This window comes from Herbidospora sp. NBRC 101105 (assembly GCF_030269205.1).
Lineage (GTDB): Bacteria > Actinomycetota > Actinomycetes > Streptosporangiales > Streptosporangiaceae > Herbidospora > Herbidospora solisilvae.
Genome location: NZ_BSSX01000004.1, coordinates 559,673 through 615,138 on the forward strand (window position 1 = coordinate 559,673; position 55,466 = coordinate 615,138).

Annotated in this window: 54 protein-coding genes and 3 tRNA genes (2 of these 57 running past the window's edge); 19 read left to right on the forward strand and 38 right to left on the reverse strand. The window is 69.6% G+C overall.

The window, feature by feature from the left end:
• A protein-coding gene (locus tag QSK34_RS19950; protein WP_285585746.1) for a helix-turn-helix transcriptional regulator crosses the window boundary here: on the forward strand, positions 1-2,151 show its 3' portion. It extends 696 nt beyond the left edge of the window; the window shows 2,151 of its 2,847 coding nt (coding positions 697-2,847); the start codon falls outside the window, past its left edge; it ends in the stop codon at positions 2,149-2,151.
• On the opposite strand, the gene QSK34_RS19955 is transcribed toward QSK34_RS19950, so the two are convergent.
• The 10 genes from QSK34_RS19955 to QSK34_RS20000 form a co-directional block, all read right to left on the reverse strand.
• On the reverse strand, positions 2,148-2,717 hold the full coding sequence (locus tag QSK34_RS19955) for a TMEM165/GDT1 family protein (RefSeq protein WP_285585747.1): 570 nt from the start codon (positions 2,715-2,717) through the stop codon (positions 2,148-2,150). The two genes, QSK34_RS19950 and QSK34_RS19955, sit on opposite strands and share 4 nt — an antisense overlap.
• Before the next feature lie 200 nt (positions 2,718-2,917).
• Positions 2,918-3,946 carry a UDP-N-acetylmuramate dehydrogenase gene (locus QSK34_RS19960; protein ID WP_285585748.1) on the reverse strand — a complete coding sequence of 343 codons (1,029 nt, stop codon included), beginning with the start codon at positions 3,944-3,946 and terminating at the stop codon, positions 2,918-2,920.
• A 10-nt stretch (positions 3,947-3,956) separates the two neighbouring features.
• Positions 3,957-5,027 carry a hypothetical protein gene (locus QSK34_RS19965; RefSeq protein WP_285585749.1) on the reverse strand — a complete coding sequence of 357 codons (1,071 nt, stop codon included), beginning with the start codon at positions 5,025-5,027 and terminating at the stop codon, positions 3,957-3,959.
• An 80-nt stretch (positions 5,028-5,107) separates the two neighbouring features.
• Positions 5,108-5,536 carry a MaoC family dehydratase gene (locus QSK34_RS19970; RefSeq protein WP_285585750.1) on the reverse strand — a complete coding sequence of 143 codons (429 nt, stop codon included), beginning with the start codon at positions 5,534-5,536 and terminating at the stop codon, positions 5,108-5,110.
• A 2-nt stretch (positions 5,537-5,538) separates the two neighbouring features.
• Positions 5,539-5,988, reverse strand: a complete 450-nt coding sequence (locus QSK34_RS19975; RefSeq protein ID WP_137248618.1) for a MaoC family dehydratase N-terminal domain-containing protein — start codon at positions 5,986-5,988, stop codon at positions 5,539-5,541.
• A 241-nt stretch (positions 5,989-6,229) separates the two neighbouring features.
• A complete protein-coding gene (gene rpmG / locus QSK34_RS19980; RefSeq protein WP_030921771.1) occupies positions 6,230-6,394 on the reverse strand; it encodes a 50S ribosomal protein L33 in 165 nt (54 codons plus the stop codon).
• A gap of 75 nt (positions 6,395-6,469) precedes the next feature.
• Positions 6,470-6,543 (reverse strand) — tRNA-Met (locus QSK34_RS19985).
• A gap of 190 nt (positions 6,544-6,733) precedes the next feature.
• Positions 6,734-6,809 (reverse strand) — tRNA-Thr (locus QSK34_RS19990).
• An 81-nt stretch (positions 6,810-6,890) separates the two neighbouring features.
• Positions 6,891-7,328 carry a hypothetical protein gene (locus QSK34_RS19995; protein WP_285585752.1) on the reverse strand — a complete coding sequence of 146 codons (438 nt, stop codon included), beginning with the start codon at positions 7,326-7,328 and terminating at the stop codon, positions 6,891-6,893.
• A gap of 53 nt (positions 7,329-7,381) precedes the next feature.
• Positions 7,382-7,561, reverse strand: a complete 180-nt coding sequence (locus QSK34_RS20000; RefSeq protein WP_137248620.1) for a transposase — start codon at positions 7,559-7,561, stop codon at positions 7,382-7,384.
• Between the two features lie 99 nt (positions 7,562-7,660).
• On the opposite strand from QSK34_RS20000, the gene QSK34_RS20005 reads away from it, so the two are divergent.
• Entirely contained in the window at positions 7,661-8,278 is a 618-nt protein-coding gene (locus tag QSK34_RS20005) for a hemerythrin domain-containing protein (RefSeq protein WP_285585755.1), read from the forward strand.
• Here QSK34_RS20005 and QSK34_RS20010 read toward each other — a convergent pair.
• Together QSK34_RS20010 and QSK34_RS20015 are read right to left on the reverse strand one after the other, a co-directional pair.
• Entirely contained in the window at positions 8,265-11,504 is a 3,240-nt protein-coding gene (locus tag QSK34_RS20010; protein WP_285585757.1) for an ATP-binding protein, read from the reverse strand. The genes QSK34_RS20005 and QSK34_RS20010 overlap by 14 nt on opposite strands.
• 7 nt (positions 11,505-11,511) lie before the next feature.
• Complete coding sequence (locus QSK34_RS20015) at positions 11,512-11,697, reverse strand: hypothetical protein (RefSeq protein ID WP_285585759.1); 186 nt, start codon at positions 11,695-11,697, stop codon at positions 11,512-11,514.
• Positions 11,698-11,759: 62 nt separating this feature from the next.
• Between QSK34_RS20015 and QSK34_RS20020 the strand changes: the two genes are divergently transcribed.
• Positions 11,760-12,092, forward strand: a complete 333-nt coding sequence (locus QSK34_RS20020) for a hypothetical protein (RefSeq protein ID WP_285585760.1) — start codon at positions 11,760-11,762, stop codon at positions 12,090-12,092.
• Positions 12,093-12,195: 103 nt separating this feature from the next.
• On the opposite strand, the gene QSK34_RS20025 is transcribed toward QSK34_RS20020, so the two are convergent.
• From QSK34_RS20025 to QSK34_RS20040, 4 genes are all read right to left on the reverse strand, one after another.
• Positions 12,196-13,416 carry an FG-GAP repeat domain-containing protein gene (locus QSK34_RS20025; protein ID WP_285585761.1) on the reverse strand — a complete coding sequence of 407 codons (1,221 nt, stop codon included), beginning with the start codon at positions 13,414-13,416 and terminating at the stop codon, positions 12,196-12,198.
• A 250-nt stretch (positions 13,417-13,666) separates the two neighbouring features.
• Positions 13,667-13,807, reverse strand: a complete 141-nt coding sequence (locus QSK34_RS20030) for a hypothetical protein (RefSeq protein ID WP_285585762.1) — start codon at positions 13,805-13,807, stop codon at positions 13,667-13,669.
• Positions 13,808-14,168: 361 nt separating this feature from the next.
• A complete protein-coding gene (locus QSK34_RS20035) occupies positions 14,169-16,526 on the reverse strand; it encodes an ATP-binding cassette domain-containing protein (RefSeq protein ID WP_161482305.1) in 2,358 nt (785 codons plus the stop codon).
• 55 nt (positions 16,527-16,581) lie between these two features.
• The gene (locus QSK34_RS20040) at positions 16,582-16,920 is read right to left on the reverse strand and encodes a VOC family protein (protein WP_161482304.1); all 339 of its coding nucleotides are present in this window, start codon (positions 16,918-16,920) and stop codon (positions 16,582-16,584) included.
• Positions 16,921-17,054: 134 nt separating this feature from the next.
• Here QSK34_RS20040 and QSK34_RS20045 point away from each other — a divergent pair, with 134 nt between their 5' ends.
• Positions 17,055-17,594: a DUF302 domain-containing protein gene (locus tag QSK34_RS20045; RefSeq protein ID WP_285585763.1), complete on the forward strand. Its 540-nt coding sequence runs from the start codon at positions 17,055-17,057 to the stop codon at positions 17,592-17,594.
• Between the two features lie 3 nt (positions 17,595-17,597).
• On the opposite strand, the gene QSK34_RS20050 is transcribed toward QSK34_RS20045, so the two are convergent.
• On the reverse strand, positions 17,598-18,458 hold the full coding sequence (locus tag QSK34_RS20050) for a phosphoribosylaminoimidazolesuccinocarboxamide synthase (RefSeq protein ID WP_285585764.1): 861 nt from the start codon (positions 18,456-18,458) through the stop codon (positions 17,598-17,600).
• Between the two features lie 228 nt (positions 18,459-18,686).
• Between QSK34_RS20050 and QSK34_RS20055 the strand changes: the two genes are divergently transcribed.
• A complete protein-coding gene (locus QSK34_RS20055) occupies positions 18,687-20,081 on the forward strand; it encodes a GAF domain-containing sensor histidine kinase (protein WP_285585765.1) in 1,395 nt (464 codons plus the stop codon).
• 80 nt (positions 20,082-20,161) lie between these two features.
• Positions 20,162-20,992 carry a GAF domain-containing protein gene (locus QSK34_RS20060; protein WP_285585766.1) on the forward strand — a complete coding sequence of 277 codons (831 nt, stop codon included), beginning with the start codon at positions 20,162-20,164 and terminating at the stop codon, positions 20,990-20,992.
• 48 nt (positions 20,993-21,040) lie between these two features.
• Here QSK34_RS20060 and QSK34_RS20065 read toward each other — a convergent pair.
• Positions 21,041-21,125, reverse strand: a tRNA-Tyr gene (locus tag QSK34_RS20065).
• 93 nt (positions 21,126-21,218) lie between these two features.
• Here QSK34_RS20065 and QSK34_RS20070 point away from each other — a divergent pair.
• Positions 21,219-21,701, forward strand: a complete 483-nt coding sequence (locus QSK34_RS20070; RefSeq protein WP_502875532.1) for a GNAT family N-acetyltransferase — start codon at positions 21,219-21,221, stop codon at positions 21,699-21,701.
• A gap of 17 nt (positions 21,702-21,718) precedes the next feature.
• Positions 21,719-22,210: a YajQ family cyclic di-GMP-binding protein gene (locus QSK34_RS20075; RefSeq protein ID WP_030457017.1), complete on the forward strand. Its 492-nt coding sequence runs from the start codon at positions 21,719-21,721 to the stop codon at positions 22,208-22,210.
• Positions 22,211-22,222: 12 nt separating this feature from the next.
• On the opposite strand, the gene QSK34_RS20080 is transcribed toward QSK34_RS20075, so the two are convergent.
• A complete protein-coding gene (locus QSK34_RS20080) occupies positions 22,223-22,693 on the reverse strand; it encodes a hypothetical protein (RefSeq protein ID WP_285585768.1) in 471 nt (156 codons plus the stop codon).
• Positions 22,694-22,695: 2 nt separating this feature from the next.
• Positions 22,696-23,211, reverse strand: a complete 516-nt coding sequence (locus QSK34_RS20085) for a hypothetical protein (protein WP_285585769.1) — start codon at positions 23,209-23,211, stop codon at positions 22,696-22,698.
• A 104-nt stretch (positions 23,212-23,315) separates the two neighbouring features.
• Between QSK34_RS20085 and QSK34_RS20090 the strand changes: the two genes are divergently transcribed.
• Complete coding sequence (locus QSK34_RS20090; protein WP_285585770.1) at positions 23,316-24,299, forward strand: TolB-like translocation protein; 984 nt, start codon at positions 23,316-23,318, stop codon at positions 24,297-24,299.
• Positions 24,300-24,318: 19 nt separating this feature from the next.
• Positions 24,319-24,894, forward strand: coding sequence for a pyridoxamine 5'-phosphate oxidase family protein (locus tag QSK34_RS20095; protein WP_285585771.1), 576 nt, complete (start codon positions 24,319-24,321; stop codon positions 24,892-24,894).
• Here QSK34_RS20095 and QSK34_RS20100 read toward each other — a convergent pair.
• The 7 genes from QSK34_RS20100 to QSK34_RS20130 form a co-directional block, all read right to left on the reverse strand.
• Complete coding sequence (locus QSK34_RS20100) at positions 24,891-25,706, reverse strand: M48 family metalloprotease (RefSeq protein WP_285585772.1); 816 nt, start codon at positions 25,704-25,706, stop codon at positions 24,891-24,893. The two genes, QSK34_RS20095 and QSK34_RS20100, sit on opposite strands and share 4 nt — an antisense overlap.
• 65 nt (positions 25,707-25,771) lie before the next feature.
• Positions 25,772-27,187, reverse strand: coding sequence for an NADH-quinone oxidoreductase subunit N (locus tag QSK34_RS20105; protein WP_285585773.1), 1,416 nt, complete (start codon positions 27,185-27,187; stop codon positions 25,772-25,774).
• A complete protein-coding gene (locus tag QSK34_RS20110; protein ID WP_285585774.1) occupies positions 27,184-28,665 on the reverse strand; it encodes a complex I subunit 4 family protein in 1,482 nt (493 codons plus the stop codon). Before QSK34_RS20110 ends, QSK34_RS20105 begins: the two co-directional genes overlap by 4 nt.
• Before the next feature lie 47 nt (positions 28,666-28,712).
• Complete coding sequence (locus QSK34_RS20115) at positions 28,713-30,539, reverse strand: NADH-quinone oxidoreductase subunit 5 family protein (protein WP_285585775.1); 1,827 nt, start codon at positions 30,537-30,539, stop codon at positions 28,713-28,715.
• Positions 30,536-30,844, reverse strand: coding sequence for an NADH-quinone oxidoreductase subunit NuoK (gene nuoK / locus QSK34_RS20120; protein ID WP_137248640.1), 309 nt, complete (start codon positions 30,842-30,844; stop codon positions 30,536-30,538). Before nuoK ends, QSK34_RS20115 begins: the two co-directional genes overlap by 4 nt.
• On the reverse strand, positions 30,844-31,377 hold the full coding sequence (locus tag QSK34_RS20125; protein WP_285585776.1) for an NADH-quinone oxidoreductase subunit J family protein: 534 nt from the start codon (positions 31,375-31,377) through the stop codon (positions 30,844-30,846). The genes nuoK and QSK34_RS20125 overlap by 1 nt, the downstream gene beginning before the upstream one ends.
• Positions 31,374-32,174: a 4Fe-4S binding protein gene (locus tag QSK34_RS20130; protein ID WP_285585777.1), complete on the reverse strand. Its 801-nt coding sequence runs from the start codon at positions 32,172-32,174 to the stop codon at positions 31,374-31,376. The genes QSK34_RS20125 and QSK34_RS20130 overlap by 4 nt, the downstream gene beginning before the upstream one ends.
• 156 nt (positions 32,175-32,330) lie before the next feature.
• Here QSK34_RS20130 and QSK34_RS20135 point away from each other — a divergent pair, with 156 nt between their 5' ends.
• Both QSK34_RS20135 and QSK34_RS20140 read left to right on the forward strand, forming a co-directional pair.
• Positions 32,331-32,951, forward strand: coding sequence for a ComEA family DNA-binding protein (locus tag QSK34_RS20135; protein WP_285585778.1), 621 nt, complete (start codon positions 32,331-32,333; stop codon positions 32,949-32,951).
• A gap of 39 nt (positions 32,952-32,990) precedes the next feature.
• The gene (locus tag QSK34_RS20140) at positions 32,991-34,301 is read left to right on the forward strand and encodes a serine/threonine-protein kinase (RefSeq protein WP_285585779.1); all 1,311 of its coding nucleotides are present in this window, start codon (positions 32,991-32,993) and stop codon (positions 34,299-34,301) included.
• Here the strand turns inward: QSK34_RS20140 and nuoH are convergent.
• The 4 genes from nuoH to QSK34_RS20160 are packed head-to-tail and all read right to left on the reverse strand — an operon-like array spanning position 34,298 to position 36,616.
• Positions 34,298-35,245: an NADH-quinone oxidoreductase subunit NuoH gene (nuoH, locus tag QSK34_RS20145; protein WP_285585780.1), complete on the reverse strand. Its 948-nt coding sequence runs from the start codon at positions 35,243-35,245 to the stop codon at positions 34,298-34,300. The two genes, QSK34_RS20140 and nuoH, sit on opposite strands and share 4 nt — an antisense overlap.
• Complete coding sequence (locus tag QSK34_RS20150) at positions 35,238-35,759, reverse strand: NADH-quinone oxidoreductase subunit C (protein WP_285585781.1); 522 nt, start codon at positions 35,757-35,759, stop codon at positions 35,238-35,240. Before QSK34_RS20150 ends, nuoH begins: the two co-directional genes overlap by 8 nt.
• Positions 35,756-36,184 carry an NADH-quinone oxidoreductase subunit B gene (locus tag QSK34_RS20155; protein ID WP_231515712.1) on the reverse strand — a complete coding sequence of 143 codons (429 nt, stop codon included), beginning with the start codon at positions 36,182-36,184 and terminating at the stop codon, positions 35,756-35,758. The genes QSK34_RS20150 and QSK34_RS20155 overlap by 4 nt, the downstream gene beginning before the upstream one ends.
• Positions 36,185-36,244: 60 nt before the next feature.
• Positions 36,245-36,616, reverse strand: a complete 372-nt coding sequence (locus QSK34_RS20160; RefSeq protein WP_030457031.1) for an NADH-quinone oxidoreductase subunit A — start codon at positions 36,614-36,616, stop codon at positions 36,245-36,247.
• Between the two features lie 97 nt (positions 36,617-36,713).
• On the opposite strand from QSK34_RS20160, the gene QSK34_RS20165 reads away from it, so the two are divergent.
• The 4 genes from QSK34_RS20165 (at position 36,714) to QSK34_RS20175 (ending at position 41,296) form a co-directional block, all read left to right on the forward strand.
• Entirely contained in the window at positions 36,714-38,159 is a 1,446-nt protein-coding gene (locus tag QSK34_RS20165; protein WP_156046164.1) for a polysaccharide deacetylase family protein, read from the forward strand.
• Positions 38,160-38,187: 28 nt separating this feature from the next.
• Complete coding sequence (locus QSK34_RS37805) at positions 38,188-38,271, forward strand: putative leader peptide (protein ID WP_353051406.1); 84 nt, start codon at positions 38,188-38,190, stop codon at positions 38,269-38,271.
• 138 nt (positions 38,272-38,409) lie between these two features.
• Entirely contained in the window at positions 38,410-40,257 is a 1,848-nt protein-coding gene (locus QSK34_RS20170) for a 2-oxoacid:acceptor oxidoreductase subunit alpha (RefSeq protein WP_285585782.1), read from the forward strand.
• The gene (locus QSK34_RS20175; protein WP_285585783.1) at positions 40,250-41,296 is read left to right on the forward strand and encodes a 2-oxoacid:ferredoxin oxidoreductase subunit beta; all 1,047 of its coding nucleotides are present in this window, start codon (positions 40,250-40,252) and stop codon (positions 41,294-41,296) included. Before QSK34_RS20170 ends, QSK34_RS20175 begins: the two co-directional genes overlap by 8 nt.
• Here the strand turns inward: QSK34_RS20175 and rfbC are convergent.
• The 5 genes from rfbC to QSK34_RS20200 all read right to left on the reverse strand — a co-directional run bounded on the left by rfbC (position 41,289) and on the right by QSK34_RS20200 (position 50,816).
• Complete coding sequence (gene rfbC, locus QSK34_RS20180) at positions 41,289-41,876, reverse strand: dTDP-4-dehydrorhamnose 3,5-epimerase (RefSeq protein WP_285585784.1); 588 nt, start codon at positions 41,874-41,876, stop codon at positions 41,289-41,291. The two genes, QSK34_RS20175 and rfbC, sit on opposite strands and share 8 nt — an antisense overlap.
• Before the next feature lie 61 nt (positions 41,877-41,937).
• Complete coding sequence (locus QSK34_RS20185; protein ID WP_285585785.1) at positions 41,938-46,110, reverse strand: LamG-like jellyroll fold domain-containing protein; 4,173 nt, start codon at positions 46,108-46,110, stop codon at positions 41,938-41,940.
• Between the two features lie 119 nt (positions 46,111-46,229).
• Positions 46,230-47,903, reverse strand: a complete 1,674-nt coding sequence (locus QSK34_RS20190; RefSeq protein ID WP_285585786.1) for a right-handed parallel beta-helix repeat-containing protein — start codon at positions 47,901-47,903, stop codon at positions 46,230-46,232.
• Positions 47,900-49,531: a PQQ-binding-like beta-propeller repeat protein gene (locus tag QSK34_RS20195; protein ID WP_285585788.1), complete on the reverse strand. Its 1,632-nt coding sequence runs from the start codon at positions 49,529-49,531 to the stop codon at positions 47,900-47,902. Before QSK34_RS20195 ends, QSK34_RS20190 begins: the two co-directional genes overlap by 4 nt.
• Before the next feature lie 10 nt (positions 49,532-49,541).
• Positions 49,542-50,816, reverse strand: coding sequence for an O-antigen ligase family protein (locus QSK34_RS20200; RefSeq protein ID WP_285585789.1), 1,275 nt, complete (start codon positions 50,814-50,816; stop codon positions 49,542-49,544).
• A 97-nt stretch (positions 50,817-50,913) separates the two neighbouring features.
• Here QSK34_RS20200 and QSK34_RS20205 point away from each other — a divergent pair, with 97 nt between their 5' ends.
• Positions 50,914-51,810: a sulfotransferase gene (locus QSK34_RS20205; protein WP_285585790.1), complete on the forward strand. Its 897-nt coding sequence runs from the start codon at positions 50,914-50,916 to the stop codon at positions 51,808-51,810.
• On the opposite strand, the gene QSK34_RS20210 is transcribed toward QSK34_RS20205, so the two are convergent.
• The gene (locus tag QSK34_RS20210) at positions 51,788-52,645 is read right to left on the reverse strand and encodes a phosphotransferase family protein (protein ID WP_285585792.1); all 858 of its coding nucleotides are present in this window, start codon (positions 52,643-52,645) and stop codon (positions 51,788-51,790) included. The two genes, QSK34_RS20205 and QSK34_RS20210, sit on opposite strands and share 23 nt — an antisense overlap.
• Complete coding sequence (locus QSK34_RS20215; RefSeq protein WP_285585793.1) at positions 52,642-53,733, reverse strand: DUF1972 domain-containing protein; 1,092 nt, start codon at positions 53,731-53,733, stop codon at positions 52,642-52,644. Before QSK34_RS20215 ends, QSK34_RS20210 begins: the two co-directional genes overlap by 4 nt.
• 126 nt (positions 53,734-53,859) lie before the next feature.
• On the opposite strand from QSK34_RS20215, the gene QSK34_RS20220 reads away from it, so the two are divergent.
• Together QSK34_RS20220 and QSK34_RS20225 are read left to right on the forward strand one after the other, a co-directional pair.
• Positions 53,860-54,924, forward strand: coding sequence for a glycosyltransferase family 4 protein (locus tag QSK34_RS20220; protein ID WP_285585861.1), 1,065 nt, complete (start codon positions 53,860-53,862; stop codon positions 54,922-54,924).
• Between the two features lie 61 nt (positions 54,925-54,985).
• Positions 54,986-55,466 carry the 5' portion of a GumC domain-containing protein gene (locus QSK34_RS20225; RefSeq protein ID WP_285585794.1) on the forward strand. It continues 686 nt past the right edge of the window, so the window shows 481 of its 1,167 coding nt (coding positions 1-481); its start codon is at positions 54,986-54,988; its stop codon lies off the right edge, out of view.

Sequence of the window (55,466 nt, forward strand, 5' to 3'; positions counted from 1 at the left end):
ACGCCCACCTACAGCCGGGTCTCGACGGTCTTCGACCGCAGCGCGGGCATCCCGCTGTTCGTCGAGGCGCTGCTCGACTGCCTCGGCGGCGAGACCCTCCCCGAGTCGCTGCACGACCTGATCATCGGCCAGGTGGAGCGGCTGCCCGAGGAGACCCAGCGGGTGCTGCGCATCGCCGCCGCCGGGGGCAACCGGGTCGGCCACGACCTGCTCTGCGCGGTCAGCGGCCTGCCTGCGGCCGACCTGGAGGACGCGATCAGGCCCGCCGTGGCGGGCAACGTGATCCAGATCAGCGACGGCCGCGCCTACACCTTCCGGCACGCCCTGATCCGCGAGGCCGTCCACGACGAACTGCTGCCCGGGGAGCACACCCGGCTGCACTCCCGCTTCGCCGAGGAGATCGACCGCGACCGCACCCTGGTCCCGCAGGGACGGGCGGCCATCGAGATCGCCCACCACTGGCACTCGGCCAGGAACGACCTCTGGGCGCTCATCTCGGCCTGGGAGGCCTCCGCGAAGGCGCACATGGCGTTCGCGTACACGGAGAAGGTGCAGCTGCTCGAACGGGTGCTCATGCTCTGGGACAAGGTCCCCGACGCCGCGGAGCGCATCGGGGCCGACCACGCCACCGTGCTGGAGCGGGCCTCCGAGGGCGCGCTCGCGGCCGGCGACATCGACCGGGCGATGAAGTACGTGAAGGCCGCGCTGGCCGAACTCGACGACGCCACCGCGCCCGAGCGGGTCGCCGAGCTGCTGGTCCGGATGGCCAACTGCAAGAAACACCGCGGCCGCCCCGGCGCGATCGAGGACCTGCGCCGGGCCGAACGGCTGGTCCCGCTGCCCAGCGAGACCCGCACGCTGGTGCTGACCCGGCTCGGCACGCTGCTGATCATGGCCGACGAGATCGTCGAGGGCACCGCGCTGACCCAGGAGGCGCTCAGGAACGCCCGTGAGATGGGCGACGAACGCCGCGAGGCCGACCTCCTGATGAACCTCGCGCTCGGCCACTCCATCAGCGACGACCTGGAGGCCGCGCTGGCCACCAACTCCCGCGCTCAGGCCATCGGCACCCGCGTGAAGTCGGGCCAGGTCGTGCTGCGGGCGTTGGCCAACAACGTCGACGCGCTCGAGAACCTGGGCCGCTCGGAGGAGGCCGTCGCACTGGCGGTCGAGGGCGAGAAACTGGCCAGGAAGTACGGCCGTTACCGTAACCAGGGCGTCTTCATCGCCAACAACCGGGCCGAGGCGCTCGAATCGCTGGGCCGCTGGAACGAGGCCCTCGACGTCATCAACCGGTCGCTGATCTTCGACCCGTCCCCGCTCAACCGCTGGCACCTGCTGCGGGTCCGCTCGCAGATCGGCATGGCCAGAGGCGAGCTGGAGCAGACCCTCGCCGACCTGACCGAGGTGGGCGCGCTGTCCGACCGTCCAGAGGACTGGACCCAGGAGCGCACCCTCAACACCCGGCTGGCGTTGCAGTGGCACCTGCTGAACGGCGACCCGGAAGCGGCCCTGACCAGGGCCGAAATCGCGCTGGGCGCGATCCCGCTGTCACGCAAGCCGATGCTCGGCTGGCGCCTGCTGGCGATGATCTACCGGGTGAGCGACGCCGCGCTGCCCGTCAGCCCCAACCGGGCCAGGGCCCTGCGTGAGCGGGCCGACGAGTTCCGGACCGCCATGGTCGCCAAGGGCCCGGTCAGCGAGGCCTACGAGCGGGAGTGCCGGCGCGACTTCGACGGCGCCGCGGCCTGCTGGGCCGTCCTGAGGCGGCCCTACCAGCGGGCCCGCAACCTGATCATGGCCGCCCACGGCCTCGACCGCGACGCCGTCGCGGTCCGCCTGCGGGAGGCCCACGCCATCGCGGCCGACCTGTGCGCCGCCCCCATGAAAGAGCAGATCGAGGCGCTGACCCGCCGCTCGGGCATCGCCCTGACCGACACCCCGGCCGAGACCGCCGCCCTGCTGACCCCGCGTGAGGTCGAGGTGCTGCGGCTGCTCACCGAGGGCCGGTCGAACCGCGACATCGCCCAGACGCTGACGATCTCGGCGAAGACCGCCAGCGTCCACGTCTCGAACATCCTGGCCAAGCTGAGCGTCTCGACCCGGGGCGAGGCCGCCGCGGCGGCCCACCGGATGTCACTGCTCAACTAGCCCCACAGCGGCTCCAGCAGCAGGAGCACGCCGAAGACGGCGAACGCGGCGGCGGCGCCGTACCTGATCCACTTCTCCGGCAGGTGCCTGCCCAGCAGGCCGCCGACCACGATGGCCAGGGCGTCGGCGGCCACCATGCCGACCGTCGAGCCGATCCAGGTGCCGACCCAGCCGTACTGGGTGGCCAGCGTGATGGTGGCGAGCATGGTCTTGTCGCCGAGCTCGCTCAGGAAGAACGCGACCGTCACGGCCAGCAGCACCGACTTGGTGGCCCGCTTGGCCTTCGCGGCCTCCTCGTCGGTCAGGGCGTCGCCACGCAGCGTCCAGGCCGCGAAGCCGAGGAACGCGATGCCGGCCACGATGGAGATCGCGGTGGTCGGGAGATGGTCACCGATGAGACCGCCGAGCGCGACGGAGAACAGGTGGACGACGGTCGTCGCGATCGTGATGCCGGCCAGGACCGGAAGGGGCCGGAACCTGGTGGCGAAGGTCATGGCCATGAGCTGGCTCTTGTCGCCCAGCTCCGCCACGAAGATCACGGCGAGGGAGATCCAGAACGCTTCCACTCGGGGTCGCCTTTCGCATCAGCGCGACCGGGCCGAGTTCTGCCGGGGAGCATCACTTCGGCCCGGCAGCGTGGTAACACTGTCGGGCCGAAGGTCTCGTCCGCCACATGGGCCTCCGCGGCCGGACGCACGCTTTTCATCAAACGCGTGCGTCAGTGTGTCGACCGGCGGTGTTGTGGACTACTCCCCTTCGGGCTGTCTCACAGACTAACGCCTATCATCACGGGTTCATTCACCAGGGTCACCCCGAACTTCGCTTTGACCCCATCTCGGACTTCTCGGGCAAGCTCCAGGAGTTCTTCGGTCGTGGCCTCACCGGTGGGGTTGGTGAGGGCGAGGGTGTGCTTGGTCGAGAGCCTGACCGGGCCCTTCGCGTAGCCCTTGTGGAATCCGGCGTTCTCGATCAGCCACGCGGCCGGGACCTTCACCGCGTCGTCGCCGGCGGGCCAGCGCGGATAGCCGGGGGCCAGCTTCTCCAGCTCGTCGGCCTGCGCCCGGCCCAGGATCGGGTTGGTGAAGAACGACCCGGCGCTGACGGTGTCGGGGTCGTCGGGGTCGAGCACCATGCCCTTGCCCCGGCGCAGCTCCAGCACCCTCGCGCGGGCCTGGGCCAGCGGCACCCGCTGACCGGGCTCGGCGCCGAGGCTCCGGGCCAGTTCGGCGTAGGCCAGCGGCTGCGACAACTCGTCGTTCTCCAGGTTGTACGTCACCGAGAGCACCACGAACCGGTCGAGGGCGCCCTTGAAGGCGCTGTCGCGGTAGGCGAACCCGCACTGCGCGGCCTCCAGGTCGACGATCTCCCGGCGGCGGCGGTCGAAGACGCGGACGGCGACGATGGTCTGCGAGACATCCTGCCCGTAGGCGCCCACGTTCTGGATCGGGGTCGACCCGACCAGGCCGGGGATGCCCGACAGGCACTCGACCCCCGACAGCCCTTCGGCCACGCAGCGCTCGACGAGCGGATCCCAGTCCTCCCCCGCGGCGGCCGTCACCACGCCGCCGTAGGTCGCGATCCCGCGTGTGCCGACCTTGACCACCAGGCCGTCGAACCCGGCGTCGGAGAGCACCAGATTGCTCCCCCCGCCGAGGATCAGCACCGGCTCACCGCGCCGGTCGGCCTCGGAGACCAGCTCGACGAGCCGCTCCTCGGTCTCGGCGGTGACAAAGGCCCGCGCGTATCCGCCCAGCCGCAACGTCGTGTACGGCGCCAGCCGCACCCCCTCTTCCATGGGCGCCAGCCTAACGGCGGAGCAGATCGAGCACTCTGTCGTAGGTCCGCTTCGACTCCTCGTCGCGATATGCGGCCTCGGTGTCGAAATAGCCCCGGTGGCGGGCCTGGCGCACCGGCAGGTCCTTCTCCGGTACGACCAGACGTCCCGGCAGTATGAGGGAGAACTCCAGGTCGGCGTTGCGGTAGAAGCGCGCGTGCTCCGGGAATCCGCCGACCCGCAGGGCCTTGGCCCGGTTCACCGCGAACAGGTAGCCGAGCAGCGCGGTGACCTCACCGGCCCCCGCGTCGTGCCACTCGGTGCCGCCCGGCTCGGGTTCGACGCCCTTCCACCCGGCCCCGACCACGTCGGGCACCTCCAGCGCCCGCAGCAGCGGCCTGATCGCGTCGCCCTCGAGGATCGTCGAGGTCTCCATGACCACGTGGGCGTCGGCGGTGTCGAGCTGGAGCAGCTTGGTGCGGGCCGGGCCCCACTCGGCGGTTCCGCCGCGCCAGTGGGGCTTCTCGGCGACGTGCCAGACCCGGACCCGGTCGGGATGGGCCTCGGCCAGTTCGTGCAGGGCGTCTCCGGCGCCGTCGACGTTCCCCAGGTCGAGCGCGATGACTCCGGCGTCGCTGTGCGCGAGCACCGCCGAGACGCAGGCCCGCACGTCGTCGGGCCACCCGTCGACCAGCAGCGCCACCGAGGCGGTCAGCTTCGGGATGTCGATCTGGCGATCGACCCGGGAGGTGGCCAGCGCGCCGTCCCAGAGGGCCTGCGAGGCGGCCATCGAGGGGACGCCCGCGTCGTTGAGCGCGGTCTCGGTGATCGAGCCCGGGTAGGGCACGGTCGACTTCGGATCGGGATCGCCGGGCGGGCGGCCCGCGACGATCGACGACACCGGGATCGACCGGACGCTCGGCCAGATCTCGTAACGGGGGCGTTCGGTCAGCTCGAAGCCGCCGGCGGGCGTGTCGTAGACGTCCCAGCCCGCCTCGGCGAGTTCGTGACGCAGCCGGTCGGCCGCCTCGAAGTCGTTGTCGGCTCGGGCGGCGGCGCGGCGTTCGGCGATTTCGATGACGTTCGGCGGTGGTGTGCTCACATGGGGAGCGCTACCCACGCTCAGGCAAGCTGAACTACGGCCTCAAGCCGGGAGCGCCACCCACACAGTGCTGATCACAATCAGGCGAGCTGAACTACGGCCCTGGCCTTGGAGAGCACCCGCGAGTCGCCCGACCTGGCGGTCAGCACGACGACCACCCGCTTGTCGGGCAGCTTCTCCTCGATGATCCCGGAGACGCTGATCGTGGCGCCGTTGTCGTCGTCGGGCACGACCACCATCGACGAGAACCGCACCCCGTAGTCGACGACGGCGGCCGGGTCGCCGGCCCAGTCGGTGACGTAACGGCCGCCCTGGGCCATCGTGTACATGCCGTGGGCGATGACGTCGGGCAGGCCGACGGACTTCGCGTACCGCTCGTTCCAGTGGATGGGGTTGAAGTCGCCGGACGCGCCGGCGTACATGACCAGGTTGAGCCGCTGGACCTGGTATTCGGCGGCGGGCAGCTCCTGGCCCTGCTCGACCTCGTCCCACTTGATGGTGGCGCCCATGGTTACTTCGCACCTCCGCGCTCGACGAGCATGTTGAAGCTGGTGCAGACGGGCTCGCCGTCGACCGTGGTGACGTCGCCGCGCACGGTGATGAACTCGTTGCGGCCGACCGAGCGGATCTCGGAGATCGTCGAGGTGCACAGAAGCCGGTCACCGGCGTAGATCGGCCGGTCGTAGGTGAACCGCTGCTCACCGTGGACGACCATCGACCAGTCGAGCCCGAACTCGGGGTCGTTGAGGCCCTCGCCCGCGCCCGCCAGGGCGAACACGATCGGGAAGGTGGGCGGGGCGACCACGTCGGGGTGCCCGGCGGCCTTGGCGGCCTCGGCGTCACGGTAGATCGGGTTCGCGTCGCCGATCGCGGCGGCGAACTCCTTGATCTTCAGGCGGCTGACCTCGTAGGGCGCAGGCGACGAGTACGCCCGCCCAATGAAGTCGCGATTCAACGCCATCGGGGCGCTCCTCGTGGTTGATCAGTGCTGCTGGACGACCAGTTCTACCGTACGGCCGAACGGTCCGATAACCGAGGAGGTATCGCCGATGGAAACGCGACTAACCGGCGGCCCTGATTGGCGTCGCCGGTTTTCGCGGGAGCAGCGAGACGCGGACGGCCGAAGGCCGGTCGTGTCTCGCGTTGTAAATCTGCCTCAAGCACACCACGCCTGCGGCTGGGGGGCCGCCGGGCGTCGGGAACTAGCGGGTCTCGCGGTGAGCCTGGTGAGTCTTGCAGTTGGGGCAGTACTTCTTCAGCTCAAGCCGATCCGGGTCGTTGCGCCGGTTCTTCCGCGTGATGTAGTTGCGGTGCTTGCACTCCTGGCAGGCCAGCGTGATCTTCGGCCTAACGTCGGTGGCAGCCACGTGGGAGTGCCTTTCTACGTCTGGGACTACTGGACAACCCGAACCGGTCCCTGTGAAGGGTGCCCGGAAGGGTAGTAGCGGAGGCCGGACTTGAACCGGCGACACAACGATTATGAGCCGTTTGCTCTGCCTGACTGAGCTACTCCGCCTGGAGGCCGACGAAAACTGACCGGCCACGCAAGGATACCCGACCCATGCGAGTGCCACACACGCGGTATTTCGCCGGGGAACGGGTTTGAGAATTCACGGGTGAATCCTCAAATCACTTTCGCGGGGATTGGTTTTCACCCGCCAAGCCAAAAGCCCCATCCGAATTCATCGGATAGGACCTGTTGACTTTGGAGCCCCCAAACGGAATCGAACCGTTGACCTTCTCCTTACCATGGAGACGCTCTGCCGACTGAGCTATAGGGGCGGGCCCGGTGTTCGCTCTCGCGTTCCCGGACAGGTAAACCATACACGTCCCCCGCAGTGGATGCGAAATCCAATCGGACGGCTACGGCGTCTGGAGTGTCCCGACCAGGTCGGCGCCCTGTTCCTGGGCCGACTGCATGTCGTCGGGCTCGATGGCGTAGCTGCTGAAGTAGGTTCTCCCGGCCTTCCCCACGGGGGTCGAGAGGGTGATCCGGGCGTCGTAGGGCTGGTCCAGGCAGTCGGGCAGGCACCAGCTCCCGGTCAGCTTGCCGCGGCCCACGGCGGTGTCGGGGCCCCACTTGTCCCACAGGAGCTTGTTCATGGTCGAGAACTCGGAGATCACCAGGTCGGCCGGCTTCTTGGCGGGGGAGCCCTGTTCGTCGCCGAAGAAGTTCAGCACGTAGACGTCCTGTGCCGACGACGTGGACGCGGGCGGAGGCGTCGGGCTCGGGATCCCGTCGGGCGCGGAGCCGCAGGCGACGAGCGCGACACAGAAGGCGAGCACAGTGACCAGGCGCATGTCTCGACGGTAAACGGCCTGGTCGGGAAATCACCGTTACCTGAGGGTGTTTGTTATGGCCGCAGGGAGACGACTTCACAGAGGTCGGCGAGGTCGACGAAGCGGGCGACCTCGTCGACGGAGAAGCAGTCGGCGAGGTGGCGGCCATGCCGTTCGACGCGGAGCACTTGACGGTCTCCGAACAACCCGGGCACGATCGCGTAGCCGTCGGGCCCCACCCATCGACTCCTCATAGCCCGACAAACTAGCGTCCCGCACCGTCATTTTCGCCCCATGCGCCACACCAAGTAGACCCCAGGTCTCCGCTAAGCACCGGGGCCCATCGTCGGGGCATGACGACCCCCGATCTCACCGGCCTCCGGATCATCCACCGGGCCATGCGCGGCGACCTGCACCGCCTGGTCGCCCTCACCGAGCACCTGACGGCCACCACGCCCACCCGGGCCAAAGCCATCGCCCACTTCGTGGGCCGGGTCACCCACACCATCCACCAGCACCACACGCGCGAGGACGAGATCGTGTGGCCGCTGATCGAGCGCTCGGCGGGCGCCGCGGCCGATCTGGCCGACCTGACCGAGGACCACTCGCTGCTCGACCCGCTGCTGAACGAGGCCGAGGCCGCCGCGGACGCGTTCGCCGCCGGCGGCGACGCCAAGCCCCTCCACCTGGCCCTCAAGCGCCTCTCGGAGCTCCTCGACGAGCACATCGAGGAGGAGGAGCGCCGGATCTTCCCGGTCGTCCTCCAGTACGTCACCGAGAAGGACTGGGCCGACACCGAGACCCGGATCCGCAAAGGCGCCGACATCCGCTTCGACCTGTGCTGGATCGGCCAGTACGCCACCCCCGAGGAGATGGCGCGCATCAGGAGGATGGGCGGCCCGGTGGTCGCCCTGATGGTGGCCCTGCTGCGCCCCGGTCACCGGCGCAGGCAGCGGCTCATCTTCGGCTGAGCTCCTCCCGTGCCCGGTCCGCCCAGAACGCCGAGCCCACCTTCTCCGCCACCTCGACGGCGGCCGCGTAGTGGCGGCGCGCGGCCGCCTCGTCACCCAGGTAGCGGGCCAGGTCGCCCAGGAAGTGGTCGACCGGCCCGTGGGTGACCGAGCCGCTGGCCAGCCCGGCCATCTCCCCGGCCAGCGGCGTGAGCTGCTCGTACGTCGTGCGGGCGCCCTCGCGGTGGTCGAGGGCCATGGCGGTCTGCGCCCGCATCGTCAGCACCAGTGACTGGTAGACGCCCGGGAAGGGCTGCTCGTCGGGCCGCCAGCGGGCCCTGGCCTCCTCGATCCGCCCGGCGGCCACCAGCGCCCGCGAGTAGATCTCGTGGACGGTCTCCAGGTCCTTCCAGACGGCCTCGTAGTCGTCCATGAGCGTGCCGATGTCGCCGCGGGTGATCCCGATGGCCAGCCGGGCCAGCAGGCCGAAGCCGAGGGCGTTGCCGTCGCCGATGGCGGCGAGCTGCGCGGCCAGCCCGGCGACGGCCTGCTCGGCCTCGTCGAAGCGGCCCTCGATGTAGAGGTCGAGCGAGTCGAGCAGGGCGAAGACGCCGAACAGGTGGGTGAACTGGCCGCTGGTCGAGCTGCTGGTGGACAACGTGGCGTAGTGGCGGGCCCTGACCCGGTCGCCCTGGGCGAGCGCCACCATGATCTTCATGTAGCGGCCCAGCGTGAGGTATCCGGGCAACCCGTTGGCCTCGGCCACCTCGATCAGGTCGTCGGCCAGCCGGTCGAGCCGCGCGCTCTTGCCGGAGTGCACGCAGGCCCAGTAACGCGCGTTGTACGCCATGCACAGCAGCAGCGGATCGCCGAGCCCCTGGGCGATCTCGATCGCCTCCGTGCTGTCACGTTCGAGCTGCTCGCCGCCGTAGGGCTCGGTCTCGTTGCACAGCGCCACGAGCAGGCGGCAGCGCGTCTCGCCCTCCGAACCGGGCAGGACTTCGCGGATGGCCTCGATCATGTCGAGGTCGAGGATGTGATGGGTGACGATGCTCCAGATCAGCGGCACGTCGATCGAGGTGACCAGGCGGATCGTGGCGGCCCGGTCGCCGAGGCGGCGGGCCAGTGGAAGGGCCTCGCTCCGCAGCCTCTTGGCGGCGTTGACGTCGCCGGCGTGCGCGAGGGCGGAGACCAGGCGGCTCTGGAGGTCGAGCCGGCGTTCGTCCTCCGGAGCGATCTCCACGGCGCCGCTGAGGAGGGTGACGGCCTCGCGGTGGGCGTACAGGGAAGTGGCCTTCTCCGCGGCCCTGGCCGCGTAGGAGACGGCGCGGGCGGCGGTCGCGGCGGTGGCGGCGGCCAGGGCGTGGTGGGCCAGCGCGCCCGCGTCGCCCGGGCGGGTCGCCTCCAGGGCGTCGACGACCTTGCCGTGCAGCCGGATTCGGCGCAGCCGGGGGATGTCCTCGTAGAGCGTCTCCCTGACCAGCACGTGAGCGAACCTGACCTGGCCCGGGTGCGGCTCGGTGAGCAGCCCCGACAGCACCCCGGCCTCCAGCCCGTCGAGCACGGTGTCCTCGTCGGCGTCGCGCATCGCGATCAGCACGTCGGCGTCGGCGTCACGGCCGACGACGGCGGCGTCTCTGAGCGTGGTCTGCGCGGTGGCGGGCAGCCGGGCGACGCGCCGCCGGATGACGTCGCGCACGCCCGGAGGCAGCCGGTAGACGGCCGACATGCCCTCGGCGGCCAGCAGCCGCGCGGTCTCGGAGACGAACAGCGGGTTCCCGCCGGTCCGCTCGTTCAGCACGGCCAGCGTGGCCGGGCCGATCGACACGCCCGAACGGTCGAAGACCAACTGGGCGATGTCGTCGGGCCCCAGCCCTTCGAGGGTGAGATGCTCGGCGGTCTGCGCGGCCAGCGCCGCCCCGGTGGCCATCAGGTCGGTGGTCGCCTCGTCGGGCCGGTGGGTCAGCAGCACCATGATCGGCGTGCCCGCCAGCCGGGTGGCGAGGTGGCGCAGCAGGTGGAGGGTCTCGTCGTCGGCCCGGTGCACGTCCTCCAGCACGACCAGCAGCGGCGCGGTCAGCTCAGCCAGGTAGTCGCCCACCGCGCGGGCCAGCCAGAACTGCCCGACCGGCTCGGCGTCGTCGGCCAGCAACGGCGCCAGCTTGGGCACCAGCGCGGGCGCCGGCGGCCGCCCCGGCACGAGGCTCCGCAGCACCTCCGACCAGGCCCAGGCGGGCGGCACACCGCCGACCGTCTCGGGGCACCGGCCCGCCGCGGTCACCCAGCCACGGGCTTGGAGCGCCTTGGCCAGGGCGACGGCCACGGTCGACTTCCCCGACCCGGCGTCTCCCCCGAGCCAGGCCACCCGGAACCCGGTCATGGCCTGCTCGGCGGCCCGGGTGAGCCGGTCGAGCTCGGCCCGGCGTCCGACGATCTCCCTCTCGGCCTCCCGCGCCGGAGTGACCCTGATCGGCTCGGGCGGCGGCGTGAACTGCAGGGTCTCGGTCTGGTGGAGGATGTCGGACTCAAGTGTGCGCAGCGCGGGCCCCGGATCGACGCCGAGTTCCTCGGCGAGGGTCTCGCGTGTACGCCGGATCACCGCCAGCGCCTCAGGCTGCCGCCCCGCCCGGTAGTAGGCGAGCGCGAGCAGCCGAACGGCGTTCTCCCTGAGCGGGTGGGCCGTGACGTGCCGGTCGAGCTCGGCGACGATCTCGGCGTGCCGCCCCAGCGCGATGGCCGCCTCGAGGCGATATTCGACGGCGACCAGCCGGAGCTCGTCGAGCTGCGCGGCCTCGGCCACGGCCCACTCCTCGTCGGCGAACTCGGCGTAGGCCGGGCCGGTCCAGAGGGCGAGGGCGTCGTCGAGCAGGCGGATGCGCTCGTTGGGATCGGGCCGGGCGACCGCCTCGTCGACCAGCTTAGGAAAGTGCCAGGCGTCGACCGCCTCGGGCTTGAGCCGGAGCCGGTAGCCGGGGGGCGCGGAGACGATGACCGTGGCCGGGGTGCGGGGCGCCCGGCCAGGTTCGAGGATCCTCCGCAGGTTCGAGACGTAGACCTGCAACGCGCCGAGGGCCTTCGGCGGCGGCTGCTCCCGCCACAGGTCCTCGATGAACCGATCGGCCGACACGATGTGCCCGCCCTCGGCGACCAGCCGGGCCACCACCGCCCGCTGAAGGAACGTTCCCAGCTCAACCGGGGCGTCTCCGACGGAAGCCGCCAGCTGCCCCAAAACCCGCAATCGCACCATGATGGGGTCATTGTTCCGGGATCCACTCGACGGAGACACCCCCGCTTTCACGCCCTTTTTGGAAGACCTCCTCGGCCCTCCGGCCCCGGGCCCAGCGCCGGGCGTAGGGCGCGGCCTCGACGACCACGCCACCCCGGACGACCAGCCCGAACGTCGCCTTCTCCGTCGACCACCAGATGAGCCCGTCACGCATGCCTTGGACCCTAGGAAGACGCACTGACAGAATCGGCGGCATGACGATCTTCCGAAAGGCCCATGCCTCGTAGGAGCCCTGCGCGGCGCGCCCTCTTCGACGAGCCCACGGCCTGTCTGCCCGGCCTGTCCCGCCGAGGCCGTATTGCCCTCGCCCGCCTGGAGGAGGACGGCTTGTGGCCGGGGGCGGTCTCCGACGCCTACCAGGGGTGGCAGAGCCTCATCCACGACCCTTACCGGCGCCTGTTCGAGCCGTCCTACGGCTGCGGCTACATCATCTGCTGTCCGGACATGTCACAGGTGAACGGCATTCTCTGCGCGGCCCCAGCCGTACTGCCGCCGCGCGACGCCAGACGACTGCGGGGACGGCTCAGACAGTTCGCGGAGTCGTGGTGAGGCGTCACGTCAAAGCTGGCCGGCGGGAGGGCCGGCCGTGACGAAACCGGCCGTGACGAAACCGGCCGTGACGAGGCCAGTCATGGCGAGGCCAGTCATGGCGCTATGGGAGGGAGAAGCCCAAGCCGTTGGCGCCGGTCGTGCCCAGTTTGAGCCGCTGGAGGCCGGTGTAGCCGCCGTTCGGGAGGACATGGACCTGGCCGACCCCATAAACGCCCGGGACCCCGGCGACGAGGTCGAGCCTCTTGTCGCCGGTCACGTTCGAGATGGCCATGTCCGCGCCGAACCGGGTCTCGTAGCTCTCCTTCTTGAGGGTTCGGACCGGCTTGGCCGTCACTCCCCCGGCGGTCCCCTTGTAGATCTCGACCCAGTCGTGGTTGTCGGCCGCGACGTGGACGGCCAGATCGGCGCGGCCGTCTCCGACCAGGTCGCCGATGGCGAGGTTGCCCGGGAAATCGGAGAAGGACAGGATCTGGGGCGTTTCCACCGTCACGCCCCGGCTCCGGTGGACGATCACCTGGTCACCGGTCGCCAGCACGACGTCGCCCTTGCCGTCACCGCTCAGGTCGCCCACGGCCATGTCGAAGACGTCGGGCCGGGCCGGAAGAAACGCCAAGGCCCGCGACATCGACAGGCCGCCCGCCGCCCCGGGGACGATGGAGACCCGTTGCGGGCCGACGGGCTCCGGATGGGCCGGCCGGAAGTCGGTGGCCAGGAGGTCGGGCCGTTTGTCACCCGTGAAGTCACCGACCGCGAGGACGGCCCCGAATTCCGCCGCACCGTTCTTCAGCGTGCCCGACTTCGTCAATCCCTTGCTGCCGCCTTCGAACACGACGATTTCCTTGTTTCCCCGGACGGCCACGTCACCGTATCCGTCGCCGTCGAAGTCGGCGGCCTTCATCGGGGCATTGGTGATCGGCCAGGCGAACGACTTGGAGTATTTGAGCCCGGCGGACGATCCCCGAAAGATCACCAATTTCTTCCGGCCCGACGCGATGACATCCGAATAGCCGTCACGATCGAAATCAGCGGTCGTGAGGACCCGGCCGAGGTTCTCCTTCGCGACCGGCTTGGACGCCGTGGCGATCCAAGCCTTGGCCGACACCTTGCCGCCGCCGAACCAGACGACGACGCCCCCGGCGTCGGACCTGCCACCGGCCTTGAGCAGGTGCGCGCCCGCGATGACATCGGCCTGGCCGTCGCCGTTGACGTCACCGGGCAGTGCGGGGCGCTTCCTTGGAGCAGCGTCGGCGGGGGCTGAGACCAGCACCATCCCGGCCGCGACGGCGACACTGGCAGCCAGACCTTTTCTCCAGAACGTCATATATGCAAGGACGCCCGATTCAGCAGAATGGTTGGCGACAACACCAAGATCCCAGATTGTCGACCGGACAAATGCGCACACTTGGCAGGACACAGATAATCAGCAAGCCGCCAACGCACCACCTGGTGCCAGCAGAATCCCGAACGACCGCCAGATGCACAGACCCGGCCGACCGCCGATTCCTGCTAAGCCGCGAACGCGCAGTCGGACGAACCGCCGATGTTCGATGAGGGGGACTCCTCCTTTTTCGTTACGGCTCCGCCTGGCCGGCGCCTCCCGCCGCCGGGGTCTGGTCGGTGGTCGGCGGCAACCGGCCGTTGGAGACCGCGCCGTCACGGGTCGTGCTGGGGAGGGCATGCCCGACACCGTTCGTCCAGCTTTCGGCGGGCATGACGTGTCGACGGGATGGGTGACGCCGGTGTGCTGCCACTGAATACGCACACCTGTCAGCCCCCCGCATGCGCACCACCCGGCCACAGCCAAGCCTCGTAAGACTGATGCGCGGACTCGGCCGACCCCCGATCCTTGGAAGACCGCCAGACGCACAGACATGGCCCACCGCCGACTTCTGGCAGGCCGCTATACGCACACCCGGCGAATCGCCGCCGGGCCGCTGAACACGCCCCCCGGCGGACCGCCGAACTTTGCCAGGCCGTTGAATGCGCACACCCGGCGGACCGCCAACCTCTGCCGGACCGCCGAATGCGCACACATGCCACCGGCGCGAACAAGTCACACCGGAGAAGCCTCGTTCATGCCCCCACGTAAGCCGCCAGGTGTTCCCCCGTGAGCGTCGACCGCTTCGCCACCAGTTCCGCGGGCGTCCCCTCGAACACGATGCGGCCGCCGTCGTGGCCGGCGCCCGGGCCGAGGTCGATGATCCAGTCGGCGTGGGCCATGACGGCCTGGTGGTGTTCGACCACGATGACCGACTTGCCCGAGTCGACCAGCCGGTCGAGGAGGCCCAGCAGTTGTTCCACGTCGGCCAGGTGAAGCCCGGCCGTGGGCTCGTCGAGGACGTAGGTGCCGCCCTTCTCGGCCATGTGGGTCGCCAGCTTGAGGCGCTGGCGCTCACCGCCCGACAGGCTGGTGAGGGTCTGGCCGATGCCCAGGTAACCCAGGCCCACGTCGACCAGGCGCTGGAGGATGGCGTGGGCGGCCGGGATCTTGCCCTCGCCCTCGCGGAAGAACGCCTCGGCCTCGGTGACCGACATCGCGAGGACCTCGCTGATGTCTTTCCCGCCGAACTTGTAGTCGAGCACCGACGCGTCGAACCGCCTGCCCTCGCACTCGTCGCACGTGGTCGCCACGCCGGCCATCATGCCGAGATCGGTGTAGATGACCCCGGCCCCGTTGCACGCGGGGCAGGCGCCCTCGGAGTTGGCGGAGAACAGGGCGGGCTTGACGCCGTTGGCCTTGGCGAAGACCTTGCGGATGGGTTCGAGCAGGCCCGTGTAGGTGGCCGGGTTGCTGCGCCGCGAGCCCTTGATCGCGCTCTGGTCGATGGAGACCACGCCCGCGCCGCGGGGGATCGAGCCGTGCACAAGCGAGCTCTTGCCCGAACCGGCCACGCCGGTCACCACGACGAGCACGCCGAGCGGGATGTCGACGTCGACCTTCTTCAGGTTGTGGGCGTCGGCTCCCCGGATCTCCAGGCGGCCGGTCGGCTTGCGTACCGAATCCTTGAGGGAGGCGCGGTCGTCGAAGTGGCGGCCGGTGATCGTGCCGCTGGAGCGCAGGCCCTCGACGGTGCCCTCGAAGCAGACGGTGCCGCCCGCCGAGCCGGCGCCGGGGCCGAGGTCGACGACGTGGTCGGCGATGGCGATCGTCTCCGGCTTGTGCTCGACGACCAGGACGGTGTTGCCCTTGTCGCGCAGGCGGAGCAGCAGGTCGTTCATGCGCTGGATGTCGTGGGGGTGGAGGCCGGTGGTCGGCTCGTCGAAGACGTAGGTGGTGTCGGTCAGCGCGGAGCCCAGGTGGCGGACCATCTTGACGCGCTGGGCCTCGCCGCCCGAGAGGGTGCCCGAGGGGCGGTCGAGGGACAGGTAGCCGAGGCCGATCTCGGTGAACGAGTCGAGGGTGTGGGACAACTTGTCGAGCAGCGGCGCGACCGACGGCTCGTCGAGGTTCTTCACCCAGGCGGCCAGGTCGCGGATCTCCATGGCGCACGCGTCGGCGATGTTGATGCCCTTGATCTTGGACGACCTCGCCTGCTCGGCGAGCCGGGTGCCGCCGCACTCGGGACAGGAGGTGAAGGTCACCGCACGCTCCACGAAGGCGCGGATGTGCGGCTGCATCGCCTCCTTGTCCTTCGACAACATCGACTTCTGGATCTTGGGGATCAGGCCCTCGTAGGTGAGGTTGATGCCCTCGACCTTGACCTTGGTCGGCTCCTTGTAGAGGAAGTCGTGGAGTTCCTTCTCCGTGTACTTGCCGATCGGCTTGTCGGGGTCGAGGAAGCCCGACTCGGCGAAGATCTTGACCGTCCAGATGTTGTCGACCTTGTAACCGGGCACCGTGATCGCGCCCTCGGAGATCGACTTGGTCTCGTCGTAGATCTCCGTGAGGTCGATGTCGGAGACCGAGCCCCGGCCCTCACAGCGCGGGCACATGCCGCCGACCATGTTGAACGTGCGCTTCTCGGTCTTGCCCGAGCCGCGCGCGACCGTGATCGACCCGGCCGAGGTGACCGAGGGGACGTTGAAGGAGAACGCGTTGGGCGACCCGACGTGGGGCTGCCCGAGGCGGCTGAACAGGATGCGCAACATCGCGTTGGCGTCGGTGGCCGTGCCCACGGTCGAGCGCGGGTCGGCCCCCATCCGCTGCTGGTCGACGATGATCGCGGTGGTGAGCCCTTCGAGCACGTCGACATCCGGCCGTGCCAGGGAGGGCATGAACCCCTGGACGAAGGCGCTGTAGGTCTCGTTGATCAGCCGCTGGGACTCCGCGGCGACCGTACCGAAGACCAATGAGCTCTTTCCCGAGCCCGAGACGCCGGTGAACACCGTGAGCCGGCGCTTCGGCAGCTCCACGCTGACGTCTTTGAGGTTGTTCACCCGCGCGCCGTGGACCCGGATCAGGTCGTGGCTGTCGGCGGCGTGCTGGCTCATGTTGTCTCCCTGGCTCTCGACCGCTTCGAGGGTACGTGCCGCCACCGACGTTTTCTCATCGGTCCTGGATGAGGCCGAGCACGTTGCCGTCGGGGTCGACGACGGTGGCGACGAGCCGGCCGCCGCCGACGTCCTTGGGAGAGGACTTGACGGTGGCACCGGCGGCGGTGACCTCGGCGATCTTGGCCTCGATGTCCGCGACGTGCCAGTGGGCGAGCGGCGAGGTCATGTCGCTGTTGGGGACGAGGCCGATCTGCTGGCCCTCGCTCTCGTAACCGACGTAGTAGGGCGAGTCGGTCGTCGGCTCGGCGCCGAGGAGGGCGGTGTAGACGGCCTTGGCGGCGGCGAGATCGGTGACGGGGTGGAGAACGGTCTTGATGCCCTGGGTGGTCATGGTCGGTTCCTTGAAGCAGGGGATGTTTACGCAGCTCACGCTATCGGCGGCCGCGATGATCCTGCTTCTCCGATCCTGACCGGTTCGGGACTGCCCGCACGCGACCCGGTGTTCCCCTCAAAGGGGGTAAGACCATGACCATTCAGCAGGATCGTGTGTTCGACGTCGTGTACGAGGCCCACCGGCTGACCGTCGACACCGGCGTCCCGTTCGACGAGTTCCGGCAGCGCTACGAGGAGGCCGTCCCGGCCCTCGACCGCGTGGTGTTCGACCGGCTGATCCAAGAGTCGGCCGACTGGGCCACCGTCCTCGGGGCCGCCGACCGCAACGCCCCGCACGGCTTCGTCATCTTCTGGTCGCTCGACAACTCCGAGATCATGGGGCTCTCGGGCGACACGTGGCGGAGCGTGCAGTATCTGATGGGCAACCACACCATCGCCCAGCGCATGTTCCATCACGACCCGGCCGTGATGGAGTACGCGCCGCTCCGCACGACCGTCTACGAGGACCAGGCGGGCGCCGCCCGCTTCGCCATCGACCAGCCCAGCCGGCAGTTCGCCGCCTTCGGCAACCCCGCCATCACCGAGGTCGGGATCGAACTGGACCGCAAGGTCGCCGCGCTCCTCGACTTCCTCGGGGCGCCCGTACCGGCTCAGCTGGTCGAAAGCGAGTGAGGCCTACCAGCTGCGGCCGGTGATCCGCTCGTACGCCTCGATGTAGCGCGCCCGGGTCACGTCGACGACGTCCTGCGGCACCTCGGGCGCCGGGGCCTTCTTGTCCCAGCCCGTGCCGGCGGCCCAGTCGCGGACGAACTGCTTGTCGAACGCGAACTGCGGGCGGCCCGGCTGCCATTCGTCCAGCGGCCAGAAACGCGAGGAGTCGGAGGTCAGCACCTCGTCGCCGAGGGTGAGCACGCCGTCGGCGTCCCAGCCGAACTCGAGCTTCGTGTCGGCGATGACCACGCCACGCTCGCGGGCGATCTCGGCGCCCCTCTTGTAGACGTCCAGAGTGATCCTCTTGAGGCTCTCGGCGACGTCCGCGCCCTCCTGGTTCATGACGTCGGCGAAGGTGATGAACTCGTCGTGCTCCCCGAGCGGGGCCTTCGTCGTGGGCGTGAAGATCGGCTCGGGCAGGCGGGAGCCTTCGAGCAGGCCTTCGGGGAGGGCGATGCCGGAGACAGCCTGGTCGCGCTCGTACTCCTTGAGGCCCAGACCCGCCAGATAACCCCGCGCGATGCACTCGACCTGGACCATCTTCAGCGCCTTGCACCGCACGGCTCGGCCTTCGAACTCGGCCGGGACGTCGGTGGCGGAGATGACGTGGTTGGGCACGATGTCCGTGAGCTGCTCGAACCACCACAACGACAACTGCGTCAGGACCTTGCCCTTGTCGGGGATCGGCGTCGGCAGGATGACGTCATAGACGGAGACCCGGTCGGACGCGACCAGGATGATGTCGCCGTCGTCTTCGTAGACGTCCCGGACCTTCCCGGAGTGGATGAGCTTCACGGGTTCCTCGCCTCTCAAGCCTGCGGTCATCAAGCGATGCACAAGTACATCAGGTGTCACGTGGCCGGGGCTCGGCGGGCCGAGCGTGGAAGCCCTGCGGCGACGGCGCCCACCACACGGACCCGAAAAATCGATTTGCCAAAGGTTGAGTAGATATAAAAGAAAAGGAAAATAAGTGGCTGATATATTTGATTCTGCGGATTTTTCCGCAGACCGTCGAGGCGGCCGACGCGCGCCCAGAGGACGGAGATCGCGCTGGTGACGAGTTTCGAATACGACGGAGACGATCACCCGACCGCCACACCGGCTCCCGTGACCGGCAGGTGGCTGCTCGCGGTGAGCGAGCCGGGAATCGGCCGGCTGGCCCTGCAGGCCCGCGAACGGCTGAACCTGCTGTGCGCCGCCGGCTCCCGCATCGGCAGTTCACTGGACGTGACCCGGACCGCCCAGGAACTGGCCGAGGTCGCCGTCCCACGATTCGCCGACTACGTCGGCGTCGACCTGTGCGACCGCGTGTTGCGAGGTCAGGAGCCCTCGTCCCTCGACGAGGGACTGCGCCGGGTCGCCCTCTTGGGCGTCCAGGAGGATTCGGGTCTCCATCCGGTCGGTGCGCTGATTCAGCTGCTGCCCATCACGCCGCAGGCGCACAGCGTGGCCACCGGGCAGCCCGTACTGGAACCGGCGTTGTCCACCGACATCGGCTGGATCGCACAGGACCCCGAACGCTGCCGGAAGGCCTGCGACCACGGCATCCACTGTCTCATCGCGGTGCCGATGCGGGCCCGCGGCAGCACCCTCGGGGTGGTGAGCTTCTACCGCTCCAAGACCAGGAACGCCTTCGAGGAGGACGACCTCGACCTGGCCGAGGAACTGGTCAACCGCGCGGCGGTGTGCGTCGACAACGCCCGCCGCTACACCCATGAACGCATGATCACCGCGAAGCTGGAGGACGCCACCACGTCACTGCGGCACTCCCTCGACCACCAGCGGCGCTTCACCGCCGACGCCTCCCACGAACTGCGCACCCCGCTGGCCGGACTGCGGGTGCAGCTGGAGGAGGCCCAGCTCCACCCCGACGAGACCGACCTCGCCGACCTGCTCCGCCACGCGCTGACCGATGTGGACCGACTGCAGGCCATCCTCACCGACCTGCTCTCGCTGGCCCGCAGCGAGTCCACGCCGCCCACCGCCCTGGAGCCCGTGGACCTGGCCGAACTCGTCGCAGCCGAAACGGCGCACCGGATCGGCGATCCTCACCCGGCACGGCTCGACCTGGCCCCCGGGGTGCTGGCCGAGGCCGTCCCCATCCAGATCTGCCGGGTGCTGAACAACCTGCTGAACAACGCGCAGCGGCACGCCGCCCACGACGTCACGGTGGGAGTACGCCGCACCGGCGACATCGCGGAGCTCAGCGTCACCGACGACGGCCCGGGGGTCCGCCCCGCCGAACGCGAGCACATCTTCCAGCCCTTCACCCGGTTGGACAGCGCCCGCAGCCGCGACCTCGGCGGCACCGGCCTCGGCCTGGCCATCGCCCGCGACATCGCCCGGGCCCATCACGGCACCCTCCACGTCGAGGACGCGACCCCGAAGGGGGCCCGCTTCGTCCTTCGCCTCCCGGCCGTGACCGGTCATTCTTTGCCCGCCGGGTAGAACATTTACCCGGCAGATGCATCCGATCGCGTTATCCCCTTTTACCGTGGGATGTTGCCGCATGACTCACTAACGAGATCATGGAGTTGATTTTGAGCGCACTTTCCGCGGAACAGGCGGTACGCCAACCGATCCTGAATTCGTGGCGGCGTTGTCAGGACGCCGGGCTGAACCCTGGCGCCTTCAAAGCTCGCCTGCTCGACGACATGGATTTCGACAGCATCCTGGTACGCGCGGCCCAGCCCATCCTCGACCGGCTGGAGACCGACATCGCCGGAACCCCGTCCGGCGTGTTCCTGAGTGACGCGTCCGGAGTGCTGGCCCGGCGCGCGCTGGGCAACACCTCGATACGGTCGGCGGCCGACGCCCTCGGCATCATCCCCGGTTTCAGCTACGCCGAGTCGGACATCGGCACCAACGCCGTGGGCACCGCGCTACTGGAGCGGCGGACCTACCAGGTGACGGGAAGCGAGCACCTGTGGGCGGAACTGCAGAAGTTCGCCGCCGTCGGCAGCCCCGTGCTCAACCCCCTCACCGGGCGCGTGGAAGGGGTCGTGTGCGTCGCCTCTCTGAGTGAAGAGATGGACGCGCAGGTGAGGGCCATGATCCGGCGGTCGGCTCACGAAGTCGAGCAGCGCCTGCTCGACCTGAGCACCAGCCGCGAGCGGGCCTTGTTCCAGAGGTTTCTCAACTCGAGAGCCGCGACCGTCGTTCCGGCCACGATGCCCCCTGACCTGTGCCAACGTGATCGGCTCGCGTTGGAGGACGCCGCCGTGAGGCTGGTGGCACAGGGCCGGGAAGCGGTGGAGGAGATCGCCCTCGCCGACGGCCGCACGGCCACGGTGGTGGCCCAGGTGATCGCCGGGCCCGCCGACCTGACCGGCGTCGCCGTGCAGGCGTGGTTCTCATAAGACATGAAAACGGCCCCTGACCTTATGGTCAGGGGCCGTTTCTCCTGCTGGTGGCAGGTCCAGGGTTCGAACCTGGGTAGGCTTAGCCGACGGATTTACAGTCCGCTCCCTTTGGCCACTCGGGCAACCTGCCGTGTCATCCGCCTCTCGGCGGCGACAGGTAAGAGAATAGCGGACTCGCGCCGTACACGTGACATCGGTTTGTCCCAGACGTCCATCACCCAGGATGGTCGGCGTGATCCGCCACCCCACCCCCGCCGAACTGCCCGGCCTGGCCGCCATCGAGCTGGCCGCCGACGCACGGTTCGCCCCGCTGGGCATTGTCTTCCCGCCCGGCACCACCATGATCGAAGAAGTCTCCGACCCCGGGCGTGTCTACGTGACCGGCCGGCCCCCGGTGGGCTTCGCCCTCGTGGGCGAGGTCGACGGCAACGTGCATCTCGACCAGTTGGCGGTGCATCCCGCACACGAGGGAAAAGGCCTGGGGACGGCGCTCCTGGAAGCCGTCTGCGCCCTGGGCGACGTCACCCTGACGACGTTCAGGGACGTGCCGTGGAACGCCCCCTGGTACGCCAGGCGCAGCTTCCACGTCCTCGACTCCGCCGAGTGGGGGCCCGAACTCGAAGCGCTCGTAGCACATGAACACGAGCTCGGGATCGAGGTGGCGCCGCGAGTGGTCATGAGGCGGCTAAGGTCGGTAGGAACGTAGAGAGGACACGGACACCGATGGCCGATAGCAGTTTCGACGTTGTCTCTGAGATCGACCGCCAGGAGGTCGACAACGCGCTGAACCAGACGGTCAAAGAGGTCGGGCACCGCTTCGACTTCAAGGGCACGGGCGCGGACATCTCCTGGTCCGGCCAGAAGGACATCGAGATCAAGGCGAACAGCGAGGAGCGGGCCAACGCCGTCCTCGACGTGTTCCGCGAGAAGCTGATCAAGCGCGGGCTGTCCCTGAAGGTCCTCGACGCGGGTGAGCCGAAGCTTTCCGGCAAGGAATATCGGCTGATGGTCGCCCTCAAGGAGGGCATCGACCAGGAGAACGCCAAGAAGATCTCCAAGATGATCCGCGACGAGGGGCCCAAGGGCGTGAAGGCCCAGATCCAGGGCGAGGAGCTGCGGGTGAGCTCCAAGAAGAAGGACGACCTGCAGGAGGTCATCACCTTGCTGAAGGGCAAAGACCTGGACATCGCGCTGCAGTTCAAGAACTACCGCTGACACCGCCGAAGGTCAGAGGGCACATTCAGGGCACACGGCCGCCGCTCCCGAAGCGGCCATGTGCCCTGAGTGCTTTTCCCGGGTCAGCCACTCACGCCTGACCGCCTCCGCCAGCACCGCCCCCATTCCCGCCGTCGCCAGCAGGTGGACGCCGTACCAGACCCCGCTCACGTGGAGCAGAACGGCGGTGACGGTCGCCAGCACGCCGAGGCAGAACGCCGCAGCCCCGTGCAGATACCGCCCCAGCGCAGTCCAGAGGATCAGCCCGTAGAAGAAGAGCCCGCCCCGGTCGAGGCCGAAGGCCCCGAGGTTCAGAACCGGCCCCCCATGGTCGATCGTCTGGGAAACACCCTGCAACGGCGCGTACGACCCGTCGACCACCACTTCCCCGCCGAACGGCATGACATACGACTCGCCGGCGACCGCCGCCAGGAGAGTAAGCAGAATCAGAAGGCCGCCCACGACCTGTCGTAACCGCGTCATGGTCAGAAAAGGCCCGCCGCCACCAGCAGGCCGAGAACCCCGCCCACGTACCCGATCGAAATGGGTCTCTCCTTGGCCTCACGCCATGACGACACGACCATGATCGTGGCCATGGCGAGGGTGGCCCCGATGTGGCCCGCGAACCAGAGCGGAACAGGGCCGTTGCCCTCCCTCAGCTGCATCCCCGAGAACGACGCGACCAGCGCCAGCGCAAAAGCCGGAAGGGCGTAACGAAAACGCCCGATCACCGCCCAGATCACCAGCCCGACCAGCAGTACCGTCCCGTACTGGTCGTGGACCTGACGCACCAGCAGGCCGCCGGGCACCTCGAAGTTCGCCGTAAGAACCGACTCGTATGCCGCGGACATCTCGACGCCCTGCAAAGGCCCGTACGTACCGGAATAGGACACCACATCATCGGTGATCGCATAGTGGCTGCCGAGATAGGCCCCACCCGCCACGATCACCAGTGTGATGCCGATCAGAACATCGCCCAATAACTGGCGTGCGCGTTCCATTCGCCAGATTCCACCACAACCTGCCCCTCCCCATGCCGGTTACCGATTCGCTGCCAACTTCCGCGCCGGTTCCGGCATCTACTCCGGTGACGAAAGGAACGCACATGCAGAAGCGTGCATACGTGGCCGCCGTGTTGACGGCGCTCGCGGTCGTGTCGCCGGCGGCGGTCGCGGAGGCGTCGACGGGAGCCGCCTCCTCGCCCGCGCGGTACGTCTGGCTGAAGTCGTGTCCCAAGGCCGGCTACACGGTGCCCTGCGGGCAGTGGATGGTCTACCGCCGGGACGGCAGCACCACGCCGCTGCCGGACGCGCAGGTGCACCAGGTCACGGCGTCGGGGGGCGTCGACCGGGAGAGTTCGCTGCAGCCGGCGGTGAGCGGCGACGGCAGGCGGATCGCCTATTTCACGGCTACGACGAAGAAGCTGGTGGTGCGTGATCTCGTCACCGGCAAGGTCCATCCGCTGCGGGGGGCGGCGGCGAAGCTCCCGAAGGGGCTGCTGATCAACGATATCGACACGTTGTTGTCGTACGACGGGAAGCAGATCGCCATCGACTACGTCCAGGGGACGCTGCCGACGAAGGTGGTCGACGTGGCGTCGGGGAGCTACTACACGCTGCCCGCCGACGCGACCCTTCAGGGGTTCAGCGGTGACGGGTCGAAGGTGATGGTGACCGGGACCTCCGACCAGAACACCACGATCTTCTCCTCCTACGACGCCGACGGCGAGGTGAACAGCCAGGAGGTGCCGCAGGTCGTCGACGACAACTATCCGCTTGCCCTGGCCGACGACGGGCGGTCGATCGCGGTGTTCATCGAGGGCCGGCAGGCCGCGTTGCGGGTCTACGACCTGTCGTCCGACTCGGTCGGGGCGCCGGTGAAGCTGACGATGCCGAAGGGGGAGCGGGCCAACAAGCTGGTCTGGCAGACCTCCGACCGGCTGCTGCTCTGGACGTACCGGAACAGTCCGAGCGGCGACGTCATCGGCGGCGGGTTGCGGACGATCGACGTCGACACCGGCGAGATGAAGAAGGTCGACACCTGGAGCCTGCGGTCCAACCTGTGGATATGGTGGCTGCCGGGCGAATGATCGGAGTTATCGTCCGGTCATGGGCAAACAATATGACGTGATCGACGGCCGGCTGCGAGACTTCGTGACCTCACAGCCGGTCTATTTCGTCGCCACCGCCCCCGAGTCCGGCGGGCATGTCAACGTGTCTCCCAAGGGCTACCCCGACACCTTCGCCGTCCTCGACGACACCACCGTCGCCTACCTCGACCTCGACGGCAGCGGCGTCGAGACCATCTCCCACCTGCGCGACAACGGCCGCATCACCATCATGTTCGCCTCGTTCTCCGGGCCGCCGAAGATCGTCCGCCTGTACGGCACCGGCGAGGTCGTCACCCCGGCCGACAGCCGCTTCGAGGCGCTGCTGAAGAACTTCGGTCCCCATCCGGCCGTCCGGTCGGTGATCGTGGTGAGCTGCGACCGCATCTCCGACTCCTGCGGCTACTCGGTGCCGTTCATGGCCTTCGAGCACGACCGCACCCTCCTCGACGAGCACCACGAACTCGACAGCTCGAAGAAGCGGCAGACCCAGCGGTCGAGCGCCCTGAGAGAGAGCATCGACGGGCTGTTCGGGCTGCATCCCGGGGAGACCGACCCGGCGAACCGGCGCAGCTAGCGCAGCCGCTCCAGGTTGGCGACCCGTTCGGCGGTGGTCGGCCGGGTCGCGAACGGCCCCGCGAAGAACATGTGGCTGGCGCTGGCGATCCGGCCGTTGCGCGGCAGCGGCCGGGCCCGGTTGCTGGCGTCGATGCGCCGCAGCGCGGAGGCGAGCGCGAGCGGGTCGCCCGTCATCCGCGCCGAGGCCTCGTCGGCGGCGAACTCCCGGTCGGGCGGCAGCGCGAGCCTGACCAGCCCGGTCGCGATCGGCGCGAGCAGGGCGGCGACGAACCGGGTCAGCGGGGCCGGCTTCTCGTCGTCGGCGCGGCGCACCCCGAAGACCGGGCCGAGGTAGCCCGACGTGGTGAACATGGTCGCCAGCGCCCCGGCCACCGAGGCGAGCAGGGTGTCGTGGTTGTGGACGTGGGCCAGTTCGTGCCCGATCACCCCGCGCAGCTCCCGCTCGTCGAGCAGCGTCAGCAACCCCTGCGTGACGATGACGGCGGACTTGCGGGGTGTGCGGCCGGTGGCGTAGGCGTTGGGCTGGGCCAGCGGGGAGACGTAGAGGCGGGGCATGGGGCGGCGGGCCTGCGTGCAGAGGTCCCGCACGATCTCATAGAGGGCGGCGTGCTCGACCTCGCCGACGGGCCGGGCGCGGAGCGCCGCGAGGGCGAACCGGTCGGAGAAGAAATAGGCCACCCACACGATGACCGCGGCCAGCGGCACCCCGGCCACCAGGCCGGTGACTCCCCCGAGCAGCCCCGCGACGACGACGATCAGCACGGCGGACCCGCCCAGCATCCCCGCCGTACGCGTCCCGTTTCTCCGCATCGTCCACCTCCGCACACTCCCCCCCTCCAACGCGGGTGGACGTTTGGGCGTTCCCGTCCTGAACGTCAGCCCAGCGTGGCGAGCACAAGCTGGGGGGCGACCGAGAAGCCGACCGCCACCGCCGTGGCCACCCCGACCGCGATCAAGGCCGGCCTGGACGCCGTGGGCCGGGTGGCGTCGGCGGGGGTGAACAGGCGGGCCGTCCAGGCGATGTAGTAGTAGAGGCCGATCACCGTGTTGACGGCCATCACGATCGCGAGCCAGCCGAGCCCGCCCGCGACGACCTCGCGGAACACGACGACCTTGGCGAACAACCCGGCGAGGCCGGGAGGCAGCCCGGCCAGGCAGATCAGCGCGAACGCCAGGGCCAGCCCGGCGACCGGGCGGCCGGCGACCAGGCCCCGGTAGCCGTCGAGTGTGTCGTGGGGCACGGCCATCACCACGGCGAACGCGGTCAGGTTCATGGCGGCGTAGAAGACCAGGTAGGCGGTGGCCGCCTGGGCGTCGGTGGTCGCGATCGGGGCCAGGACGTAGCCCGACTGGGCCACCGACGACCAGGCCAGCAGCCTGACGGGGTGGGTCTGCCGGAGCGCCAGCACGTTGCCGACGGTCATGGTCAGCGCGGCCAGCACCGCCACGATCGGCGTCCAGGTGGCCGCCTCACCCGGCAGGGCCTGGGTGAGGACGAGGATGAGCCCGGCGAACCCGGCCGCCTTCGACACGACCGACAGCAGGGCCGCGACCGGGATCGGCGCGCCCTGGTAGACGTCGGCGGCCCAGAAGTGGAACGGCGCCGCGGCGATCTTGAACCCGAACCCGGCGACGACCATGACGGCCCCGACCGCCACGACCGGCCCGGCTCCCGGGCGTTCGGGCTGGGCCAGCGCCGCCGCGATGGCGTCGAGATGGACCGCGCCGGTGATGCCGTAGAGGAGGCTGACCCCGAACAACATCACGGCCGTGGAGACGACCGAGACCACGAACAGCTTGAGCGCCGCCTCGGCCCCGCGACCGTCGTAGCGGCGCAGCGCGGTCAGCGCGAAGACCGGCAGCGAGACCAGTTCGAGCGCCACGACCAGCATGATCAGGTCGCGGGACGCGGGCAGGGTGACCGCTCCGGCCAGGGCCGCGAGCAGCAGGAAGTACCACTCCCCGACCGGGATGTCGCCCTCGGCGAGTTGCCCCATCGACAGCAGCACCACGACGGCCCCGGCCCCGAGGGCCAGCCCGGCGAACACGACCGTGGTCGCGTCGACGACGTAGGAGCACCCGACGGACGGCACGCAGAACGTCTCCCGGACGCCCCGCTGGGCCACCACCACGGCGAACGCCGCCGCCAGCGCCGCCAGGGTGACGCAGCCGAGAGCGGTCCGGACGCCGGGCCGGGCGGGCAGGAAGGCGTCGAGCAGCAGGACGAGCCCGGCGGCCAGCGCGAGGATCAGAGGCGCGGCGATCGCCCAGTAGTCGATCGACTGGATCACGGCACCCCCAGAAGCGCCTGCACGGCGGGTGTGGTCAGCCCGAGCAGCGCCGACGGCCACACCCCGAACACCAGGATGAGCACGACCAGCGGCACCCAGGCGGCGAGCTCGATCCGGGTGGCGTCGTGAAGGGTCGGCCCAGGCCCGCCCCACGGTCCGTGGGTGAGCCGCGACAACATCACCAGGAAGTAGGCCGCCGTCAGCACCGCCCCGAGCCCGCCGATCACCATGAACGTGAGGAACAGCTCGCGGGGCAGCCCGGCGGCCGGTTCGTAGGCGCCCTGGAGGGCGAGCATCTCGCCCCAGAACCCCGCCAGCCCGGGCAGCCCGAGCGACGCGACGGAGGCGAAGGTCAGCAGCGACGCGACATAGGGCAGCCGCCCGAGCAGGCCCGGCCCGAGCTCGTCGAGGTCGGACGTGCCGTAGCGCTCCTTCAAAGCTCCGACCAGGAAGAACAGCAGCCCGGTGATCAGGCCGTGGGCGATGTTGCCGTAGAGGGCGGCGTTGATGCCGACCGGCGTGAGCGTCGCGAAGCCGAGCAGCACGAACCCCATGTGGCCCACGGACGAATAGGCGATCAGCCGCTTGAGGTCGCGCTGCGCCAGGCAGGCCAGCGCGCCGTAGACGATGCCGACGACGGCCAGCGCCCCCAGCCACGGCGCGACGGCCGCGGCCCCCTCGGGCAGGATCGGGACGGCCACCCGCGCGAACCCGTAGGTGCCCATCTTGAGCAGCACCCCGGCGAGCAGCACCGACCCCACGGTCGGGGCCTCGGTGTGGGCGTCGGGCAACCAGGTGTGCAGCGGCCACATCGGCGTCTTGACGGCCAGCCCGACCCCGATGGCCACGAACGCGAGGATCTGCGCCGTGCGCCCCATCGGATGGTCGGCAGCCAGCCGGACCATGTCGAGGGTGCCGGTCTGCGCCCAGACGTAGAGCAGCCCGACCAGCAGCACCGCCGACCCGAGCAGCGTGTAGAGGATGAACTTGTACGCCGCCCGCCGCCGCCCCTCGCCGCCCCAGACGGCGATGACGAAGTACATGGGGATCAGCACGACCTCGAAGAACACGAAGAACAGCAGCAGGTCGAGCGAGAGGAAGGTGCCGATCATGCCGAGTTCGAGCACCAGCAGCGCGAAGACGAGCTCCCTGGCCCGTGGCGGCCGGTGTCCGGCCAGGTAGACCAGGCACAGGAGGGTCAGCAGCGCCGTCAGCACGACGAGCGGCAACGAGATCCCGTCGATCCCGAGGTGGAACCGCACCCCGAGCCAGGGGATCCACGGGAGGTCGACGGTCCCCTGCACCCGCCCGGCGGCCGAGTAGTCGAACACCGACGCCACCGCGACGGCGACCGCGAACACCACTCCGGAGACCGCCAGCCCGAACCGCACGGCCACCGTGCCGAGCGGCCCGGGGACGAGGAGCGCGAGGGCCCCCAGCAGCGGCAGGAGCAGCAGCGCGACCAGCAGAACACTCATGGCCGCAGGCGACCCGGGCGCCGTCACGAGGGCGGCCACCGTCCGGCTCATCCCAGCACCACCGCCCCGACCGCGATCAGCAGCACCCCGGCCAGCAGGCCCGTCACGTAGAGCTGGGCGTTGCCGTTCTGGAGGTGGCGGGTGAGCCCCGACAAGCCGACCGTGGCCCGCCCGGTCCCCCGCACCGCGCCGTCGACCACGTGGTCGTCGGCGCGCACCACCCCCCGCGCCAGCGCGAGCACCGGGCGGACGAACACCGCCGCGTACAGCCGGTCGACGTAGAACGCCTGCTCGCACGGACCGCGGAAGACCCCCAGCAGCCGGGCCGGGTCGCGTTCCGGTGCGCCGCGCCAGATCACGTAGACGAAGGCCGCGCCCAGCAGCGCCACGACCAGCGCGGTCACCGCGGGGGCGAGGTGGAACTCGCCGGTGTCGGTGAAGCCGAGGAGCAGGGCCGGAATCGCCAGGACGCCGATCGGCCACAACATCGACGCCGGGGCCTCCCGGCCGTCGAAGACGTGGGCGGTGCCGGGGGCGGGTTCGGGGAGGGCCTGGACCTTGCCGGTGCCGAAGAAGGTCATCAGCCACGCCCGGGTCGCGTAGGCGCCGGTCACCCCGACGGTCAGCAGTGCCGAACCGTAGAGGAGGAGCTGGATGGGGCTGGACGAACGCTCCAGGCCGTAGAGGATCGCGTCTTTGCTGAAGAAGCCGCTGGCCGGGGGCAGGCCGATCAGGGCGGCGTAGCCGACGGTCATGGTCCAGAAGGTCACGGGCATCGGCCGGCGCAGGCCGCCCATGTGGCCGAGCAGGTTGGAGCCCACGTGGTGGATGACCGCCCCGGCGCAGAGGAACAGCAGGGCCTTGAAGGCGCCGTGGGTGACCAGGTGGAAAACGGCCGCGTCGCGGGCGCCGCCGGCGAGGGCGGCGGCCATGTAGGCGAGCTGGCTGATCGTCGAGTAGGCCAGCACCCGTTTCAGGTCGGTCTGCGCGAAGGCGGCCAGGGCCGCGCCGAGCATGCCGATCGCGGCGGCGACGCCGAGCACGTCAAGGGTCGGCTGCGGGAACAGCACGTAGAGGCGGGCCACCACGAAGATGCCCGCCGCCACCATCGTCGCGGCGTGGATCAGGGCGCTGATCGGGGTCGGGCCGGCCATCGCGTCGGGCAGCCAGGTGTGCAGCGGGACCTGGGCGCTCTTGCCGGCCACCCCCGCGAGCAGCAGCAGCGTCGCCAGGACCAGCGTCGGCTCGGGGATGTCGGCGGCCATGACGTCGGAGACGCGGAAGGAGCCGGCCGCGAAGCCCAGGACGAAGATGCCGAACAGGAAGCCGACGTCGCCCAGGCGGGTCACCAGGAACGCCTTGATCGCGGCCCGCGAGTTGGCCCGCTCCTCCCACCAGTGGCCCACCAGGAGGTAGGAGCACAGGCCCATGATCTCCCAGCCGACGTAGAGGACCAGGAGGTCGGCCGCGAACACGACCAGCAGCATCGCGCTGGTGAACAGGCTGATGAAGGCGCTGAAGGAGGGATAGCGGGACTCGCCCCGCATGTATCCGACCGAGTAGACCTGCACCGCCAGCGCCACCACGCCGACGAGCATCGCCGTGAGCACCGACAGTTCGGCGGCCTCCAGCCCGACGGTGATCGCGATCCCGCCGGTGTCGATCACGGTCAGCACGTTCGTCGAGGGCGTGTTCTCCCAGGCCAGCCAGCCGATCAGCGCGGTCGACAGGGCCGTCGGCAGCACCCCGAACCAGGCCGCGCGTTTGTTGGCGGCCAGGTTCTCCGCAGGGCCCCGGCCGTGGGGGTAACGGGACAGCAGCAGGCCCAGCACGGCCCCGGCGAACGGCAGCACCACCACGAGGGAGACGATCACGGCTCCCCCAGTTCGCGCAGCCGGTCGAGCTCGATGGCCTTGCGGGTGCGGAAGACGGCCAGCACGATCGCCAGCCCGATCCCGACCTCGGCGGCGGCGATGACGATCACGAACAGGGTCAGCACCTGACCGGAGTGGAGCACGTCGCGGAGCCACACGTCGAAGGCGACCAGGTTCAGGTTGACCGCGTTGAGCATGAGCTCGACCGACATCAGCACGAGGATGGTGTTACGCCGGGCGAGGACGCCGTACACGCCGATGGAGAAGAGCAGCGCGGCCACGACGGCGGGATAGACGACGTGCATCAGCGCCGCCCGCTGATGTCGGTGCGCGACAACACGATCGCGCCGATCAGCGCGGCCAGCAGCAGCACCGAGAGCGCCTCGAACGGCAGCACCCAGTTCCGGAAGATGCTCCCGCCCAGTTCCTCGGCCGACCCGGAGCCCGGCCGCAGGTCCGCGTAGGCGTGCTGGAAACCGCCCACCACGACGGAGACCAGCACCCCGGCGGTGGCGAGGGCGACGACGGCGGCGACCACCCGGTTGCCGGAGTCGAGGTCGTCGCTCCTGCCGATGGGCGCGCGGGTCAGCATGATCCCGAACAGCAGCAGGACCACGACCGCGCCGACGTAGATGAGCACCTGGACCCAGGCGACGAACTCGGCGGTCAGCACCAGATAACACCCGGCCAGCGCGCCGAAGCAGAGCACCAGCCACAACGCGGCGTGCACCAGTTGCCTGGTGGTCACCAGTAGCAGCGCCGACCCGACGGCGACCAGCCCGAGCAGCAGGAAGACGATCTCAAGGGTGGACGGCGGCCAGAAGTCGACGGCACTCACGACCCCTCCCCGTCGGGCCGGTCGGGCAGCCGTCCCGGCGGCCGGATCGAGCGCACGTCGCGGGGCGCCCGGGACCTCGGCGGCCCGGCCGGAGGCTCCTGCGAGGCCTCCGGCTTGGCAGGTGCGTCCTCTCCGGCCGGAGGTGAGGTCTCTTCACCGGGCGTCCGGTCAGGCAACCGGCCCGGTGGGCGGATCGAGCGCACGTCGCGCGCCGGACGTGGCTCCTCTCCGGCGCCCTCGTCGGGGAGGCGGCCCGGCGGGCGGATCGCGCGGACGTCGCGTGCCGGGCGCGGCTTGGCCTCGGCGGCGGCGTCCGGAGCCGGCTTCGCCGCCCCGGCTCCGCCCGGAGCTCGCGCCGGGCGCTTGCTCGCGGTGACCTCCTTCGGAGGTTCGGCGTTGGCCTCGTGGCGAGGGGGCGCCGGGACGCTGGAGACCCATTCGCCCAGGCGGTCCTTCTCATGGAGGAGGTTGCGGATGTCGCCTTCGGCGTATTCGAACTCGGGGGCCCAGAAGAGCGCGTCGAACGGGCACACCTCGATGCAGATCCCGCAGTACATGCACAACGAGAAGTCGATCGCGAAGCGGTCGAGCACGTTGCGTTGCCGGGGACGGCCGCCCTCGGGCGCGGGCAGGGTCTCCTTGTGGGAGTCGATGTAGATGCACCAGTCGGGGCACTCGCGTGCGCAGAGCATGCATGACGTGCAGTTCTCCTCGACCAGCGCGATCACGCCGCGCGATCGGGGCGGCAGGTCAGGCTTGACCTCCGGATACTGCTGCGTCACCGAGCGACTGAGCATGTGTCGCAGCGTTACGGCCAAGCCCTTGGCCAGGCCCGTTCCTGGTATGCGCGCCACGATCCAACATCATCCCCCAGAACAGGCTACTCGTGAATGTGACGACCCGGCCCTATCGGTTTTCTCCAGGTCGAGACAGAAAGTCCGTATCCTTCGCATATGGACCAGGTGCCGCGGTCGGCGGCTCGCGGCTTGCTCTGGGCGGTGGCGCCCCTGGTCACCATTGGTTTCGCGACGCCGTTCACCTTCCTGTGGGCGTCATTCTGGCGGCGGAGCCGGTGGCTGGCGCTCTCGGGGGTCCTGTACGCCCTCTCGATGGGCGCCTGGCTCCTGATCGGCAACGTGACGGGAACCCCTTCCGGGATCTGGGCCGCGGTGATGGTGCTGGGCCTGTTCGTGTCGTGGCTCGGCGGAACGCTCCACGCCTTCGCCGTCAGGAAGAAGGTGTTCGGCCCGGCCTGCCCGTTCGAGCGGGCACGGCTGCTGCGGAAAGAGGCCCGCGCGCTCGCCACCCGCAACCCGGGCCGGGCGCGGCGGCTCGGGGTCGGCCGGCCCGATCTGGGCCGGCGCTTCGACGACGGCGGGCTGGTCGACATGAACCACGCCCCTGCGATCGTGCTCCGGACCGTTCCGGGGATGACGCCCGACCTGGTCGAACGGGTGCTGGAGGCACGCAGCCGGACGGTCACCTTCACCTCGGCGGAGGACCTGTCGGACCTGCTCGACCTGCCGGTCGCCAGCCGGGACGAGCTCTCCGAATACGGCGTCTATCTCCCGTAATAGCGGCGCTTGGCGTCGGAAGTACGTATTGTTCGCGCTGTGCATCCGTACTGGCAACCGCCGCAGCAACCGCAGAAGCCCGCCTCGAACGTGGCGGTGTCCTGGTTGTGGGCGCTGGTTCCGCTCTTCACCTGCGGGTTCGGCACGCCGTTCGTCATCGGATACGCCGCCGCGAAGAAGCGCAGCCCCTGGCTGATCGTCGCCACCGGGGTCTACGCCCTGAACTTCGTCGTCTTCATGATCGCCATCGCCGCCTACGAGGACACCGACCTCTGGCCGATGTGGCTCGAGACGACGACGACGATCGGCCTGTTCGTGAACTGGATCGGCGGGCTCGCGCACACCCTGATCATCCGGACCGGGGTGTTCCAGCCGGGGCACGCCTGGCAGCCCGTCCAGCAGCAGCCCGTCCAGCACCAGCCGCAGTACCAGCAGCCGCGGCCGATGCCCATGCCCCCGCCACCGGCCTACCCGCAGCAGCAGCCTCCGCGAACGACCTATGTCCAGCCGCCGCCGCCCCGGCCGTTCACGCAGCCCACTCACCCCTCGACGATGGGGGTGCAGCCGCGGACCCAGGGGCCGCAGTGGCTGGGTCCCTACCGGGTGATCGGGGATCTCGGCCAGGGCGGGCAGGGCGCCGTCTACCTGGGGGTGGACCAGCGCGGGCAGAAGGTCGCAATCAAGGTGCTGCACGCCCACATCGCCAAGGACAAGGACGCCCAGGCGCGATTCCTGCGCGAGGTCGACGCGGCTCGCCGGGTGGCGCCGTTCTCCACGGCCCGGGTGCTCGACGTGAACATCACCGACGACCTGGCCTACGTCGTGTCCGAGTACGTCGACGGGGTGTCGCTGGAGCAGCTCGTCAAGGAGAAGGGGCCGCGCACCGAAGACGGCCTGACCCGGCTCGCCCTCGCCACGGCCGGCGCGCTGGCCGCCATCCACAAGGCGGGCATCGTGCACCGCGACTTCAAGCCGAGCAACGTGCTGATCGGCTCCGACGGCCCGCGCGTGATCGATTTCGGCATCGCCAAGGCGCTCGACCAGGTCAACGCGACCGCGAGCCAGGTCATGGGCACCCCCGCCTACATGTCGCCCGAGCAGGTCGGCGGCCGGCCGGTCGGGCCGGAGACCGACATCTTCGCGTGGGCGGCCACGATGGTGTTCGCGGCGTCGGGCAAGAACGCGTTCGGGCAGGACACCATCCCGGCGATCCTCAACCGGATCATCAACCACCAGCCCGACCTGAGCGAGCTGCCGGTCTCGTTACGGGCCCTGGCGGCGTCGTGCCTGGACAAGAACCCGGCGAACCGGCCGACCGCCTCGGACATCATGTTGCGGATCGTGCACTAGAGGACCTTCACCACCCCGGTCAGCGCGAGCTGCACCAGCGCCAGCGGCACCAGGCCGACCCAGGCGAGCCGCTGGAGCTGGTCCTCGCGCATCCGGGGGAAGCTGACCCGGACCCAGATGACCACGAACGCCAGGGCGAAGATCTTGATGAGGGTCCAGACCGGGCCGGGCAGCAGCGGGCCCTGCCAGCCTCCCAGGTAGAGGACCGTGGTGAGCGCCGACAGGACCACGATCCCGGCGTACTCGGTCAGCATGAACAGGGCGAACCGGATGCCGGTGTATTCGGTCATCGGGCCCATGATGATCTCCGACTCGGCGATCGGCATGTCGAACGGCGGACGGCGGAGCTCGGCCAGCCCGGCGACGAAGAACACCACCGCGCCGATCGCCTGCCAGGCCAGCCACCAGGGCTGCCAGGCCTCGACGATGCCCTGGAGCGACAGGGTCCCGGCCGCCATGGCCACGCTGGAGGCGGCCAGGACCAGCGGCAGCTCGTACGACATGAGCTGCGCCGCCGACCGCATCCCGCCCAGCACCGAGTACTTGTTGCCGGACGACCACCCGGCCATGATCGACCCGAGCACGCCGACGCCCATCACGGCCAGCACGAAGAAGATCCCGGCGTCGAGGTCGACCCCGAGCAGCCCGGGTCCCACCGGGATCACGACGAGCACGACCAGGTAGGGCACCAGCGCGACCGCGGGGGCCAGCTTGAAGACGGCCCGGTCGGCCGCCGCCGGGATGACGTCCTCCTTCTGCATGAACTTGACGCCGTCGGCGATGAGCTGGGCCCAGCCGTGGAAGCCGCCGGCGTACATGGGCCCGAGGCGCGACTGCATGTGGGCCATGACCTTGTGTTCCATCTGGCCGACGATCAGCGGCAGCAGCAGGAACGCCCCGACGATCAGGACCACCCTGATCGCGACTTCCAGCAGCTCAGGCATCGCGCCCCCAGTCGGTCGGCACGCCGGGCGGCAACATCTTCCGTCTCGACGGCGCGCTCGACTCGCCCGGTTCCTTCGCGCCGGGCCAGGTCTTGGCCACCCGGGCGGCCAGCACGAAGTCCTTGCGCAGCGGGTGTCCCTCGAAGCCGTCGGGCAGCAGCAGCGGCTTGAGGTCGGGGTGGCCGTCGAAGACCACGCCGAACATCTCGAAGGTCTCCCGCTCGTGCCAGTCGGCCCCACGGAACACCCCCACCGCCGACGGCAGCACCGGGTCGGCCCGCGTCACGTGGGTGCGTACCAGCAGGCGAAGGTGTTTCTCCTGGTCGGCGAGGTGGGCGACGACGGCGAAGCCCTCGGGCGGGTCGTCGACGGCGGTGAGCCAGTCGAAGAAGGAGTAGCCCCGGTCGCGGCAGAAGGCGAGCACCTCGATCCAGTCGGCGGGGCCGACGTCGGCGGTGGTCTCGCCGAACGTCTCGGAGATCACCACACGGGAGCCGAACTCGTCGAGGATCATGCCAGCGACTCCCCCGCGATCTTCTCCTGGAGCTTCATGATCCCGTGGAGCAGCGCCTCGGGGCGGGGCGGGCAGCCGGGCACGTAGACGTCGACCGGGATGATCTGGTCGACGCCCTTGGTGACGCAGTAGGAGTCCCAGTAGGGACCACCCGTGTTGGAGCAGGCCCCGAACGAGATGACGTACTTCGGGTCGGGCATCTGCTCGTAGAGGCGCAGGACGGCCGGGGCCATCTTGTCGGTGACCGTGCCCGAGACGATCATCAGGTCGGCCTGGCGGGGGCCGTTGGCGAACGGGATGACCCCGAACCGGATGAAGTCGTGGCGGCTCATGGACGTGGCGATGAACTCGATCGCGCAGCAGGCCAGGCCGAAGTTGAAGACCCACAGGGAGTAGCGGCGGCCCCAGTTCAGCACGAACTTCATCGGCTTAGGGGCCAGCCTGGCGGCGGGCCCGAACGTCGGAGTGGGAAGGTCAACCATGGATCACGTCCAAGTGAGCACGCGCTTGCGCCACGCGTAGACGATGCCGAGCGCGATGAACGCCAGGAACACGAACATCTCGACGAGGGTGGTCATGCCGAACCCGGGCGCGGCGAACACCGTCGCCCAGGGGAAGAGGAACACCGCGTCGACGGCGAACACCACATAAAGATATGTGAAGACGTAGTACCTGACCTGCGACTGGGCCCAGCCGTCGCCGACGGGGTCGACGCCGCACTCGTAGCTGGTCAGCTTCTGCTCGGTGGGCCGGTCGGGGCGCAGCAGCCGGTTGATCAGCAGGGCCCCGGCGAAGATCGCGGCCCCGATGGCCAGGAGCACGGCCACGACCGCGTACGACCCGAAGTATCCGTCCACCTCTTGATAATCGCGCACCTGAACGCCGAACCAAAGAAGCTCACGGACACTGCCAAGCCACAGCAAACCACGCTCAAGCGCCAATAATCTGACATTTATGCCCGTTTTGCGATTCACCGGAGGAATCGCGACGCTCGCCGCCGCGTGCTGCGCGTGCGGCGTTGCCTTCAACTCCCCCGCTGACGAGGTGCCTCCGCCCTCGGAGCCGACGATGCTGACCTTCGTCGACCCCGCCGCGGTGCCCGGCCTCCAGGTTCAGACCATCTACAAAGAGACGGGCAAGACCAATGTGCACCTGACCTACCCCCAGATCCCGGGCGCGACGCCGCTGAGCGACCGGATCAGGGCCGACCTCGTCGCCGAGGCCAAGGCCTTCAACCAGAAGACCGCCAAGGGCAAGGCCACGCTCCCCAAGTCGGAGATCAACGTCGAGTGGCAGCTCACGGCCGTGTCGCCGGGGGTCAGCGGGGTCCGCCTGCGCACGGGCCTGTTCGAGGGCTCCTCCTGGGTCAACTCGACCCGCACCCTCTGGTACGACGGCGCCCGCGTCGTCACCTCCGATCTGCTGGTCAAGAACCTCGACGCGCTCGCGCGGGTGGTCGGGGCCCGGCTGGCCGGCGACGCCGACGTCGACCACGCGGCGATCAAGCCCGACCGGGCGCTGTTCGACTCCCTCGACTTCAACTCGCGGGGCGACCTCGTGGTGGAGTTCGACGACTACGAGATCGGGCCGGGCGCGCTGGGCCGGGTGGCCACGGCGATCCCCAAGCAGGACGCGGCCCCCCTGCTGTCGGACTTCGGCAGGTCGGCGCAGCGGGCCGTCGAGTCGGCCCGGCCGACCACCCCGCCCGAGTTGCGCGACCCGCCGGAGGCCACCGCCCCGGCGGTGCCGGGGAAGGTCGACTGCCGGGTCGCGCGCTGCGTCGCGCTGACGTTCGACGAGGGGCCGGGGCCGTACACCGACCGGATCCTGACCGCGCTCGGCACCACCCGCGCCACCTTCTTCCTCACCGGCACCAGCGCGGCGGCCCGCCCCGACCTGCTGCGCCGGATGGCCCGCGACGGCCACCTGGTCGGCAACCACGGCTGGTCGCACCGCGACCTGACGACACTCCCGGACAACCGCATCTACGAGCAGCTCTCCCGCACCCAGGACGTCATCGCCCAGTCGACCGGCAGCCCTCCGTCCCTGATGCGGCCCCCCTACGGCGCCACCAACCACGACGTCGCCAAGATCGCCGGCGAGCTGAAGCTCAGCGTGGTCAAGTGGGACGTCGACGGCGGCGACGAAGGCGACGCCACAGCGCAGGAGATCTGCAGACGGGTCACCGCGGGCGTGAAGCCCGGTTCGATCGTGCTCCTGCACGACCTGGGCCCCGCCACCCCCGAAGCCATCCCGCTGATCCTCAAGGCACTCGAAGACCGCGGATACTCTTTTGTCACCGTTCCCGAGTTGTACGGAACACGCCCGATGCAGCCAGGCGTAACCTACGAATCGGCCGCCGACGCCGCCGTCTCGCGCTATGGGCGCCCGCTACCGTGAATCCAGCGGGGACATATAGTTAGGCACCGTGACCCGAATCATCCTCTTCGCTCGCCGGCACGTCGACCTGTGCCGCATCGCGTCGGGACTGTGTCAAGCCCTGCCCGACTGACGCCCCATCCCCCCACACGAGCGACAAAGGTCACAACCCACGCGCATTCGTATAAGCGCGACAAAGGGATCTAGCATTGAATTCACACACGTGCCACGAGCAGACCTCGCCATGGTCTGTCGAGGAGGACTGAGCGCTGTGACCAAGCAGGTGCAGCAACTCGACCGCGTGATCATCCGGTTCGCGGGTGACTCCGGCGACGGCATGCAGCTCACCGGCGATCGATTCACCGCGGAGACGGCGTCGTTCGGCAACGACCTGTCGACGCTGCCCAACTTCCCGGCCGAGATCCGCGCCCCGGCAGGCACCCTCCCCGGAGTGTCGAGCTTCCAGCTCCACTTCGCCGACCACGACATCCTCACCCCTGGTGACGCGCCCAACGTCCTCGTCGCGATGAACCCGGCCGCCCTCAAGGCGAACCTGTCCGACCTCCCGCGCGGCGCCGACATCATCGCCAACGCCGACGAGTTCACCAAGCGGAACCTGCAGAAGGTCGGCTACGACGTCAACCCGCTCGAAGACGACAGCCTGGCCGAGTGGCGGCTCCACTCGGTGCCGCTGACCTCGCTGACGGTCAAGGCGCTCGAAGAGTTCGACATCTCCAAGAAGGACGCCGAGCGGGCGAAGAACATGTTCGCCCTCGGCCTGCTGTCGTGGCTCTACGGCCGCCCGGTCGAGGCGACGATCAAGTTCATCGAGACAAAGTTCGCCAAGAAGCCCGAGATCGCCAAGTCCAACGTGGCCGCCTTCAACGCCGGCTACAACTACGGCGAGACCACCGAGGCGTTCTCGGTCTCCTACGAGATCAAGCCCGCCCCGCTGAGCGCCGGCGTCTACCGCAACATCTCCGGCAACCAGGCGCTGGCCCTCGGGCTGGTCGCGGCGTCGGTCCAGTCGAAGCTGCCGCTGTTCCTGGGCTCCTACCCGATCACCCCGGCCTCCGACATCCTCCACGAGTTGTCGAAGCACAAGCGGTTCGGCATCCGGACCTTCCAGGCCGAAGACGAGATCGCCGGCGTCGGCGCGGCGCTGGGTGCGGCCTTCGGCGGCGCGCTCGGCGTGACCACCACGTCGGGGCCGGGTGTGGCGCTCAAGGCCGAGACGGTGGGCCTCGCGGTCACCACCGAGCTGCCGCTGATCGTGGTCGACGTGCAGCGCGCCGGCCCCTCGACCGGCATGCCGACCAAGACCGAGCAGACCGACCTGCTGATGGCGCTGTTCGGCCGCAACGGCGAGTCGCCGGTGCCGGTGATCGCCCCGGCGACGCCGAGTGACTGTTTCGACGCCGCCGTGGAGGCCGCCCGGATCGCGATCAAATATCGCACCCCGGTGATGCTGCTCTCCGACGGCTACCTGGCCAACGGTTCCGAGCCGTGGAAGGTCCCGTCGCAGGCCGAGCTGCCCGACATCTCGGTGCCTTACACGACCGAGCCCAACGGCGATGACGGCACCACCTTCCTGCCGTTCAAGCGTGACACCGAGACGCTGGCCCGCCCGTGGGCGATCCCGGGCACGCCCGGCCTCGAACACCGCATCGGCGGCATCGAGAAGGCCGACGGCACCGGCAACATCTCCTACGACCCGAACAACCACGACCTGATGGTCCGGCTGCGCCAGGCCAAGATCGACGGCATCGACGTGCCCGACCTGGAGGTCGACGACCCCGACGGCGACGCCCGGGTGCTCGTGCTGGGCTGGGGTTCGACCTACGGGCCGATCGCGGCGGCGGCCCGCCGGGTGCGCCGGGGCGGCCACAAGGTCGCGCAGGCCCACCTGCGTCACCTCAACCCCTTCCCGAAGAACATCGGCGAGGTGCTGAAGTCCTACGACAAGGTGCTCCTGCCCGAGATCAACCTGGGCCAGCTCGCGCTGCTGCTGCGGGCCAAGTACCTGGTCGACATCATCAGCTACAACCGTGTGCGCGGGCTTCCGTTCAAGGCCGAGGAGCTGGCCGGAGTGATCCAGGAAGTGATCGACAGTGAGTGAATCCCTGAACGGCAAGGGCCTGGCCCTGGTGCCGAAGGCCGAGGGCAAGCAGACCCTGAAGGACTTCAAGTCCGACCAGGAGGTTCGCTGGTGCCCCGGGTGCGGTGACTACGCGATCCTGGCCGCCGTGCAGTCGTTCATGCCCGAGCTGGGGATCAAGCGCGAGAACACGGTGTTCGTGTCGGGCATCGGCTGCTCCTCGCGGTTCCCCTACTACATGAACACCTACGGGTTCCACTCGATCCACGGCCGCGCCCCGGCCATCGCGACCGGTCTGGCGGCCTCCCGCCCCGACCTGTCGGTGTGGGTGATCACCGGTGACGGCGACGCCCTGTCGATCGGCGGCAACCACCTGATCCACGCGCTGCGCCGCAACGTCAACCTGAACATCCTGCTGTTCAACAACCGGATCTACGGTCTGACGAAGGGCCAGTACAGCCCCACCTCCGAGGTCGGCAAGATCACCAAGTCGACGCCGATGGGCTCGCTCGACAAGCCGTTCAACCCGATCTCGCTGGCCGTCGGCGCCGAGGCCGGGTTCGTCGCCCGGACCATCGACTCCGACCGCAAGCACCTGCACAGCGTGCTGCGCGAGGCCGCCGCCCACCGGGGCACCTCGCTGGTGGAGATCTACCAGAACTGCAACATCTTCAACGACAACGCGTTCGAAGACCTCAAAGACCCCGACAAGCGCGACGTGATCACGCTGCGCCTGGAGCACGGGCAGCCGATCGCCAACGCGACCCAGGCGGTCAAGCTGGCCCCGACCGGTGGCCTCGAGGTCGTGGCGCGTGACTCGATCTCCCCCGAGGAGATCCTCGTCCACGACGTGCACAACCCCGACCCGTCGCTCGCGTTCGCGCTGAGCCGGCTCGACGAGCCGGCCTTCCAGCACGTGCCGATCGGCATCTTCCGGTCGGTCGACCGGCCTTCCTACGACCACCTGATGAGCGAGCAGCTCGAGATGGCCGTGGCCCAGCGCGGCCCCGGCGACCTCGACGATCTTCTCCAGGGCGGCGACACCTGGAAGATCAACTAAGCGTTCCGTAGAAGGCCGTACACGTCTCGAAATCAGGAAGCAGGCCCTCGTCGAGGGCCTGCTTCATCGACGGCGCCTGTACGTCCTTCTCGGACAGAACCGGGTCGGCGACCCGCCAGTCGATGCCCAGCTCCGGGTCCAGCGGGTTGATGCCCCGCTCCCGGGCCGGGGCGTAGGGCTCGGAGCAGAGGTAGAAGACCGTGGCGTTGTCGGTCAGCGCGGCGAAGCCGTGGCCGAGGCCTTCGGAGATGTATACGCTCCGGAATTCCTCCGAGTCCAGGATCACGGAGACGTGCTGCCCGAAGGACGGCGAGCCCACGCGGAGGTCGACGATCACGTCGAGGATGCGGCCCGACAGGCAGGTCACGTATTTGGCCTGGCTGGGCGGCACGTCGGCGTAGTGGATGCCCCTGATCACGCCGCGGGCGGAGACCGACGTGTTGGCCTGGGACAGGCGCAGGCCGTGGCCGGTGGCCTCGGCGAGCTCGGCGGCCCGGAACGACTCCATGAACGTGCCCCGGTCGTCTCGGAACAGCCTCGGGGTGTAGAGGTAGGCGCCCTTGATCGGCAGTTCTTCCATGCGCAACTCCTTACATGACTGATGCCCCGCCGGGCGACCCGGCGGGGCATCAGTACATTTGTCAGGCGACGGTCACGGGGTGGACGACGACCGAGGTGCGTCCGTCGGTACCCGTCACGGTCAGGGTGATGTTGTAGGTGCCCGGCGTCGCGTAGGTGTGAGAGCCGGTCTGGCCGGTGCTGGGGGCACCGCCGTCGCCGTAGCTCCACGTGTAGCCCGCGATCGCGCTCGACCCGGCCGTCGAGGCCGAGGCCTCGACGTCGCAGGTCAGGCCGGTGCAGGTCGGGGTGAACGCGGCCGTCGGGGCGGCGGCCAGGTTGCTCGCGGCGAGGTCGTCGACCGTCAGGACGATCGGGGCGTTCGTCGCGGTGCCCGACAGGTAGGCGCCGATGCCCACGCCGCCCGCGACCTGCATGTTCGCGGTGGCGTCGGTGGTGGTGGCCTGCCAGCCGGCCGGCTCGGTCCCGGCGGCGTTCCAGACCTTGCCGGAGATCGTCGTCGGGTTCGTGCCGGTGACCAGCACCCGCATGTTGAGCACCAGGCCCGGCGTGTAGGTCAGGCCGGGGATGGTCGTCTCGGTGGTGATCAGGGTGTCGCTGCTGGCCCCGGTGGTGCGGATCAGCGAGAGGCCGACACCCGAGGGGAGCAGCCGGGCCCGGACCTTGTACTCGCCGACGCCCGCGACGCGGCGGCCGGTGGCGAACAGGTAGGTGCCGTTGCCGGTGCCCACCTTGTCGGAGGCGATCGAGAACGACAGGTCGGCGGTGGTGCTGGACACCCCGTCGAGGTAGGCGCGCGGGTTGGCCGTCGTCGCCGGGAGGGCGAGCTTGGCCGCGTTGCCGTCGACGGAGAAGTTGCCGGCGCCGCCGACGAGTGTCCACGGGCCGCCGGTCTGGGCGGTGCCCAGCGAGCCGTTGAGGGTCCGGCCGAACGTGTCGTTCGCGATGATCGACGGCGGGTTGGCGGCCGGACGGGGCACGACCACGTCGCCGCTGTTGGCGGTGGCGTCGTCGTTGTCGGTGACCGTCAGGGTGACGGGGTAGTCACCGGCGGCCGGGTAAATGTGGGTCGGGGTGGCGCCGGTGCCGGTCTGGCCGTCGCCGAAGTCCCAGGCGTACCCGTCGATCGAGCCGTCGGCGTCGGCCGACGCCGAGGCGTCGAACGAGCACTCCAGGTTGGTGCAGGTGGAGGTGAACGACGCGGTCGGCGGCTGGTTGGCCGGGCCGGTGCCGGTGCCCTCCTGGTAGTGCTGGGCGACCTCGGCCGGGGTGAGCACCTTGGTGTAGATCGCGCCCTCGTCGATGAACCCGTTGAAGTTGTCGGAGCTCGGGCGGTTGGGCCAGGAGTTCAGGTTGTCGCCGCCGAAGCGCCAGTACCCCGAGTAGCTCTCGGCGCCGGTCTGCGCGTGGGTGCCCACGAGCGCGCCGTCGACGTAGAGCTTCATGCCGTCGGCGCCCTGCGTCGCCACGAGGTGGTGCCACTGGTTGTTGTTGTACGTGGCCGTCGTGGTGATCAGGTTGAAGGCGCCGGTGTACGTGCCGAAGACCAGGCGGCCGTCGTTGCGCATGTAGACGTGGCGGTCGTAGTTGCCGCTGGTGCCGGTCGCGGTGTTGCCGAAGCCGACGATCTTGCCGCCCTGGTTGGAGGAGCTGCGGAACCAGGCCTCGGCCGAGTAGGTCGTCGGGTTGCTCATCGTGTTGCCCGAGAACGCCCGGCCGCCGCTCTGCACCCGGACCGCCCGGTTGGTCGTGCCGACGATCGCGCCCGTCTGGTTGTAGGTCACGCCGGTGTTGGTGAACGTGCCGTTGATACCGCTGGTGCTGGCGTCGATCGCGGCCGGGCCGTTGGCCTCGTTGAACCGGAAGTAGGTCACCGGCTCGTCGTCGTAGACGACGCGGCCGTAGTCGTCGGCCGGACGCGGCGGGATCGGGCTGACGCGGCCCGAGGCGACGTAGTGGGCGTCGATCTTCGCCGGCGCCAGGGCCGTCGGGTAGATCGCGACGTCGTCGATCTGGCCGTTCAGGTAGAGGCTGGTCGGGCGGTTCGGCCAGCCGTTGAGGTTGTCGCCGCCGATCCGCCAGTAGCCGGTGTAGGTCTGGGCGCCGGTGACCGAGGCGTCCTGGCCGACGCGGCGGCCGTCGACGTACAGGGCGATGCCGCCGCTGCCCTGGGTGGCCACGATGTGGTGCCACTGGCCGTCGTTGAAGCCGGGGGCGCTGTTCACCGTGCGGACCGCGTTGGGGTAGACGCCGAAGTAGATACGACCGGCGTTGTCCATGTAGACGTGGCGGTCGTAGCTGCTCGAATCGCCGGTCGCGGCGCTGCCGTAGCCGACGATCTTGCCGCCCTGGTTCGACGTGGTCTTGACCCAGGCCTCGATCGAGAAGGCGGGGGTGGTGGCGACCGTGCTGTTGGTCTTCACCAGGCCGGTGCCGGTGCCGTTGAAGGCCGCCGCGGCGTCGGCGTCGCCGTTGATCGCGCCGGGGGTCGCCTGGGAGGTGCCCGCGTCACGGGTGGCGTCGGTGAAGGCCGCGTAGTCGAAGGCGGTGGTGCCGGAGGCCTCGCCGAGCCGCCAGTAGGCGCTCGCGCCGTCGTCGATGACGGCTTCGGCGTAGTCGCTGAGCGCCCCGGCCGAGGAGATCGTCACCGGGTCGGAGGTCCCGCTGCCGACGGCGTTGCCCTGCGGGTCGACGGCGCGGACGCGGTAGGTGTGGACGGAGCCGGGCGCGAGGCCCTCGTCGATGAAGCCGGCCGACGGGAGGGTCCAGAAGTTGGAGTCGACCTCGACCTCGCCGACCGGGGTGGTGCCCCCGTCGCGGAGGATCTGGTACTTGAGCTTCGCGTGGTCGCGGTCCCAGGTGGTCTTCCAGCTCAGGCGCGCGGTGCCCGCGTTGAGCGAGACCGCGGTCGGGGTCAGGTCGGCCGTCGGGATCGGCCCGGAGGTCTTCGGCGCGTTCGCCTTGATCGCGAACCGGGTGAGGCCCTGCTGGGCGCTGCCGTTGACGGTGGTGAACTCGCCGCCCATGACCAGGTAGTTGCTGTTGCCCGACAGGGCCCAGCCGCCCTGGTTCATGCCGGTGTAGGAACCGGCGTTGACCTGCGGGAACCAGTGGAGCAGGGTCGGCGTCGGCTGACCGCTGTACTGGCTGTTGTTCGACGGCGGCATCGGGTCGGTGCCGGTCGGGACGGTCGTGGTGGCCAGCGCGCGCTGCCAGCGGGTCGGCGAGACCTCGGGGAAGCCGCGCAGCGACTCGCAGTCGTGGGCGTGGCCGACGCTGTAGAGCACCTGGTTGATCGGGAAGACGCTGTAGCTGGCGCCGTAGCAGTTGTCGAGCCAGATCAGGTCGCCCGTGTTGGGCTCGACCGCGAACCGGCCGTCGAACCAGTGCCAGCCCTCTCCGTCGGCGGCGGCGTAGATGTTGGTGCCGTCGGTGGTGAGGTCGTAGGTCATCGAGTAGTCGTTGCCGATCCGGGCCGGGATCGGGTTGCTGCTCCACGGCAGCGAGTCGCCCGTGACCGGGTCGAGGGCGCCGATGCCCACCCGGGTGGCGTTGTTGAGCTGCTGGAACTTGCCGCCCACGATGACCCGGCTCTGGTCGGGCGACATGATCAGGGCGAAGACCTCGTCGTCGGTGTCGGGGGCCCACGGCTGGTTGGCGCCGTTGCTCCGGTTGACCGCGGCCAGGCGGTTGCGGCTCTGGCCGTTGACGTTGAAGAAGTTGCCGCCGATGTAGACGGTCGAGTTGGAGACCGTGATCGCGCGGACCACGTTGCCGACCGAGGGGGCCCACGACTCGAGGTTGCCCGTGGCGACGTCGAAGGCCGCGACCCGGTTGCGGGTCTGGCCGTTGACCTGGGTGAAGTCGCCGCCGATGTAGATCTTCGTCTGGTCGGGCGAGACGGCGATGGTGCGGGCCTGGGCGTTGAGCGTCGGCGCGAAGGAGGTGACGTTACCCGTGGTGATGTTGAAGGCCAGGATGTTCGACCGCACCACCTCGGCCGCGTTTCCGGGGGCGGTGCCCGGCGGGCGGGCGCGGGTGAAGCTGCCGACCGCGTAGACGGTGTTGCCGACCGTGGCCATCTTCCAGACCACGCCGTTGATCTGCCATGTGGGCAGGGCGTCGGCCGTGACGGTCTCGGGGACTCCCGGCGGCGGGTCGATGTCGGCCCTGGCGGGAAGGGGGATCGCCGCGAGCGACGCCCCCAGTAATGACGCGGCCAGGAAGGCGGCCACTCGCGATGATCGAATTACCACGGTTACCTACATCTCAGGAGATCGTTCTCACATCACGGCAAGAGTAATGGAACGGTTTAATCCAACAAGGAGTAACCCGTGGGACATGAAGTAACGATTTAAAGTTCACCTTCTGGGGCGCCGGATTTAAGCACCGCCCCGGCTTCCCGGCCGAACAGGTCCGCGACGTCGGAAGGCAGCGGCGCGCCATCGGGCAAATCGCCATTTTCCCACTCGCTGCCGTGGTTTTCCTGACCGGTCGTCCGGCGCAGATCGGCCAGCGTGGCCACCTCGGCGTCGGCCCGCGTCCAGTCGGCCCAGTCGGCGAGCGGCCCTGGTCCGCGCCGTTGGTAGACGTTGTGGTCGAGGCTCGCCATGTCGGCGGCGCCCTTCCTGCGGGTCAGGTCGCGGACCGCCACGAGAGGTTCGGCGCCGGCCGAGGAAAGCACGTTGTTTCGCACCTCGACGCCACTCACATTCCAGGTCACTCCGGGCGTGAGTTGCTGCCGCGCCCCGTCGATGACATAGATCTGGCGGCCTTTGTTGTCGGTTACGGTGTTGTTCCAGACCCGTACGTCGCTCGACTCGTTCACATAGACGCCGTGGGTGCCGTTGCCGGTCACGACGTTTCCGGCGATGAGCGCGTCGGCGGAGATCTCGAAATGGATGCCGTGGTGGGCGTTGTTCCTGGCCATGTTGCGAGCGACCACGGCGCCGACGACCGACTCGTCGAGCCAGATGCCGGGGCCCCGGTTGTCCTCCATGAGGTTGCCGACGACCGTCATGCGCCTCGACTCGGTGATCTTCAGTCCGCCGGAGACCGGGGCCATCATGAAACGCTCCACGTTGTTGCCCCGGCTGACGTTGCCGACGATCGTGGCGTCGTCGGACTTGTGCCCGCCGAGGCCCACCTGGCCGTTGCCCTCGAACAGGTTGTGGGCGACGGTGATCCGGGCCCCCTTCAGCGACAGGCCGGTGACCGACGTCTGCGCGATGACGTTGTTCTCGATGGTCATGTCGTCGGCGAAGGCCTTGACGGCGGCGATCCTGGCCAGGGAGGTGGCGTAGCGGCGTACCCCCACGCCCCTGAGAGACGACCCGTCGGCGCCCTCGAAGTAGAGGGCCTCGTCGAGGGTGGTGGCGCGGACGTCGCGGCCGGTGGGGTCGTCGCCGATGTACAGACGGCCGGCCTGGTAGTCGACGAAGAAGGCACCGGGGCCGACCTGCTCGGCGGTCTGGACCTGCGCGAGCGGCCGGTCGTCGACGAAGACCTGGTCGGGCCAGTTGGCCATCGGGAACTCCGGGTCGACCATGTGCCAGTCCTCGCCGCCGCCCGCGGTGAAGTCGGTGTTGTCGAACCGCACGTCCCACCCGTCGCGGACCCAGCGGGAGCCGTCGCGGACCCAGCCGCCGACCGGTTCGCTGCCGTCGAACCAGACGACCTCGCCGGGATGGTTCTGAATGGCCAGGCGCTTGCGGAAGATCTCCACCTTCTCGTGGTACACGCCCTCGCGCAGGACGATCGTCGAGCCTTCGGGGGCGGTGTCCACCGCGTGGGCGAGGGTCCGCCACGGTTTGGCGTTGTCGCCGGGCGAGCCGTCGTCGCCGTCCGGGGCGACGAAGAAGGCGCCCTCGGGGACGGGGTAGTCGGCCGTGCCCAGCGGGGCCGGCCCGGCCGTCTCCCACGACGGCTGGGCCGGCCGGCCGCTGTCGGGCCGCATCAGCGCGGTCCAGATCAGGACGCCCGCCACCGCGAGGGCGACGGCCCCCGCGGCGGCGAGCCCCCGTCTCACAGAACCGTCACCGCCGCGCTGTTCGGGCTGGAGACGCGGTTGTTGTACGGGTCGATCGCGCGCACCCGGTAGGTGTGCGACGCGCCCGGGGTCCGGCCGGTGTCCTGGCACGACAGGTTCGGCAGGTTCCAGAACACCGAGAAGGCCTCGGCGGTGCAGGCGACCTGGCCGTCGTTGCGCAGCACCTCGTAGCGGACCTTGCGGTTGTCGAGGTCCCACGTGGCGCCCCAGCGGACGGTCACCTTGCCGCCGCCGGCGGCCTGGGCGGTCGGCGCGCCGAACCCGGCCTGGAGCGGGCCGCCGACGTCGGGGCTGGTCTCGTGGAAGGTCCAGCGGGTCAGACCCTGCTGGGCGACGTCGTTGACCTCGGTGAAGTCACCGCCGGCCCACAGGTAGGTGCCGTCGTTGGCCATCGCCCACGGGCCCTGGACCCAGGGGTAGGTGGTGCCGGGGGCCGAGTTGGGGAACCAGTGGAGGATCGTCTGCTTGGCGCCCTGGGCCGTGCCGGCCGGCTCGGCGAGGTAGCGGCGGTGGGGCTTGGTCTCGGGGAAGCCGTCGCCGCCGTAGTAGGACTGCATGCTGCAGCGGTGGGCGTGGCTGCCGCTGTAGAGCACGCCGCCCATCACCGAGATGGCCTGGGTCGCGCCGAGGCAGTTGTTGATCCAGATGCGCGAGCCGTTGTCGGGGTTGAAGGCCAGGCGGCCGTCGAAGGTGCCCTCGCCGTTGGCGCTGGCGTACATGCGGGTGCCGTCGGAGACGATGTCGGTCACCCACGAGCGGCTGGTGGAGCTGGTGGCCGGGATGTCGTTGCTGTTGAACACGCCCTTGGAGCCGTCGCTGACGTTGACCGCCGACAGGCCGTGCTGCTTGACGCCGTTGATGCGGTCGAAGTCGCCGCCGACGATGAGGCGGTTGCCCGCCGGGGTGAGCGCCATCGCGTTGACGCGCTTGTCGGCCGTCGGCGCCCACGAGGTGAGGGCGGCGGTCGAGGCGTCGAAGGCGGCCAGGCGGGTGCGGGTCTCGCCGTTCACGGTGGTGAAGTGGCCACCGGCGTAGACGGTGGTGTCGGACACGGCGATCGCGCGCACGCGGTTGTTGAACACCGGCTTGAAGTCGGGGTCGAGGGCGCCGGTGGCGGTGTCGAAGGCCGCCATGCGGTCGCGCCGCGAGTTGTCGATCTTGTTGAAGTCGCCGGCGACGTAGATCTTCGAGCCGTCGGGCGAGGCCTTGATCTCCCAGACCGTGTCACAGCGGTAGGTGTTGGCGGCGATCTTGTCGCACTCGTTCTGCGCCTGGTCGTCGGTGAACGTCGGCGAGAAGGCCACCGGGTTCCACGGCAGCAGGTCGCCGGTGGCGGTGTCGAACGCGGCCAATCCGACCCGCGGCACCTCGCCCGCGCCCCCCTTGGGGACGCCCGGCGGCCGGACGTTGTCGAAGTTGCCGCCCACGTAGGTCACCCCGTTGACGATCTCGATCGTCAACACCACGCCGTCGGTCTGCCAGGTGGGCAGCGCGTCGGCCGTGACTGTGGCGAGTTCCCCGGAAGCGGGGGCCGTGTCGGCCATCGCCGCGGGGACGGGCGTCACCGCTAACGCGGCGATCAGGCCCGATATCAGGGTCTTGCGCATTTGGTCCCCTTCAGGGCACAGGTGAGACCACACCGGTCTCACGCGTATCGTGACGCTCGTCACGTCTCACAGGTTTACGTGTGATGACACAAGTCCACGCCACGATGAGGAACATCCAGATGGACGCGACGTTCGCCGCGCCCGCCATCTGATCGGCGGTCAAGCCGTCGATCACCAGAAACGTCATCAAACCGAGCAGCAGCGCCGCCTCGACCCGGACCTCCCTGACCCTGGTGAACGACAGGTTCACGGTCAGCACCACGACGATGAGCAGGCAGAAGATCGCCCCGCCGACGAGGCCGCCTTCGACGAGCACGTTGACGAAGATGTTGTGACCCCCGCCGAGCCCCAGGGCGTCGAGGAACAACCCGCGCGCCGACGACATGCCGTTGCCGAACACCGGCCGGTTCATCACCGCCTGGTAGGCGAAGGTCCACAGGTCGGTACGCGAGTTGAGGCTCTCCAGCTGTTCGACGGTCTCGCCACGGGTGGCGAACTCCAGGAGCTTGTCGCCGAACAGCAGCGGCAGCAGCACCAGGATCGGCGTGCCGACCATGATCACCTCGACCCGGCCCCGGGTGCCGCGGGCGGTCAGCAGGAACGCCGCCACCCCCGCGAGAATGCCGACCGCCGCCCCCCGCGTGCCGGTGGCGACCAGCGCCGCGGCCGTGACCGCCGCCGAACCGGCGTAGACCGGCCACGGGAAACGTCGCGGCAGCCCGTTCGGCAGCAGGAACGCCAGGCACAGCAGCAGCGCCACGCCCAGGAACATGCCGGCCGTGACCGGGTGCACGTAGAGCCAGTTGAACCGGTCCTGCGTGTTGGGGGTGCGTTTGAGCGGCACCGCCACGCCGAACGCCACCGAGACCACGACCAGGCCGACGAACACGTGGGCCAGCCGGTAGAGGTCGTCGCGCCGCGCCCGGGTCGCGATCACATGGCAGACGATCGCGGTGACCAGGAGCTGGCTCGCCCGCACGGCGGCGAACGGGGGGAACGGGGTCCACAACACCGACAGGGCGCAGTAGGCCGCGAACAACCAGGCCAGGATCAACACGGCCGGAGCCGCCCGCCGGGGGGCCCGGAGGCCGAACCGGCGGTAGAGGTAGAGGGCGCAGAGGCCGTAGACGCCGATCTCCAGCAGCACGGTGGTGTCGATGCCGCCGCCGACCGCCGCCGTGACGTCACGCGAGCGAAACTTGTAGTCGCTCGCGAGGATCATGCCGAGAGGCAGCAGCGTGGGCCACCACTGCGTGCGGAGCCGCCGGTGGCGCGCACCTCTCACGCCGGTCCCCCCGAATCGCCGCTCCGCTTGGTGACGTGTGCCAGCATACGAGCGGTTAATAACTTTTCACTATGGACCGGTTGAGAGGACGAGTCAGATGAAGCTCCCTGAACCCGTGATGAACGCGGGCCGAACCGCCATCCGGGGCTGGGGCATGGCGACGGCGGCGTTCCGGCCCGACCCCGATTTCCTGCTCATCGGGGCCAAACGCGGGGGTTCGACGTCGTTCTACTTCGCGCTGCTTGAGCACCCGAGGGTGATCCCGCTGTTCCCGGCGGCCCGGCTGCTGCCCAAGGCCAACCACACGAAGGGCGTGCACTACTTCGACTCCAACTACGCGCGCGGCATGCGCTGGTACCGCTCGCACCTGCCCACCCGGTTGAGCCGGGCGCGGGCCGGGCGCAGGGCGGGCGGCCCGGTGGTCGCCGGGGAGGGCTCGCCCTACTACCTCCACCATCCGCTGGCCGCCGGACGCGCCGCCGGGAACGTGCCAACGGCACGCATCCTGCTCGTCTTACGCGACCCGGTGGAGCGCACGTTCTCCCACTACCGCGAGCGGGTGCGCGCGGGCATGGAGAGCCTGTCGTTCGAGGAGGCCCTGGCCGCAGAGGAGTCGCGGACCGCCGGGGAGGAGGCGAAGATCATCGCTGATCCGGCGTACCTGTCCTACGCCCACGAGCAGCAGTCATACGTCGCCCAGAGCGAATACGCCCGCTGCCTGGAACGGTGGTTCGCCCACTTCCCTCGCGACCGATTCCACATCCTGACCAGCGAAGACTTCTACCGCGACCCGCAGGCCGCCTGCGACCGGGCGGCGGAGTTCCTCGGGCTGCCGCCCGCGCCCCTGCCCGCGGCGGGCAAGGTCTGGAACGCCGCCGCCCCGGGTGACATCCCCGACGACGTGCGCAAGAGGCTCGCCCGCCACTTCGCCCCCCACAACCGGCGGCTGGAGGAGATGCTCGGACGCCGGCTCAGCGACTGGACGGCCGGCTGAGCACCTCCAGCGCCGCCAGCATGCCGCCGTTGAGCGGCAGGTCGTCGCTGCGCTTGGAGATCACGGCCTCCCAGTGGGCGGCCGCCTCGGCGTAGCCCGTGGGCACCGGGTCGACCCCGAACAGGGTCGCCTCGGCGGCCCGGTAGTAGACCTCGTCGGCGCCGGGGGGCGCCCAGGCGGCGTCCTCCCAGTCGATCAGCCACGGCACCCTGCCCCGGGTGCGGCGCAGGTTCCACGGGGTGAGGTCGCCGTGCATCGGCAACCAGTGGCCGGGGGTGCCGGCCGGTTTGGGCAACCGGGCGAGCAGGCGCTGGATGCGGCCGGTGAGGTCGACGACGTCGACCTTCCGGACCGGCCTGGCCGGGACCGGCTCCATCGCCGAGATCAGCAACCACGAGGCGCCCTGACCCAGGACCACCGGCACCCGGAACCCGTCGCCGCCGTCGAGCAGCCGCAGCACCTGGGCCTCGCGGTCGAGCCCGTCGCGCACCTTCAGGAACCCGACGGGACGGCCCTTCTGGATGAGCAGGGCCGCGGCTCCGGGCCGGGAGGCCTGCGGGCGCAGGTAGAGGGCGACCTCGTCGACCGGGCCGGCGACCTCGGCGACCTCGCGGAGGATCTGCTCCCAGCGGTCGACCGGGGGCTCCCAGCGTTCGCGCCGCCCCGGCAGCACCCACGGCCCGGCGATCAGCACCGCCCGGTGCAGGATCCGCTGGGCCAGCAGCGGGAGGGGCTTGGAGAAGGTGAGCAGCGACAACCCGGCGGCGGCCGACCGGGCGTCGCTGACCGGGATCCAGACGTTGGCCCGGCCCGGCGGGTAGCGCACGAAACTCATCCGCGCAGGTCCAGGCAGAGTTTCTCGTAGCGGGCGGCGACGTCGTCCCAGGTGTAGTGGACGCGGGCCCGCTCGCGGGCCAGGTCTCCCCTGCGGCGGCAGGCGGCCGGGTCGTCTTCGGCCTGTTCGATCACGGTCGCGAGGTCGTCGGGGCCGCCGAAGAACACGCCCGACTCGGCGAGCACCTCACGGTTGAAGACGACGTCGTAGGCGATCGTCGGGGCGCCCGCGCCCATGGCCCGCAGCAGCGACGGGTTGGTGCCGCCGACGGAGTGGCCGTGCAGGTAGGTGGCGCATCCGGCGTAGAGGGCGTCGAGCAGGTCCTGGTTCCAGACCGCGCCGACCAGCTTCACCCGTTCGTCCTTGGCGGCCAGGTCGTCGATCCGCCGCACGTACTCCTCGGCGTAGGGGGCCGAGCCCACGACGACCAGCGGCAGCCGGGCGGCGCTGCGGGAGTAGCCCTCGACGATCAGGTCGACGTGGTTCTCCGGCTCGAACCGGGCCACCACCAGGTGGTAGCCGCCGGGCTCATAGCCTTCGGCTCTCAACAGGTCGTCGTCGCAGCGCTCCTGGATGGGCGCGCCGTAGGGGATCATGACGCTGCCGGCGGCGTAGGTCTCGCGGTAGTAGTCCTGGATAGCGACGGCGTCGGCGATGATCTGCTTCGACCAGCGGACCGACAACTTCTCGACCGCCAGGTAGTAGCGCTGCCCTGCACCGTTCCATTTGGCCCGCTTCCACTCCAGGCCGTCAACGTGGGTCGCCACCGGGATGCGCGCCAGCTTCAGGAACGGCAACAAGGGCGCGTTGGCCGCGTTGAACACCAGCGCGACGTCGGTGCGGTGCAGCAGCACATGGCCGACCGACAACGCCGTGTGGCTGAGCGTCTCCATGATCTTGTGCCGCACGGCGGGCAGATGGACGAGCGTCATCCCCTTGTACGCCGGGATCTTCTCCACCGCCCCCCGGCAGTAGACCCGGACGTCGTGCCCGGCGTCGGCCAGGCGGGCCCCGATCTCCTCGACGGCGGTCTCGAAGCCCCCGTAACGGGCCGGCACCCCGCGAGTCCCGATCATGGCGATCCGCATGCGTCCCCTTCGATGGATGACAAGATGAACATCCAACCGTAAACGGTAATCAAACATTTGGATGCGGCAACCATGGTTCGAGTGGTGATGGCCCACCCGTCGCCCGATCTCTACGGCTCCGACCGCATGCTCGTGGAATCGGTCCGGGCCTTGGCCGAAAAGGCCGAAATCACGGTCACTCTGCCTACTGACGGTCCTTTGTCCGTTTTGATTCGCGAGGCCGGAGCGAAGGTCGAGATCCTGCCCGTGCCGGTGCTCCGCAAGGCCTACCTGAAGCCGGCCGGGCTGGTGAAACTGGCCTGGGCGCTGGCCACCACACTCCCCCGCATGGTGTCCTACCTGCGCCGCGACCGTCCTTCCGTGCTGTACGTCAACACGGTCACCATCCCCTGGTGGTTGCTGGCCGGGCGGCTCGCGCGGGTGCCGAAGGTGGTGTGCCACGTACACGAGGCGGAAGAAGGGGTTCCCGGGCCGATCAGGCGGGCGCTGGCCCTGCCGCTGCGGCTCGCGCACACGATCATCGCGATCAGCCACAGCGTGCGCGCCCGAATCGTGGCCGACGGCGGCCCTGACGGCAAAACGACCGTCATCCACAACGGCGTCGCCGGTCCCCCGCCCACCGACCCGCGCCCGGAGCACGAGGGACACCTCGTCCTGGTCGGCCGCCTGTCTCCCCGCAAGGGCAACGACGTCGCCGTCGAGGCGGCGAAACTCCTGGCCGGCCGTGGTCATTCGATCACGCTGACGCTGGCCGGCACCATCTTCCCCGGCTACGAGTGGTACGAGGCCGACCTCCGCGCCAAGGCGGCGGAGGCCGGGGCCGAGGTGGTCTTCGCCGGGTTCACCGACCCGGTGTGGCCGCTTCTGGCCACGGCCGACGTCGTGCTGGTCCCGTCGCGGGTCGAGCCCTTCGGCCTGGTCGCCGTCGAGGGCATGCTGGCCCGCCGCCCGGTGGTCGCCAGCGAGGTGCAGGGCTTGGCCGAAATCGTCAATGACGGGAAGAACGGCCTGCTCGTCACGCCGGGCGACCCGGTCGCGCTGGCCGACGCCGTCGAAACTCTGCTTAACGACTGGGCCACCGCGAAAGCCCTCGCGAACAGGGCTTACGACGACGCCGTGTCCCGATTCAGCCTATTGCGTTACACGACGGCGATGGAGCGGGCGATTCTCGGGCCGGACGCAGATGTCTAAACTGTGAATCGACCACTGCTTTACATGAAGAGGAATGCACAAGCGGGGAGAACAGGCATTCGTGGCCACAGACCAACGTGACGAGACCCCCGAGGTCGGTCTTCTTGAGGCCGTGTGGCGCTATCGATGGTCGTCGCTCGCCCTGATCCTCGTCGCCGCGGTCGCCGCGGGGGCGGCGACGTTCTTCGTCTTCGGCAACGTCGAGGCGACCGCCCGCTTCGCGGTCGTCGACCCGCGCAGCACCACCTACCTGCGCATGGGCGTCTCCTCCGACAGCAGCTATATCGCCTACACCGCCCAGCGGGCCGCGTTCGCCCAGTCGGCGGGCGTGCTCGACCGGGCCCGGCAGCTCCTGGAGAACGAGCAGAAGGTCGTCGTCGACCTGGAGACCCTGCGGCAGAGCGTCACCGCCTCGCCCGGCACGGCCGGCGGCATCGTCGTGGTCACCGCGACGGCCAAGACCGACAAACTGGCCGCGCAGATGGCCAACTCGGTCGTCGCGGCCTACCAGATCCTCACCGAGGCCGACGCCCAGCGTGAGC

What these genes read in the sequence shown, in the direction of transcription:
- QSK34_RS19960 (WP_285585748.1), bottom strand. Translation starts at nt 3,946, where the DNA reads ATGGAAGAGGGGGTGCGGCTGGCGCCGTACACGACGTTGCGGCTGGGC.
- QSK34_RS19970 (WP_285585750.1), bottom strand. Translation starts at nt 5,536, where the DNA reads ATGGGCGCCACCATCAAGTGGGACGAGGTCGAGCAGGGCCAGGAGCTG.
- QSK34_RS19975 (WP_137248618.1), bottom strand. Translation starts at nt 5,988, where the DNA reads ATGGCGTTGAATCGCGACTTCATTGGGCGGGCGTACTCGTCGCCTGCG.
- QSK34_RS19995 (WP_285585752.1), bottom strand. Translation starts at nt 7,328, where the DNA reads ATGCGCCTGGTCACTGTGCTCGCCTTCTGTGTCGCGCTCGTCGCCTGC.
- QSK34_RS20000 (WP_137248620.1), bottom strand. Translation starts at nt 7,561, where the DNA reads ATGAGGAGTCGATGGGTGGGGCCCGACGGCTACGCGATCGTGCCCGGG.
- QSK34_RS20005 (WP_285585755.1), top strand. Translation starts at nt 7,661, where the DNA reads ATGACGACCCCCGATCTCACCGGCCTCCGGATCATCCACCGGGCCATG.
- QSK34_RS20010 (WP_285585757.1), bottom strand. Translation starts at nt 11,504, where the DNA reads ATGGTGCGATTGCGGGTTTTGGGGCAGCTGGCGGCTTCCGTCGGAGAC.
- QSK34_RS20015 (WP_285585759.1), bottom strand. Translation starts at nt 11,697, where the DNA reads ATGCGTGACGGGCTCATCTGGTGGTCGACGGAGAAGGCGACGTTCGGG.
- QSK34_RS20020 (WP_285585760.1), top strand. Translation starts at nt 11,760, where the DNA reads ATGCCTCGTAGGAGCCCTGCGCGGCGCGCCCTCTTCGACGAGCCCACG.
- QSK34_RS20025 (WP_285585761.1), bottom strand. Translation starts at nt 13,416, where the DNA reads ATGACGTTCTGGAGAAAAGGTCTGGCTGCCAGTGTCGCCGTCGCGGCC.
- QSK34_RS20030 (WP_285585762.1), bottom strand. Translation starts at nt 13,807, where the DNA reads ATGCCCGCCGAAAGCTGGACGAACGGTGTCGGGCATGCCCTCCCCAGC.
- QSK34_RS20035 (WP_161482305.1), bottom strand. Translation starts at nt 16,526, where the DNA reads ATGAGCCAGCACGCCGCCGACAGCCACGACCTGATCCGGGTCCACGGC.
- QSK34_RS20040 (WP_161482304.1), bottom strand. Translation starts at nt 16,920, where the DNA reads ATGACCACCCAGGGCATCAAGACCGTTCTCCACCCCGTCACCGATCTC.
- QSK34_RS20045 (WP_285585763.1), top strand. Translation starts at nt 17,055, where the DNA reads ATGACCATTCAGCAGGATCGTGTGTTCGACGTCGTGTACGAGGCCCAC.
- QSK34_RS20050 (WP_285585764.1), bottom strand. Translation starts at nt 18,458, where the DNA reads ATGACCGCAGGCTTGAGAGGCGAGGAACCCGTGAAGCTCATCCACTCC.
- QSK34_RS20060 (WP_285585766.1), top strand. Translation starts at nt 20,162, where the DNA reads ATGGAGTTGATTTTGAGCGCACTTTCCGCGGAACAGGCGGTACGCCAA.
- QSK34_RS20070 (WP_502875532.1), top strand. Translation starts at nt 21,219, where the DNA reads ATGGTCGGCGTGATCCGCCACCCCACCCCCGCCGAACTGCCCGGCCTG.
- QSK34_RS20075 (WP_030457017.1), top strand. Translation starts at nt 21,719, where the DNA reads ATGGCCGATAGCAGTTTCGACGTTGTCTCTGAGATCGACCGCCAGGAG.
- QSK34_RS20080 (WP_285585768.1), bottom strand. Translation starts at nt 22,693, where the DNA reads ATGACGCGGTTACGACAGGTCGTGGGCGGCCTTCTGATTCTGCTTACT.
- QSK34_RS20085 (WP_285585769.1), bottom strand. Translation starts at nt 23,211, where the DNA reads ATGGAACGCGCACGCCAGTTATTGGGCGATGTTCTGATCGGCATCACA.
- QSK34_RS20090 (WP_285585770.1), top strand. Translation starts at nt 23,316, where the DNA reads ATGCAGAAGCGTGCATACGTGGCCGCCGTGTTGACGGCGCTCGCGGTC.
- QSK34_RS20095 (WP_285585771.1), top strand. Translation starts at nt 24,319, where the DNA reads ATGGGCAAACAATATGACGTGATCGACGGCCGGCTGCGAGACTTCGTG.
- QSK34_RS20100 (WP_285585772.1), bottom strand. Translation starts at nt 25,706, where the DNA reads ATGCGGAGAAACGGGACGCGTACGGCGGGGATGCTGGGCGGGTCCGCC.
- QSK34_RS20110 (WP_285585774.1), bottom strand. Translation starts at nt 28,665, where the DNA reads ATGAGTGTTCTGCTGGTCGCGCTGCTGCTCCTGCCGCTGCTGGGGGCC.
- nuoK (WP_137248640.1), bottom strand. Translation starts at nt 30,844, where the DNA reads ATGCACGTCGTCTATCCCGCCGTCGTGGCCGCGCTGCTCTTCTCCATC.
- QSK34_RS20130 (WP_285585777.1), bottom strand. Translation starts at nt 32,174, where the DNA reads ATGCTCAGTCGCTCGGTGACGCAGCAGTATCCGGAGGTCAAGCCTGAC.
- QSK34_RS20135 (WP_285585778.1), top strand. Translation starts at nt 32,331, where the DNA reads ATGGACCAGGTGCCGCGGTCGGCGGCTCGCGGCTTGCTCTGGGCGGTG.
- nuoH (WP_285585780.1), bottom strand. Translation starts at nt 35,245, where the DNA reads ATGCCTGAGCTGCTGGAAGTCGCGATCAGGGTGGTCCTGATCGTCGGG.
- QSK34_RS20150 (WP_285585781.1), bottom strand. Translation starts at nt 35,759, where the DNA reads ATGATCCTCGACGAGTTCGGCTCCCGTGTGGTGATCTCCGAGACGTTC.
- QSK34_RS20155 (WP_231515712.1), bottom strand. Translation starts at nt 36,184, where the DNA reads ATGAAGTTCGTGCTGAACTGGGGCCGCCGCTACTCCCTGTGGGTCTTC.
- QSK34_RS20165 (WP_156046164.1), top strand. Translation starts at nt 36,714, where the DNA reads ATGCCCGTTTTGCGATTCACCGGAGGAATCGCGACGCTCGCCGCCGCG.
- rfbC (WP_285585784.1), bottom strand. Translation starts at nt 41,876, where the DNA reads ATGGAAGAACTGCCGATCAAGGGCGCCTACCTCTACACCCCGAGGCTG.
- QSK34_RS20195 (WP_285585788.1), bottom strand. Translation starts at nt 49,531, where the DNA reads ATGCGCAAGACCCTGATATCGGGCCTGATCGCCGCGTTAGCGGTGACG.
- QSK34_RS20205 (WP_285585790.1), top strand. Translation starts at nt 50,914, where the DNA reads ATGAAGCTCCCTGAACCCGTGATGAACGCGGGCCGAACCGCCATCCGG.
- QSK34_RS20210 (WP_285585792.1), bottom strand. Translation starts at nt 52,645, where the DNA reads ATGAGTTTCGTGCGCTACCCGCCGGGCCGGGCCAACGTCTGGATCCCG.
- QSK34_RS20215 (WP_285585793.1), bottom strand. Translation starts at nt 53,733, where the DNA reads ATGCGGATCGCCATGATCGGGACTCGCGGGGTGCCGGCCCGTTACGGG.
- QSK34_RS20220 (WP_285585861.1), top strand. Translation starts at nt 53,860, where the DNA reads ATGCTCGTGGAATCGGTCCGGGCCTTGGCCGAAAAGGCCGAAATCACG.